Origin of the sequence: Psychrobacter pocilloporae (assembly GCF_029872915.1) — a bacterium.
In the GTDB taxonomy this organism is placed as follows: Bacteria; Pseudomonadota; Gammaproteobacteria; order Pseudomonadales; family Moraxellaceae; genus Psychrobacter; species Psychrobacter pacificensis.
Map to the genome: position 1 here is coordinate 230,686 of NZ_PGFT01000001.1, position 57,671 is coordinate 288,356.

A 57,671-nucleotide genomic window follows, 5' to 3' on the forward strand; every position below is an offset into this window, starting at 1 on the left:
TTCCCGTCTATATCAGGTCTCATGCATTCACAAATTAAAGATTTTTATAGGTATCTGGACACAAAAAAGCCTCACTTAACGCAAGGCTTTTTTGTAGATATTCTATCTAGTCGGTAATTATGCACGGCGTTTATTTACTATCATTTCATACAAGAATAGCAAAATGATCGCACCGATAACTGAGAAAATAAGACCAGTGAAACCACCATCTGCGTTGATACCAATTAAGCTCGCTAGGAAGCCACCTAACATGGCACCGACGATACCCAATACGATCGTCATGATCCAGCCCATAGGGTCACTACCTGGCTTAATAGCACGTGCCAATAAACCTGCAACCAAACCTACGATAATCATCCAAATAAAGCTCATGTTATTCTCCTAAATTATGAATATTTATAATATGTTGCTAATTTAATAACTCCATTGTAAAGATTCCTCAAACGCAAGAGTAAGCAAAAAATGTTACCTGTGTAGGGCCTATGTGAGGAAAAAGTCAGATTTGCTATTACGTAGGTGCAATAGGTAAACGGAAGGTTACAAAGGTAGCCGTGGTGCTAACAGAATGGCGTATCAATCATTTAGCCACGACAGAAGAATTTGATAAGGATAGGGAATTAAATAAAAAAAGCGTAGCCCATCTATCAGACAGCCACGCTTTTGTTTAATACTAATTTTAGGGTTTAGGGTTTAGGGTTTAGGGTTTAGGGTTAAATCAATCGTTTATTTATCACGCAATGCCGTTAATAGACGCTGATGAATCCCCTCAAAACCACCGTTGGACATAACCACAATGGCATCACCTGCTTGAGCATGACTACTGATATGTTCAATAATAGTATCGACACTAGACATTACGTGCTGGTTAATGATGGAGTCACTTGTAGCCGTGGCTTGTTCGATGACTTCTCTCAAACCCCATTCCAGTCCCGCTGGCTCATACCACAATGTATAGTCAGCGAGGGCAGCTGACTCAGCCAAGCTGTCTTGGTGAATACCCATTTTCATGGTATTACTGCGCGGCTCAATAATCGCCCAAATACGTCTGCCAGCCAGTTTCTTTTTGGCACCGTCTAATGTTGTGGTAATTGCAGTAGGGTGATGGGCAAAGTCATCAAAGACTAAGACATCGTTTACATCACCGATCAACTCCATCCGGCGTTTGATACCAGCAAAAGCCGATAATGCGGCGCAAGCGGTAGAGATGCTGACACCGACATCATAAGCGGCCGCGACGGCAACCAAGGCATTATTGACGTTATGAATACCACTCATGCCCCAGTCGATGACAGCTACTTTTTTATCAGCAGCAAAACTGACTTGAAATTGACTGCCATCTTCGCGAAGGAGTTCCGCTTGCCAGTCGCTATTGTTTTTAAGCGTACGGTCGTTTTTACTGGTATTAGATGCGGTCGTATCGATGACAGCAGTACGCCAGATAGGGGTCCAAACGCCTTTTGCTAACGTATCTTCTAAGCTGATAGTTGCTGCAGGCATGATAATTTTTCCGGTGCTTGGAATCATACGTACCATATGATGAAACTGCGTTTGGATCGCATTCAAGTCAGCAAAAATATCGGCGTGATCAAATTCTAGGTTGTTCAAGATAGCGGTGCGCGGACGATAATGAACGAATTTTGAACGTTTATCAAAAAACGCAGAATCGTACTCATCAGCTTCAATGACAAAATAACCAGAAGGGACTGTCGTATCATCGTCAGTTTTTTCTGCCCCTAGATAGCTGCTGTGTGCAAATACCTGCTGTAAGTGCTCATCAGTGGTATTGACCAGTGGCACACCACCAATTAAAAACCCTGTATCGATACCAGCGTAATGCAATATCCAAGCAAGCATGGTTGTCGTTGTTGTCTTACCATGAGTACCAGCAACCGCTATTACGTGGCGCGTTTGCAGCACTTGCTCTGACAAAAACTGCGGACCTGACGTGTAGCGCAGACCCGTATCTAGCATATATTCAATCACATCCATGCCACGCTTCATCGCATTACCAACAACGACCAAGTCTGGCGCTGGTTGCAAATGCTTTACGAGATAGCCTTCTTCAATAGTGACGCCCGCATTTTCAAGTTGGGTAGACATAGGAGGATATACGTTGGTATCTGAGCCAGTAACGGTATGCCCAAGTTCACGCGCTAATAATGCCAGCGAGCCCATAAAAGTACCACAAATACCAAGAATATGAATATGCATAGACGTTCCGTAAGAGCTTGAATAAGTGAAATAGAGAGAGTAAAAATAAAGTTTTGAGTGCTGAGCTGTTATCAGTCGTGACTAACGTTTTAATCAGTCATTGCCATGGCAGTAGTCTGGCAGACAAGCGATCATTGTAAAGTAAACGCTGGTCGATGACCAACAAAAAACGCCTAACAAGTAGGCGTTATCTAGCTGATAAATGCTGTCTTATTTGGCAGCATACCAAGCACTTGCTGTCTATTTACGTGACAACGTATAGTCATTATTTAGGTTTTTTTGCTCATCTATCAAAATCAGATGATTGTCTTGAATATAATAAGACTCAATATGTTTGTCTTCATATACAATGGTAATTTTGTCTTTATCTTGACGATAGACGCCAGACTCAAGTAACGGTGCGCGCTGTTGTTCAGCATCGTGATGGGTGCTGGATTTTAGTACAGAGCCATCAGAAAATAGGTTCAAAGTGACATCGATACTATCGCAGTCTTCACAAGGCACCATACCGCCATAATCACCCATTAGCGTGGCTTGTAGCGCACTACTGTTCGATTCTGAGTGTATAGTAGAAGGGTGCATATGCCCCTCATTACTGGATTGAGCAGCAGCAATAAGTGATTGCCCTTCTGTAGATTCATTCAAACTGTCATCAGGATTTGACTCAGACATACTATCGCTTTCTATCTCTTCTGATGTGCTCTGCGGAGCAGACTCTGCTGATGCGTCGACAAATGAAGCTTTAGTCCTCATGTCTTGATCAGAATTCGAGGAGGCACTATCACAGCCTATCAATAGCACACAGAGTGGTACCGCTAATAAGGACGGTCCCCAGCGTCTAATGACAGTAGATGTGGTAGAGCAAATAGGTGCAAGATATATCATGGTCATACCAAAAACAGTTTTTTGAATAGCGTTTTTAAAAATCACCTATGCCACTGGCAACCGTTATCAAGATAATCTTGTTGCCAAAAAAGAGACAAGGGGTCGTATAAAATTTGCGATAATATAGATATTGGAATTTGAGAGCGTAGCTGATCTTTGAAATGTAGACAAGTTATCGCTCAAAAGCGACAGAGCTCTCATAACTGATCACTAAAACTACCCACTAAAAAAATAGGCTGTCTAAAGGTATCAAAGGGTTACAGATATATCTGTGGACTTTTTGTTGTGTTCAATATGCTTGGTATAGCAAAGTAGGCTCTATCGGTTTGTCTAACATAGGTAATAAAAGAGGTTTAACAGTCGCAGATAATAAAACAGACATTGCATAAAAATATGAATGTCTGTTTAGAAAGAAGTGATAACAGTAAAATATAAAGTGATTTTAATGAACTATCGAGCAATAGACTGGTTGGTGATAGGTCGCACGATACGCCACAATATCACCCCATGCGCCACAAGAAGTACGCTAAATAGGATCAACGACAGCTCAGGGATACTAAGTCCGACAAACGTCCAATCGATAGAAGCACACTCACCAGAACCTGCAAATACTTCTTTGAGCACTTGCAACATAGGCAAGGTATCTAGCCAATAGTCCAAGCCTGGGCCGCATGACGGTACTTGATCGGCAGGTAGGTGCTGTAGCCAGACATGGCGTATAGCCACAGCAGTAGACCAGCCAATACCTGCCAAACTACCAAGCCATAATAGCAACTTCACCACTTTGGATTTTGGATGAAACAATGCTGATATCAGCGCAAAACCGCCCATGACTATTAGACCAATACGCTGAAAAATACAGAGCGGGCAAGGCGAAAGCCCTAGATGGCGCTGTAAATAAAACAGCGCAAAGCTCATGCCTATTATGGCCATCAATACTAAAAATATTTGTAATTTACGGTAAGTGGTCAGCTGTCGCATGGTGCGTTACTCTTATGGTTTCATCTATACAGAGGTTAGGATGCAATCAGGTTTAGCGATACTGCTGTAAAAAGTCCATAAAGTCTTCTGTCTCAGACTTCTCAATCTCAGCCTGCTGCAAGATAGACTTTTCTGCCAATACTTCGTATTTCGCTTGGGTGTTTGGGCTGAGAGTCTGCTGCAATAATGACTCGCGATGCTGCTGCGCTAATGTAAAACCAAGCTGCCATAGACTACCTAAGCGTTTGCTATCAGAGTTCACTTGGGCGGAGATCGTCGACTCAGAATGTCCGGCTTTGCCTTGCATCAATGCCACTGCAGCACGGTAGTCATTGCCACCATAATGAGCATCTAGCAATGCAGCAAGTGGCTGCATACGCTCCAGATGCATCAGCATCCAGCCCTCAAGCGATTGCTCTTGACCGTTATTGATGATGTGCAGACCTTCACGGCGACCTTCGTTGACCACACGCTCTAGATTAATAGCGAGTGCTTCTTCTTCTTCAGGCAGCAAATCAGGTGAATCGCTGAATAGACAGTAGAGCGCCATCACTTCTAAAAAGCAAGCACTAGAGAGACGAATACCAACATCGCTATAGGGATCGAGATCAATAGCACGAAACTCAACATAAGCAATACCGCGACGCTCAAGCGCTTCGGTTGGTGTCTCACCACTCATCGCAATTTGCTTAGGACGGATAGGGCTATAGTATTCATTTTCTATCTGAAGGATATGATTATTGATCTGAATTGGGTTGCCATCTTCATCTTCCAGACCAAGCTTGGCAAAGCTCTCATGCGGTGTTTGGATCGCGCGGCGTAGTCCAGCGACATACTCTGGCAAATAGTTATAACGAATATCTAGCTGCTCTTGCACGCTATTGGTGTAGCCAAGCTTACCCATACGCAGACTGGTGGCAGTCGGTTTATAGTAGGTTGAGTCGTTCAATAGCTCTAAGTCATGCTCACGCCCAGCAACAAAACAAGGACATACGCTTGGACTTGCACCCAGTAAATACAACACAATGCTGGTCAGTCGCTTAAAGTTACGGATAAGCCCTAGGTATTTCTCGTTTTTGAATTCTGTTAGCGTCTGCTCTTGTGCCGTTGGGGTTTGCGCTTGCCACGTTTCAAAGAGCGTATCACCAAAAGATAGATTGTAATGTAACCCTGCGATGGTCTGCATACGGCGACCATAACGGATACCAAGACCACTGCGATAAAGGGTTTTTAGCTTACCTGTATTAGAGCTACCATAATCAGCCAGTGGAATATCTTCATCTTTAGAAGACAACATACAAGGCATAGATAGTGGCCACATCAGCTCGCCTTCCGGCATACCTTGATACACCAATACATGCAATTGACGCAGCATATTGAGTGTCTCTTTTGGCGAAGCTTTTGGTTCGGTGATAAGTTCAAGTAGGCTTTCTGAATAATCGGTAGTAATAAAAGGATGGGTCAATTTTGATCCGAGTTTGGCTGGATGCGGCGTCTGTGCCAAAAAACCATCAGGCCTCACGCGCAGCCCTTCTTTTTCGATACCGCGGAGCATACCCGTTAAATGCTGGCTGTCAAACCAATTGGGAATGTCAAAATTAACAAAGCTACTCGCAAAATTACTCATAATAGTCATCTATTGTTATTCATTATGGCAGATCAAAACACGATGGGCGTTTGTCCATAAAAGGGTTAAATGTTCGGTCAATAATCCCGTCAGTTTAGCTCAAAGCCGTGATTAAAACCACGAACAATTACAAATACGATAAGCTTTGGGCGAGCCGAATAATCTAGATTTGACTTAATATTTTAAGTCAAATTCGTTGGCCAAAAAAAGCATCTATCTCAAAGATAGATGCTTTGACAGTCATGCTATAAGCCATCAAATGCAGTGCCAACGCACCATGGCATCATCCATACAGTCATGGCGTTGTCGTCAGTTTAAATAGAAAATGACGAGCCACAGCCGCAAGTGGTGGTGGCATTGGGGTTGGTCACGACAAAACGTGCGCCTTCTAACCCTTCAGTGTAGTCAACGGTAGAGCCTTGCAAATATTGATAGCTGAGTGAGTCAACAACCAAGGTCACATCACCATTATCAAAATTGGCATCGTCTTCATTTAAGTCGTTGGCAAAGTTAAAGCCATAAGAAAAACCTGAACAGCCGCCGCCCGTCACATAGACGCGTAGCATCAGTTCGCTATCACCTTCTTCTTCGCGCAGACGGCGTACTTTTTGTGCCGCACTGTCGGTTAGGCTTAATACCGTAGGATCTACTGGCTGATTTGAGCTTGGATTAAATTGGTTGGCTGATTCGTTCATATCTACCTCAGTTGCTAGGATCAAATGCGGTCGTCGTCCTGTTTGGGTTTGCAACAAAATGGTTGCAAATAAAGATACGCACGGCGTTTGATTTAATTGGGTGCTGTCGTTATGGCAAAGCTATTGGTGCATTATAAGCTGTTTGTGCGATATCAATACGGTGTTTGTGCCACCAAAGCACTTTATTGATGATAAGCACTTATCTTTAGCAGTATATCATAATGGGGGTAGCGATTCGCTTGTCAAGAGTCATCGTCCTTACCAAAACTGATGAATCAAAACTTTTATAGCTATCAAGGTTATACTCATTATGTGTGCGAGAGTATATGGCTGCCAAAGGTCTTATTATAGGGCGTATTGAACATTCGACCATGGCACTGACAGCGACTATTTTTTAGGCGATTCGATGTTAAAAATAATAAGTTTAGTCATTCTAAGCACTTATTTTTAACGATGAAGCGGCAAAAAAGAGTCCTGTCCCCTGCTTTTATCGTTGGGGCTGATGCTAAAATTGCCCCATACTGCGTTACAAATCTCGCTAAGGCATTTGCATTATCGTCGCTTTGTGCCTTGTCTGGAACAATTTTAGCGATCAGCAGTGCCTATTTGCGAATGTTCAACACGCCCTAGTCATTCGTATCGATAGGCTGACAAGGATTATATAATCTAGGGTCATTGGCATAAATACTTAATTTTAAAACACTTCGTTTTGAAATAGTTATTTAATTGTTTGCCTATGCGGCAAGCGTTTGAAATAATAGCCGCCAGTTGGCATACCCTATGTGTGTTTCTTATTGCCCTATATTTATATTATTGCTGAGATGAAGAAATTATATGATCGAATTTAAAGACGTTGGTGTTCGCCGTGATGGTCGTGAATTGTTTGCAGGTGCAAGCTTTCAGCTACATCCAGGTCATAAAGTTGGCTTAACAGGCAACAACGGCACCGGCAAATCGACTTTATTTGCCTTATTGTTGACGCAAATGGGCAAAGGCGATACCGAGGTCACGCTCGATAAAGGTGAGGTCAGTATTCCTGATAGCTGGCATGTCGCGCATATGGCGCAGGAAGTCGGAGCCAGTGATCAGACGGCAATTGATTACGTGTTGAGCGGTGATGAGCAGTGGTATGAGATCAATGCAGCGCTCAATGACTTAAGTAGCGTCAGTGATGAGCAAATTGGCGTCTTGCATCAGCAGTTCGATGAAATCGATGGCTACCGTACGCCAACCAAAGCGGCACAAATCATGGCAGGCCTTGGGTTTAACACCAGTCAGCACGAGCTGCCTGTCTCAGGGTTTTCAGGTGGCTGGCGCATGCGCTTAAACCTCGCCAAAACTTTGATGAGCCGCGCTGATCTGATGTTACTCGATGAGCCGACCAACCATTTAGACTTAGACGCCATTCTCTGGCTTGAGACTTGGATCAATGCTTATACTGGACTGGTCATCGTCATCTCGCATGACCAAGCGTTTTTGGATGCCACAGTCGGTCATATCTTGCATGTCGAGCAGCAAAAAATAACCCTTTATACGGGTAATTATCAACAGTTCATTCGCACCCGTCACGAGCGCATGGCGCAGCAGCAGCAAGCCTTTGAGAAGCAAGAAGCGACCCGCGCCCACTTGGATGATTTTATTCGTCGTTTCCGTGCCAAAGCCAGTAAAGCCAAGCAAGCCCAAAGCCGTATCAAGCAGTTAGAGCGCATGTCGGAGCTCTCACCAATGATGGCTGACAACCCATTCTCTTTTCGCTTTTATGAACCGGCAAACATGAGCTCACCGCTGATTGAGCTGACCCATGCAGATATTGGCTACAGCGAGACGCCGCTACTGCGTGATGCCAATGTGCAAGTGACGCCGGATACGCGTATTGGCCTATTGGGCATGAATGGCGCAGGTAAGTCGACCTTGATTAAAGCCTTGGTCGGCGAGCTGAAAATTTTGTCAGGTACTTACCGCGTGTCCGATACCTTAAAACTTGGCTACTTTAACCAGCATCAAATGGATATCTTGGATGCCAAAGCCACGCCGATAGAAATGCTGCGCCGCCTAGCAGGCAAGACCTCTGATGCCGTGTTACGCTCATTTTTGGGCAGCTTTGATTTTCGCGGAGATCGTATTGACACCCCTAGTGAGCTATTCTCTGGTGGCGAGCGTGCGCGTCTGACCTTAGCATTGATCGTTTGGCAACGTCCCAACGTCCTTGTACTCGATGAGCCAACTAACCATTTGGACTTACAAATGCGCCAAGCATTGACGATCGCCTTGCAAGGTTTTAAAGGCGCCGTGGTGCTGGTCTCGCATGATCGTGAGCTAATTGCCAATGTCTGTGATGAGCTGTATCTCGTTCATGATGGTCAAATCGATGAATTTGACGGTGACATCAGTGACTACGGCAAATGGCTGGCAGAAAAGCGTAAGCAAGAAAATTTACAAGACAAAAGTAGCAGTAAGAAGAAAAGCAAGAAAGAGAGTAAAAAATTCGTTTCACGTGAAACAGGCAATAGCCAAGTGACTAATCAAGTGAGCAATACAGCACCTGATAATACATCAAAAAGTAACACTGCGACCCCAGCGCTTAGTAAAGAAGAACAACGCAAATTAGCCGCTGAACAGCGTAAACGTACTGCACCTATCCGCCGCGAGATAGAAGAGACAGAAAAAGCACTTGCCAAGATTGAAGGGCAGCTTGCAACGCTTGAGGAAAAGCTAGCTGATACCAAGTTGTACGAAGAAAGCCGTAAGGCGGACTTACTGGTCTTATTGAATGAGCAAACCGCGCTACAGCAGCAGCACAGCGATAACGAAGAAAAATTGCTGCTATCGATGACGACGCTGGAAGAGATGGAAGCGGAATTTTAGTAGCAAGTTATATGAGATTTGGCTGTTAAGAGATTTTCGTCGTAAGTAATCAAACATAAAAAAGGGAGGGCATCAGCCCTCCCTTTTTTACATCGTTTTTTGCAACATTATTCTTTACGGTATTTACCATCACCGTAGGACAGTACTTTCATTGTGGTCGTACAAAGCTGGCAATCGATTTGACTAGCAGCAGCTTTCGATAAATCAAGAATACGGCCTCGAATATAGGGGCCTCGGTCTGTGATTTTGACCACGACACTTTTTTTTGTTTTTTGGTTGGTCACTTGAACTTTTGTGCCAAACGGTAACGTGCGATGGGCAGCGGTTAGTGAGTTCATGTTAAAGATACTACCACTTGCAGTGCGTTTACCATGAAACTTACTGCCGTAATAACTGGTATTGGCCGCAAAAACTGTGGTACTCAGTAATAGTGATAACGTGACAACCAAAGACTTAATTAAATGTGACATTCATGACCTATAAGCAATTTATGAAATAGACAGCGATGCTTGCCTATGTTGTCATACCCCTATGAGTATGAATAAGGAGGGGATTTTACAAGATATAGATTGTCAAACTATTACAGCCGTGTAAAAAACTCACGAGGTCAAACGCTTGTTTTTTAAGGAAAAAATATCATTTTTGACTAAAAATAATGGAGGGATGAGTACTGAAGATAGACTTATAGAGAATGGTTCTTATTAAGAAGTCAACAAGAAACCAGAAAGTAAATAACAAAATGTAAATAAGTGTTATATAAATACGAATACTATCGATATAGTAAGTTTTGACCGCGAAAAGCCTACCGAAAACAGTCTGTTTTATTGTAATAAAAAGTTTCTATTTTATTACTAAACTGTAAAAAAACCAAAATTATTGATTGCTTTGGGCTGTTTGAGAAAACTGGTCATATCGTATGGCGAGTCGTTAAGAAAAACATGGTGGTTCATGGCTGTTAAAAAACAGAGGTTGGAATATTTCAGTAAATATAAACAACAATCATTGAGTAAAAAAGACGATCTAATCACTTTTAGTAATCATTAGGCGGCTTTATTTTTGTCTTTATCTTATATTTTTCAATTTTCGTTACATCAATAAAAGTCAGTGATATAAAGTATTCTAGGAAGTCATCTAGAGCAATATTTACTATAGAGATATATTTCTATAAGTTTTATTACAAAACAGTTGCATAAAAGAGACTTTAAGCTTAGACTTTTCGACCCAACAAATATTAACTAATGGAGTCACGTATGAAAAAAGTTGTTGCTGTGGCATTGCTCGCTGTTTTGACATCAGGTTGTGCGACGCAAAACTATCTTGTGTCTTCATCGACTGCACCGACAGCCGCTACAAAGGCTGATGCTGATAAAATGCAGACTTTCTTTGTCAGCGGTTTGGGTCAAGAACAAGACATTGATGCGGCCGAAGTTTGCCAAGGCAAAGAGAATGTGGCTAGTATCCAAACGCAAAGCAACTTTATCAATATTGCGCTAGGTTTTATATCTTCAGGTATCTACACCCCACGCCAAGTCCGTGTTTACTGCAAGTAAGGAATAATGAATATGAAAAAACTACTAACAATGGCAGTGATGGGTTCAGTATTATTGGTATCAGGTTGTGCAACCCAAACAGGTCTTATTCAACCAACTCAAAATACCACTCCAGAATATACTAAGTCACAGACCTTCTTTATTGGCGGTATTGGGCAAGAACAGACTGTAAACGCTGCTGAAGTATGCGGCGGCGCACAAAATGTTGCCAAAGTTCAAACAGTACAAGAAGCCAAGGACATCGCACTAGGTTTGGTCACTTTTGGTATTTATACCCCTCGTACGGCTAAAGTTTTCTGTCGATAAGAGACGCTATCAATACCTCACATCATTTATTTTGACCATTAATTGATCGATGTTGAGCGCTGTATCTTAGAGCCGTTAAAAAAAGAGCAAACAGTCACTGTTTGCTCTTTTTTTTATGGTGAGTATTGGTCATCAGTGATGACAGAGATGCTGCAATGAATGGGTAAGATAACTGGTAATATTTTTATAACGGTGTTTATTTTGATTATTGCTATCATAAAGTATGGACTATAAAAAATGACTATACCGAACACTAATATTGATCGATATGATCCATTCTACAGTTGGCATTTCGGTATGACTGATATGTTTTTATGTTGAGGAAAATAACATGGCAGAAAAAAATTACTATGACATTTTAGGGGTCAAAAAAGACGCCACAGACGCCGAGATCAAAAAAAAATACCGTAAGCTTGTGCGTCAATTTCACCCTGATGTCAGCGATGATCCAGACGCGGATAGTAAGATTGCTGAGATTAATAACGCTTATGAAACCATTAGAGATAAAGACAAGCGTGCCGAATACGATGCGATGTTGGACAACCCGTTCGCTGGACAAGGTGGTGCAGGCGGTTTTGGTGGTTTTGGCGGTCAGGCAGGAACGTCGCAAGGCGGTTTTCGCTGGGAGGATATCAAAGGCCAGTTCGGCGATGGCGAAGCATTTGGCGATGGCGGCTTTCGTTTCGATGATATTTTTTCAGCGTTTGGTCGCGGGGCGCGTGGTTCAGCCAGTGGTCGCTCTCAAAGCCAAGGGTTTGACCCTTTCGGTGGCGGTTTTGGGACGCAAGATAGTAAAGGTCAGGACCAGCATGCCGAGATTACGGTCGATCTGTCTTCGGTCTATCAAGGGGACGATTACAGCATCAAGTTAAACGTTCCTGTGCGTCAGCCTAATGGCGAGGTGAGCTACGACAACAAAACGCTCAAAATTAAAATTCCAAAAGGCATTACCGATGGCAAGCAAATTCGCTTGAGCGGGCAAGGTGCTGCTGGCAGTAGTAATGGCAAAAATGGTGATTTGTTCTTAAAAGTAAAAATCCGCCATGATGACAATATCCGTATCGAAGGTGCAGACGTTTACCAGACTGTCAATATCGCACCATGGGAAGCCGCATTGGGTGAAAAAATTAATGTCAGCACGCCAGCTGGCACACTTGGTGTGACCATACCCAAAAACAGTAAGTCTGGTAGCAATCTGCGTCTAAAGGGCAAAGGTATCCCTGCCAAGCAAGCGGGCGATTTATACTTGACCTTAAATATCATTAACCCTGATGTCAGTAGCGATGCGGCAAGACAGGCTTATGAGCAGCTCAAGCAAGCCTTTGCCGACACCACTATCAACCGTTAATCCATGCGCTTGATGGTCGACATTCATCATGATAGTTAGCCATAGAGATGAATGCACCAAGGATGAAATAAAGAGAAAACGAGGATAATAGCTATGAAACACTCGCCTGAATTTACCGATATCATTATGAGCTTAGATGAGCTTGTCTCTGCTTGTGGCCAAGAGCGCCAATGGGTCATCGAATTGATTGAAGAAAGTATTATTGAATACGATGTGCCAGAACGTGAGCAATTCACTGGCTATCAGCTGACCACCGTGCGCCGTGCCTCACGACTCAGCCGTGATTTTGATGCCAGCGTGCCTGCCATTGGCTTGATACTTGAGCTGTTAGATGAGGTTGAGCAGCTGCGTCAATTCAAACGTCAGTCTGAGCGCCAAACGCCTATCATAGAGGTTGAGATCGACAGTATAAAGTAGTTAAGACCTAAAAATACCGCACAAAAAAAGGCCTTTATTAGGCCTTTTTTTATCGACAGAAAATGCTTTGCTAAAAATTAACGTGAATAAGTAGGATCAGCTGCTGCGGTAAATAATACATCAGTTGACGAGTTCAGAGCCGTCTCTGCCGAGTCTTGAATCACACCGATGATAAAACCAATGGCAACCACTTGCATGGCGATGTCGTTCGGTATGCTAAATAAGCTCGCTGCCAAAGGAATGAGCAGCAACGAACCACCAGCAACACCAGAAGCACCGCAAGCACTAATCGTCGCCACCAAACTCAATAGAAGCGCTGAAGCAAAAGACACCTCAATGCCCAAGGTGTGAGCGGCAGCAAGGGTTAACACGTTGATGGTAATCGCCGCACCCGCCATGTTGATAGTTGCCCCTAGCGGGATGGTCACTGAGTAAGTATCTTCGTGCAATCCAAGCTTACGCGCTAGGTTCATATTCACAGGAATGTTGGCGGCTGAACTGCGCGTAAAGAAGGCTGTAATTCCTGATTCGCGTAGACATCTGAACACAAGTGGATAAGGGTTTTTGCCCGTCTTAACAAACACGATAATAGGGTTTGCGACCAAAGCGATAAACAGCATACAGCTGATCAGTACCATCAAAATACGGGCATAGCCTGCTAGCGAGGCAAAGCCTGTCTCAGCGACCGTACTGGCAACCAGACCCAAAATACCAAAAGGCGCTAGGGCAATAATCCACTTGACCACTTGTGAGATAGCATCAGCAAAGTCACCAACGACATTGCGGGCTGTGTCGCTGGCTTGGCGTAGCGCAAAACCAATGATGATGGCCCATGCCAAGATACCGATATAATTGGCCTCAGCGATGGCATTGACCGGATTGGCAACCAAATTCATCAATAGGTTGGTCAATACTTCTTTTAGGTCGGCGGGGGGAACTTGCGCGATATCGGCTTTGACCAATACCAGATCAGTGGGGAACAAAAAGCTGGCACCAACGGCAGTTAAGGCAGCCAAAAAAGTGCCAAACATATACATGATGAGCACAGGCTTGACATAGACTTCATTGCCACTGCGATGTTGGCTAATCGCCGCCATGACCAAAATGAACACCAGTATAGGCGCTACGGCTTTTAGTGCACCAACAAACAATGTACCAAGTAGCCCTATGGCGATACCGATACTTGGTGCTAGCCAACCGATCAGCACCCCCAACACCAAACTAATAATAATGAGCGGCACCAGCCCGATACGCTGATACACCGCAATCAATGAACGCATTTGTACATCCTCGACATCTGTCAAAAGTAAATGAATTGTTTGAGCAAAAATTTATCGAGGGATGGTAGCATTTTTTGACATATTCGCATACCGCTCATATAGTCAATCAATATTAAAAGTGGTACAAGGCAGACGAGTGCAAGTACTACAGTAGTAGGCTAAACGAGTCTAACGCTGTAACGCTTTAATAGTGGTTCGACTATAGCAGTGGAGGCGACGTATAAAGTGAAAAGTAACAGGTAAAATATAACGAGTGTGCTCAAATGTGGAGCAAGTATAGACGAAGGCAAATGAGCAAAAATGCCTAGGGCGTGTTAAAAGTAGTGACAAGGTAAAGAGAGAAATAAACGGCAGCGCTATACCCTAAAGTGGGTCAACTCATAGCCTAATTGCTGATAGGCTTTATATTTGTGGCGACCTTCTTGGGTACTGGTAGCATCAGGTCGGATCAGCTCAAGGACGCGAGAGGGCTTGGCATTATTGGTCGTAGCCATAAAGCCAGTCACCGGACGTGTCGTTGTATTGAGCACGATACCATTAAAGTCTGCTGGCATATAACTGCCGAGCAATACGGGCGCTAAAGATTTGTCGGCGTCAGAGTCAGCGGCTTTAGAATGAATATCCGACAGGCATTGATGCGGTATAAAGCTCGTGGCATCTTGTGCCCAAAGTGCTCTATCTAGCTCTGCTAGCAACGTTTCATCTTCGATCAAAATCAACAAAGACTGCGTGCTTTTGTTCAGCGCTGTTTGAGTCAACTGACAAATAAAGCCCAAGAAATCTTGGGCTTTACTCTCACTTAATACATAAAAACTGATCTTCATAGAATGGTTTTCATAAAGTATTTGATAAAATAGCATTTATCAATAGACGGTCGTTAATGCACTGCCATTGATCGATTAAGCCATATCCGCGCTGTTTTTCAGGTACTGCATAAATAGCGGTACTGGACGACCAGTTGCAGCTTTGTCTTTACCTGAGTTCCATGCGGTACCAGCAATGTCTAAATGCGCCCATGCCTGACCTTCTTCAATGAAGCGAGACAAGAAGCAAGCGGCAGTCACTGCGCCCGCACCTTTACCACCGATGTTTTGGATATCAGCAATTGGCGAGTCAATCAGTGCTTGATACTCATCATCAAGTGGCATGTGCCAGATAAGATCACCTGATAAGTTGCTCGCATTCTCGAGATCAAATAACACATCTTCATCATTACTAAAGACTGCCGAACGCACATGGCCCAATGCAACCACGCAAGCACCCGTCAATGTGGCGACATCGATGATGGCTTTTGGATTATAGCGCTGTACATAGCATAAAGTATCAGCCAGTACCAAGCGACCTTCGGCATCGGTGTTCAGAATTTCAACAGATTTACCATTCATGGCTTTGACAATATCGCCTGGGCGCGTGGCATCACCTGATGGCATGTTCTCAGCACAGGCGAGCGCACCGACCACGTTGATTGGTAGACGTGCTTCACATAAAGCTTTGATAGTACCAAGTACTGAGGCTGAACCACCCATGTCAAACTTCATCTCATCCATTGCCGCGCCTGGCTTGATTGAGATACCGCCTGAATCAAAGGTCACGCCTTTACCGACCAAGACGATAGGCGCATCATCATTTGTAGCTTGTGCATTATTGTCGCTAGCTTTGCCGGCTTTCTTAGCGGATTTTTTGGTTGGTAGTTTATCAGTGAGCGCTTTTTTTAGACCAGTCACTTTTGCGTTGCTAATCGTTTGCTCGGTGGTGCCAGCGTTTGCACTAAATGAGGATTTACCGCGGTACTCCATGATGACAAGCTGACCTTCTTTGGTAGAACCTTGAGCCACTGATAAGAAACAGTTCATACCCAGCGCTGACATCTCGTCTTCACCGAGTACCTTGACAGTCAATAGGTCAGGATAGGTTTTTGCAAGTTCTTGTGCTTGCTCTGCCATATATGCAGGGAAACAAATATTACCTGGCTCATTGGCGACGTCACGAGTGAGGCTTTGACCGGCGAATACTGCCTCAGCAAATGCGAGTGCAGGCTGTAGTGAGTTATCAGCTAACAGATAAACATCAGTCAATACAGGCGTTGCTTGCTCAGATTTATATTTGTCAAAGCGATAGCTGGCTGCCAATAGGTTTAGGGCAAATTGACCAAAATGGCTTTCTTCTAGCGCATCACCTAAGGCAACGGTAATAGACGATACACGCTTTTGCGTGCTGCTATAGATGGTCTTGGCAATTTTTTGCAGTACGGTATTGCTGAATTTGTCCGTGTTACCAACACCAACCAACAATAGCTGTACAGGGTTTTGTTTGGTGGTTTTTTTATCCCCTGCCAATGCATAATCAGCAACGGTCTCACAGGCTGTGCCCTTAAAATGAGAGACTTCAATCAATTGCTCAATACGAGCGGTATAGTCTGTCAGCATGGAGTTGGCAAGGATGTTTTTCTTATCATCGACCAAGACCACCAGACAAGCGTCGTCTTTACTTTTGGCTTCTTTTTTGAGGATTTTTTGCGTATGCGTCTTTGGCAGGTGCTGAGATAATTTGATATTCATATAGTTATCCTTATTAGAGTTATGAAAATGATGCAATTGCTGGTGCCTGTTAGATTATTGGATTATTTGGCTTGTAGAGCAATCACGATAGTGTAGCATATTGCGATGATGGTGCGCAGTTTGCACCGTTTAGGTAAAATGTCGGAACCGTTTTACTTGATCAGTGGTTAGGGATTCACGCTAACCTTTCACCAACTCATCAGTCGTTACTAACGCACTAAACCTGTCTTGTAGCGCTGCCATCGCGGTGTCATGCATGACCTCAGCACTGATGGTTTTTCTAGTAGCACTTGGGAGATCGCGAGTGGCACAGGCGTCGTGACAGACAAAATTGTCAAAACCCAGATCAAAGGCAGCTCTCACACTGGAACTTACGCACATGTGGCTCATGAAACCTGCAAAAATAATTTGTTGTTTGTTTGCAGACGAGAGTAGTGATTGTAGCTGCGTATCATAAAACGCATTGGGATGGTTTTTGGCAATCACGGTTTCGCCATCTTGCGGCTGTAGCTCTTCGACGATCTCGACGTTAGATGATAAAGGATCAAAGACATTACCATTTTCTGCACCATGATGGGTGATGTGAAAGATAGGGACATCTTGCTTGCGGGCTTTATCCAGCAATAGTCGTGCGTTGTCGATGGCCTTAGCGCCTGCTTGACCTAATGGCATGGCACCATCGACGTATTCGTTTTGATAATCGATAAGTACGAGGGCGCAATTTGACCAATCAAGTGTATCGAACTGACCACCAGCGAGTTCAAGTAGGGTTGCGGGCGTAGATGTGGTATTAGTCATTGGTATTCTCCATTACATTAGATGACATAAAAATATTTTTATCCGTCAGTCAGTTTAGCAATTAATAACAGAGATAGAGATTCGATGATACGAATGACAAACAAACCTTTCCAAACTAAATAAATAAAAAACGTATTGGAGAAAACCCTGTTAAACCAATTCCATATAAGATTTCATTAACGATTTATCCAATATTTGATATGTTTATCGTCTACCGATAGTAATGTGCTATCAGTAAAGTGTACGTAATGTTTGCAAACACATTTCACAGCCATTTTTAGGCAAAACATGCTAGGATTAGCGGTTATATTTGTCGCTTGTGTTTGTTGAGTAGGACTAATCAGTCACTCAGTAATTGTCAGTATTATTTGAACGTATACGATGCCTATGATGCATTGTTATTGTGCTCAAATATGACGATAGATCCCCCAATCCATCATGCGCATACCAACTGTTTAAGAGTACCCATTGTGATATTACGCCGCTATATGACTCGACAAGTTGCCTCGACCACTGCTTTGGTGCTGGGGTTTTTGGTAGTAATGATGCTTGGCGGTCGTTTGATACGTTATTTTGGCATTGCTGCTGAAGGACGTTTGGATATTGGCCTGCTGTTTACGATCATCGGGTACAACCTGCCGTATTTTCTAGAATTGATATTACCGCTGGCCTTTTTTATCGCGTTGATGCTGGTGTTTGGTCGTTTATATGTCGATCAAGAAATGGCTGTCATCAATGCCAGTGGGGTGTCTCGCGGTAGGCTGGCTCGCCTGATGACACCATTGATATTAGCGTTGTTTGTTGGTGAGGCGGCGCTATCTATCGTAGGCAAACCATGGGGCGTACGCTCATCTGAGGCGGTATGGCAGCAGCAAGCATTGACCAGTGCGTTCGATCTGATTAGCCCAAATGAGTTTATAAGCAGCGATAACTACCATCTATACGTGGGTAGTCTCAGCGATGATAAGAAAAAACTACAAGATGTGATATTGATCCAATCTGAACCGACGCCAAAGGGTAATGCTGGCAAAAGCGCTGATATGAATAATACGATTGATCAAGAAACCGCTGATCAAATGGGCATCTCTGATATGCCAAAAGATATTATAAATAGAGATGCAAAAAACATCAGTAAAGATACCATCACGCTCGCCAAGCGTGCTGAACAGGTCAATACTGGCAATAGTGGTGTGACCCAGTTGGATCTATTTCAAGGTCGTCGCTATGAGGTGGGTGCAGGCAGCTTGAAATACAATCAAGTCGCCTTTGACCGTTATCGCATCACGCTTACTGAATCCTCGCAAGAGGTCATTACTGAAGACAATATTGAAACCCAAGCAATTGGACCTCTATGGCAAGCGGCAACGGGTGATGCACAAACCAGTACAAATAACGCGCTGCGTGCTGCTCAAGGTGAGCTTGGCTACCGTCTGGCACTGCCGTGGCTGATGATTATCGCACCGATGCTGGCTGTACCGCTTGCGCAAGTGCGTCCACGTCAAGGGCGTTGGCTGCGTCTATTTCCTTCTATCTTATTATTTGTCAGCTGTGCGCTAGGCATCATCTCGCTTAAGAACGCAGTGAGCAAAGGCAGTATTAGCGTATGGGCATATGCATGGCTGGTATTAGGCTTTATGGCACTAGCGCTTTATTTGAATTGGGGCAGCCGTGTGCAACATCGATTGCGCTTTCGTAAACAAGAAAATAGATTAGCCGTCGCCGCGCCTATCAGCAGTCTGGACAATCAACACAATAGCTCACAAGGAGGGCAGTCTTAATGCGCTCTTTATTTGCTAAGTCTGCAGGGGCTGGTCAGCTGGCCAAAAAACCTGCCAATTTAAAAGTCCTCAGCCGTTATGTCAAACTCAACGCCTTACTTGCTATTATCGCGGCCGTCGTTGGTTTATGGGCGTTACAGCTGGTATTCTCTTATCTATCAGAGCTCGATTCGTTAGATGACCGTTATACGATGGGGCAGGCACTTAAATATATCTTTTATCGATCACCCTATTTCTTAGAGCAATTCATCCCAACGGGTGCGCTACTCGGTGCCGTCATAGGATTGGGCTTACTTGCTAATAAAAGTGAGCTGGTCGTCATGCGTGCGGCTGGGGTCAGCATCTATCGTATCGTCGGCTGGGTGTTACAACCTGCCTTCATTTTTGTGCTACTGGCATTGGCGATTAATCAGTTCGTGCTACCGCATTCCAATCAATTGGCAAAGCAAATAAACGATGAGGACAACACATCGCTAGTCACTTCGGTGCGCGGCTATTGGACGGTGCAGCCACGCTTTGAAAATGCACAAGATGGCAGCGCCACACCTGATGGCAGTGATATTTTATATATCGATTATGCCGATGTTCAGGGTAATATCGGCGAGGTAAAACGTTGGCATTTAGATAACAACGGTAATCTGCAAACCGCTGTACATGCTAATGGCGGAAAATATACGGGGCGTGAGCCTATCGATGTGACCAGTGACAAGCCAAGCGAGCAGTATCGCTACGAATGGCAGCTGAACGATATGGTCGAGCTTAGCATTAATCAGGGCTTTGAGAGTAGCCAAGCCGTTTCACCATCAGATACGCTCAGCTTACCATTCGCTCCAGAGTCTGTGTATCTACTGACGCGCAAGGCAGAGGATTTGTCTCTGACGCAACTATACGAGCATCGTCAGTTTATGCGAGGGCAGGGCAAGCGCTCCTTGGATCATGAAGTGGCGTTTTGGCAAAAGCTATTATCACCTTTATCAATATTGTCACTGGTCATTGTTGCTTGCTCATTCGTCTTTGGCTCGCTACGGACGCACAGTTTGGGCTTGCGCATCGTGGTGGCTTTGCTGTTTGGCTTGCTCTTTAGCTATATTCAGGATTTGGTCGGATTTATATCGCTTGCTACAGGATTTTCGCCCATGCTGATGGTGTTGTTACCGATAATAGGCAGTGCGCTATTGGGTGGTTATTTGATAAAACGCCAGATGTAGAAAGACAGTTGGTCATACAAAACAAAAAGCACGCTAGATCTATTTTAGCGTGCTTTTTTATGACGATCTTTTATGGTTGGATGCTGAAGACTAAACTTTGGTCGCCATAGTAATCGTATAGGTTTTGCCTTGTTTGATCTTTTCGCTATTGCCGAACACTTCGGTAAACGAGCGCTTCATAAACTGGCGCAAGCCATTGATGGTCACGACATAAAAACGGCCACCTTGACGCATGCGTGCATAGGCATCAAGGAAGTACAGATAGTGTTGCTCTTTGCCAACTTTGGCGGGCAAGTTCGACATCACAAGGCTAAAGTCTTTGTCCGCTGCCACATGATTAAAGCCATTTGATAAATGCACATCGACGTTTTTTAGACCATTTTTTTCGCAGTTACGGCGAGCATATTCTACTGCCATAAAGTCTTTATCAATCAAGGTATGCTGACCATTTGGACATTCACGCGCGGCTGTCATACCAAGTACGCCATAGCCACAGCCCAAATCGATTGAATCATCATCGTTTTGGAAATCCACATAATCAAGCAGCATCAGGCTACCGTCATCGAGCTTTTGCGGTGAAAAAATACCCCACGTGGTTGCAAAATCAAACGGCTTACCCAGCACGTCTTGGCGAAAGTTAATGTCTTCGCGCCAATGTTGGGCATTTTTTAGCAGGTCAGCAGGTGGCTTATGATTTAGTGGGTGGCTCATAGGATTCTCGGATAATAGATAGGTAAAAGGGGGTGCGTTGTCTAATTAGACAGTGCGCATCGTATGACGAGTATTGTAGCGAGAAAAGGGCAGGTTTGCAGCATCGTATTACGGGAATCATTATGGTTGCCAAATTTAGCATGTAGAAAATACATAGAAAAAAAGATATTGGCAAGATTAGGTGAGAGGCTTACACTCAACTTTAACCTGATAGCTCTGAAGTAGTATGTATGGCAGACATTATATTTGTATCTAAAGTCGACTTCTGGATCGCGTTGATTTTATGGGTCGGTAGTTTATCACTTATCCTCATTCCATTATGGGAATGGCGCTGGGGCAAAAGTAATTCACGTATGCGAAACATACTGCTAATGATTATCCTACTGCCTTTTGCAGCACTGATGCTTATGCCTTTTTTTGGTACTAAATACACCCTAACCGATAGCCAGCTATATGTGGATAGTGGTCTGTCTACTCAAACCATTGAACTGGCAGATATCACATATATTACGCCAACTCGAAGCATGACGTCTGCACCAGCACTATCATTGGATAGACTTAAAATAGAATATCGAAACAAAGAAATATTGATATCGCCAAAAGACAAGCCGCGCTTTTATCAAGAGATACAAGCACGTAATCCCAAAATAGTGATAGAGAAAAAATATAATTTCTAGACTACTTACTCAACCGTTTCTTTAACACATGATCAAACACAAATGGACCAAAGGGCAAAAATGAACCAAGCACACCAGCAGGGAGCGCCCACAGCGGCATTTTGATTTTATGTGCCGTGATAAAGAGCACCACAATATAGGCGATGAACAACACTCCATGCACAGGCCCGACGTAGCCCACCATTTCAGGCATATTCAGCATATATTTGAGTGGCATGGCGATACCTAGCAGCAGCAAAAAAGACGTGCCTTCCAAATAACCCATAATGGTCAATTTTTTTAACGCAAATGCTTGCGCTTTGGTGAGAGTGGGCTTGGATGATGGCTGAGCTTGCGGCACAGTATGGTCCTTTGCTGATGAGTCAATATATAAATTAAGCGCTCGCGCTAACCACGTGGATGGTGCGCGGTATGTAGCTGCTGCAATCTTGCTGTCGCCACATGGGTATAGATTTGCGTCGTGGACAAGTCACTGTGTCCAAGCAATAGCTGTACGCTGCGCAAGTCGGCGCCATGATTGAGCAAATGAGTGGCAAAGGCATGGCGCAGCGTATGCGGTGAGAGTTCTTTGTCGATACTGGCTACTTTGGCGTAACGCTTGATAAGATACCAAAAGTTTTGCCGCGTCATATAGCCGCCTTGCGCGGTCAGAAATACCGCTTGGCAGTTACCAGATTTTAGATGGGCAATCAGATCGCTGCGCCCATGAGACAGATAATCTTCCAGTGCGTCCGCTGCGTATTCACCGAGTGGCACCAGTCGGGTTTTATTGCCTTTACCTGTGATTTGTAGCCAGCCTGCGTTTAGGTTCACTTGCTCAAGTGACAGATTAATCAGCTCACTGACGCGCAAACCGCAGGCATAGAGCACTTCTAGCATCGCTTTGTCACGCAGTCCAAGCGCCGTACTGGTATCAGGTGCGGCAAGGAGATTATCGACATCAGCCTCGGCCAAATCCTTTGGCAACGGACGTCCAAGCTTTGGGCTTTTGATACGCTCGCAGGGATTGTCTTCGCGCAGATTGCTCGCTATCATCCATAAATAGAACTGACGCAGACTTGAGAGCATACGCGCTTGGGTGCGTGGGGTTTTACCATCTTGGGCAAGCAGTGAAAGGCAGTGCAGCACATCATCAGGCTGCCAGCGGGTCAGGGCGAGTGGGTTGGTCAACTCACAAGAACGCAAGTCGCGCACATAAGCATTACGGGTACGCGTCGCCAAACCACGTGCTAGCATGGCTTGACGAAACTCCGTCATATAAGACGGCTCATCATCGACTGCCAGCGCTTTGGGTTGCCTTTGCTGTACGGCGCGGTCACGACTCATAGGATGCTCGGATATAGGTCAGATATAAGTTAACCACTTTTTTTCTTCACCACATAGCGATAGAGCGTGGCGCTTGCTGGCGTGGTGTCATCGCCATCAACAGTGATTTCATCAGGGTCAGTATCTAGGCTGATATTTTCTGCCAATGTTTCTTGAGTCATCAGCTCATGACCCAGATGACGACAGAAATTTGGAATGTCGCGGGTGGTAGCAGGGTCAGTGGCCAGTATCTCAATCACCTCACCGCTATCTGCTTTTCGGATGACTCGGTGCAGCATCATCACAGGCTCAGGACAGATCAGCCCCTGCGTGTCTAGGTGATGGTCGATGGTCGTATCTGGTATAGAAGTAGTCATAGTCATTATCGTAAAACTAAGTAGGTAGGTTAAAGAATGGATCGTTTGTTTAATCGCTTACTGAGGTGTACTGTCTAGATCGTCTACGGCTGCTGCCTCTTTGTCAGTGTTTGCCACGTCTAAGAAGTTAAAAAAGCGCTTAAAACTGACTTTGAATAAAAATGCCACACCCACCCAGCAGGATAATCCCAGCCATGCTGTATCAGCAAATAATAAGCCGCCAAGCAAAATGATGGACGATACGCCAATACTCATGGCAATCATCGAGGGTTGGTTTAAGCGATAACGATAAACCACAAAAGCATCATAAAGCGTAATGGGGATGGTCAACGCAACCAATGCGTAGGGCAGATTGTAAAACAGTTGATAAAGCAGCTGACTGTCATGAAAGGCCTTGATACTAGCGATGGTACCAAAGACCACAAAAGCAAAAATGGCCGCATAAATCAGATAAATCGCCAGCTGGTTGGCTCGCTGTGCGCCCTTGATACGAGCGATAGCAAGCGGGGCAAAACCATGTTGCGACTTAGTATGCAAGTCTTGGTCTAGGGCAGTGGTCATAGTAATCAGTCATTTATCTGTGAATAGGTACGATGTAGCAAAATGGTGCGACAGAAATAACAGTGTCTTCTACCTATCTTGCCTAATTAGTCTGCTTTGACCGCATCAATAGCGATACTACTATTTGGATCCGCAAAGTAGGTCGACATCAGGATACACGCAGAGATATCATCAATCGGATCACGTTCATGCTTGATCCAGCCGTTGTCCCATGCGATTTCTCTTGCTTCGATAGAGGTTAAACGCTCATCACATAATGATACGGTCACTGGCAGATGCTGCTCCATAATTCTATGAGCCAGACGCCGCGCAAATTTATGTGCGCGTTTTGAGAGCATGGAACTGCTACCATCCATATTAAGTGGCAGGCCGACCACCACCTGTGCCACGCCCCAGACTTTTATAATACCGATGAGATTGTCCCAGTCGGGCTGACCATTACTCATCGCTAAAATATCAAAGGCGCGTGCGGTTTGGGTCAAGCTATTACCGAGTGCCATGCCCATTTTTTTGACACCATAATCTAGCGCCAAAATAAGATGCGGTTTGATCTTTGGTTCAATGGCATCAATCTCAATGTCACTCATATTGCCACTAACCTTGCCATTAGTGTCAATGTCATCATCAATGGTATCTTCATCATTTGCTATAAAAGGGCTATCTACCATATTAAAGGCTATCCTTTTTTATCTGTATTCATAGAGCATGTGCTATTAAGCATGACCGATGTCACTGCTAAGATAGTCAAAGTTGACGCCGATTTTGTCAGCGGCGATTTGCCAGCGCTCTTCGAACGGCGTATCAAACAATAAAGTCAGATCGGCAGGGCAGACGAGCCAATCACCATTACCCAGTTCTTGGTCTAACTGTTTTTTGCCCCAGCTGGCATGACCCAAGCACAGTTGATAGTGACCGACGCCTTGACCTGCCGCGATACGCTTTAGAATATCTTGGCTGGTGGTGATGCAGACATTCTCTGAAATCGCAAAAGAGGACGCCCATTCAGGCTGACCTGTATGCAGCACAAAGCCGACCTCAGGATACATAGGGCCACCTTCTAAAGCCACATCTTCCATCACTTGCGGATTGGTCACTTCAATATCTAAATCTTCTAGAAGCTTGCCCACTCGTGCTTGCTCTAATGGGCGATTGACCATCAGACCTAGCGCACCATGCTTATCATGGCGGCAGATATAGATGAGCGCCTGCTCAAACCTTGGGTCTGACAGCTCTGGCGCCGCAATTAAGAAGTGGTGAGTCAAATTGGTATTAGGCATAGAAACAAACACAACCGAATAATAAGGGTGAGAGACCACTATATGGTGATAACCAATAGAAAAGCAAGATTCGCGCCAATTGCTATTGATAGCCACAAAGATTTAACAAGTACTTTTTTGATGAATCGTGCTGGATGATTTAACGACAATTAATGTGTCATTTGACATCAGACAGCAAGCTACGAGCATGATCACGAGTCACATCGGTGATCGTAACGCCACCAGACATACGCGCCAGCTCATCTACCTGCGCGCTGTCTGTCAGTATTATCAGCTCACTTTCGGTCTGTTCTTGATGGTGCTTTTGTACCAAGATATGTTGGTGCGCTTGCGCCGCGACTTGTGCTTGGTGAGTGATCGCGAGCAATTGCTGCGTTTGCCCAAGCGCGCGTAGTAGCTCGCCGACCACCTGCGCCGTACCGCCGCTGATACCGACATCGACTTCATCGAATACGAGCATGGGTTTGGCAGCTTTGTTATCAGCGTTGGTTGCTTGCAAGACTTGCATGACCAGCGCCATTCGTGACAGCTCACCACCTGAGGCGATTTTATGCAGTGGCTGCATGGGCATACCGACATTGGCACTGAACAATAAATCAATATCGTAGCAGCCATGTGCATTGTACTGGCTAGGCTCTGTCTTTTTGGTAAAAACGAACTCGCAGCGCGCATTGGGTAAGGCAAGCGGTTGTAGTTGTTCTATAAGCTGTTTACTAATGGTTGGTGCCGCTTTTGTACGCTCTTGATTTAGCTGTGTGGCCAGTGCTAGATAATCCTGCCAAGCTTGCTCAATTTGCGCGGCCATCGCATCACTGCTCGGCTCGTTTTCTAACTGCTCTAATTGCTTTTGCCAAGCTTTTGCTTCATCAATCAAATCGCTCGCTGGCAAGTTGTACTTACGTGATAAGCGATGACTTAAACTGATGAGATTGTCTAATGCTTGTAAGCGTTCAGGGTCAGGTAGTTGCTGCTCGGCATAATCTGACAGTAGCGCCGTCACCTCGGTGATTTGTTGCTGCGCCAAATGCAGCTGCTCAGAGGCTTGCTCAAAGGTTTGGCTGACACCAACTTGATGATCGCAAAGTTTGATTACTTGCCCGAGCAAGGTCATTACATCTGGCTCATCGGTATCGTTGTCGAGCAGATGCAAGCCATGGCTGGCCTCTTGCATTAAGGCCTCAATATTAGAGAGCTCCTCGTGCTCAGATTCAACTTCTGCATAGTCCACAGCCAATAGAGGGGTGATGTCTGCCAGTTGGCTTTGTAAAAGTTGAATACGGTCTTGACGCTGAGCCTCGCGACTTGCAATATCATCAGCGCGACGCTTTAGCTGCTGATACTGCTGATAGCTACTGGCTGTCTGACGCGTGAGTGGCGTTATTTGTGCCATCTCATCGAGCCAATTCACCACAAACTGCGGCTTGAGTAAGGCTTGCTGAGCATGTTGGCTATGAATATTGACCAGTAATGCGCCCAAGCTTTTTAGCTCAGCCAAACTGGCAGGCGAACCATTCAACCATGCTTTTGAGCGACCAGTATTGCTCAGCTGCCGCCGAATAAGTACTTCAGGCTCGTCTAGCGCCCGATCATTCTTGGCAAACCATTCGGCAATGACGCTGTTGTTGTGTACATCAAACTGAGCATAAATGTCTGCGTTGTCTGCGCCATGTCTGACCATCGCGATGTCTGCGCGTGCACCTACACACAAGGATAGTGCATCCAGCAATAACGACTTGCCAGCCCCTGTTTCACCAGTGATGACATTGAAGCCTTCAGCGACACTCAGCTCATGCTGAGCGATCAACGCAAACTGATGTAAAGTTAATGATACTAGCATCAACGCCTCTCATGACAGACAATGAACTTCATATAAATCTTAAGAAGCCATCTATAAAATAAGATAAATAAAGCAATGAATTTATCTATTTAACGACACTAAATAGATAAATATTGTAGGCAAACAGTATGGTGCTAAATGTGCTCAAATACAAACATTAAGGGAGTGTATAATCGAATTTGTGATTGGAAGATTACCACAAAATTATCAAAAACTGGCAATGAGTAATCGCTGTAATATCAATCATTAAGAGGGTTGATTATAGCAAAATTATGTCTATATACTAAGCGCGATTTCGGACAAAATTCATAAAAATAGACTCAGTATAATGATGTGTTAATGGCATAAAAGCAGATAAATAAGCCCATTTGAGCCCAGCATCAAATAGTATTTTCCTAGTCGCTTTAACAAACTTTATAGAGATAATGTGGTAGCATAATCTCACATAATGATAAACTCTTCTTGTTATATTGATGACATACGGTGCATGATAACGAGTCATGATTTTGTAAAATTACAGGCGTATAGTGAGAAGAGTATGCCAATCAGTCATTATTCCAAAGCGTTTTCATAGAACCTGTGGCTACTCTTAGCACGCAGATATCTAGTAGAGAAGGATACCGCACTCAGTGCAGAGAGGTGTGTTGATGACGCGGCTCTAGCGGTAACCAGTTACTTATTTTTTAGTTTTACCATAATTATTTGATAAGGAAGCCACTATGACAGCGGCGCAATTTACTAACGTAACAGTTAATGCCCAAGCGACAGTATCTTATGATGGTCGCTGTTCCAGCCATACCATTATGTTTGAAGACGGTCGTCACAAAACCTTGGGTGTGATCTTACCTTGTGATAACTTGGTTGAGCATTATCACTTTAGCACCAATACATCCGAGCGTATCGAAATCACCGGCGGCGAGTGTGAAGTGAAAATTAATGGTGATGACGAGTTTAGCTACTACCGTGCTGGTCAATCGTTTGTTGTCGAAGGCAATAGCGGTTTCAATCTACGTACCGAAGAAATCGTCCAGTATGTCTGCCATTTAGAAGGTTGATATTATCAACAATGCGATTAAGTTAATATTGGCTGCAATTAAGCTAGGGCGTGTCCCTATTTTAAAAATGGTGATAAAAATGATATAAATCGCAGGCAAACAAGGAAAATAGCTAGTTAATATCGAGATATTGACTAGCTATTTGACGCCGTTTGTCAAAGATTTAGCCATTTTTAGCCCATTTAGTGATAAACGTTTGAATTAGGGACACGCCCTAGCATCATCAGTGAACAGCTAACGCCATCAAATATTAATGACCAAACAATAAACAATATCAGATTGGTATTGTTTATTTCTGTTTTTAGTGCTGACTTAATCGCTCCCTCATTGCCAACGAGTTGCAGTGCTCAATGCCAATGACATTCTTCTTATTCCATCGCTTAGCGCGATATCCACCTAATACTTAATAGGCCTGTTATGGCAAAACCCATTTATTTTTACGGCATTCATGCCATTGATGCGTTACTTAAACACCGCCCTTTGGATGGTCTTAGCTTGTTTGTGCAACAGGGACGCGAGAGTGACAGCCATGTACAAGCCATTATGGCTGAGGCGGAAGCTAATGGTATCAGTATCCAGCCGACCCAAAAAGATAAGCTGACACAGCTATGTGGTAGCCCGCAGCATCAAGGCGTGGTACTCAATGCTCGTCCGCTAGGTTTTGCTGATGAAGGTCTGCTTGATACCATTATTGGTCGCGAACAGTGCTTATTGTTAGTGCTAGATCAAATCACAGACGCACATAACTTTGGCGCTTGCTTGCGCACAGCCGTAGCAATGGGTGTGGACGCCGTGGTTTGTCCGAAGCACCATGCAGCAAGCCTGACGCCCACAGTCGCTAAAGTATCTGTTGGGGCCGCAGAGATGATGCCGATTATTAGTGTCACCAATTTGGCACGTACACTTTCGCACATCAAAAACGCAGGAGTATTTGTGTTTGGTACGGCGCTCAATGCCGATGCGAAGCCTATCCATGCCGCTGATCTGACTGGCAAAACAGCCATCATTATGGGGTCAGAAGGAGAGGGGATGCGCCGCCTGACAATGGAGAGCTGCGATGAGCTGGTTTATATTCCGATGTCAGGAAACGAGCATGGCAACCTACAAAGCTTAAACGTAAGCGTCGCTACTGGTATGGCACTGTATGAGGTTAATCGCCAGCGAACTTTAGCTGCTGGGCAAGCGTAAGGTACTCTTGGTGTAGGGGTTCTAGCTGTAAGTATAGAGAGGCAAGGTCGCTCTCGTTAAGTATGATATCGTCTGCATGACGATTGCGCTCTTCACGACTGAGCTGGTTGGTCATAATGGCTTTGATTTTTTGAATACTTTGATCATCACGCTGACTGGCACGCGCAAGCTGCGTGTCTTCGGTGGCATCCATTACAAGGATACGTTGGCATAAATTGGCAAGACCTGCTTCTGCTCCCTCAATGAGTAGGGGTGCGGACAATACCACATAAGCTGAGGTACTAGACTCTAACTGTGCTTTGGCTGTCTCACGTATCGCTGGATGCGTGATCGCCTCAAGCTCAATAAGCGCTTCAGGGTTTGCAAATACGTGCGTGCGTACGGCCGCTCTATTCATTGATCCGTCATCATTTAATACCCAATCACCGAATCTTTTTTGGATTTTGCGCAGAGTATCGCTGCCTTTAGTAACGATCTCATGAGCGATCACATCGGCATCGATAATATCGATCCCTTGCTCAGAAAACCAAGCACTAGCAGCGGATTTGCCACTACCGATCCCGCCTGTTAAACCAACGACGAGCGTCTTGTTTTTTGTCTGTAGATTCTGTGGTTGACGCGAATAAGATTGTGCGGCTTTATTTGACATAATGATGGCTTATTTGACAGAGGTAGTAAAAGCAGTGACTAATGAAGAAATTGCTTATCAATAATCGTGACTGTAGATTAGGGGAAAATTTTACTATCAAGACTCAGTAAGTATACATACCAAGATACCAGCTGACGATATCTGAGCCGTATAATAAAGCAACAATGCCTGCGACAGCAATGTAAGGACCAAAGGCAAAAGGCCTGCTCTCACCTTGTTTTTTCATCAAGATTATTCCGACGATCGACCCAAGCAAGGATGATAATAAAATAATTAATGGCAACATCATGGGCCCGAGCCAAGCACCTAATACTGCTAGTAATTTAAAATCACCTTGTCCCATCCCATGTTTCTTAGTGATTAAGTAGAATACTTTAACGACGATCCAGAGTGATAAAAATCCGAAGAGTAAACCCCATATCGACTGCGTTGGTGAGACAAACCAGCCTTGTGAGTTGACGGCCAATCCTAGACCTGCTAGTGGAAAAGTCAGGCGATCGGGTAGTAGCTGCGTATCAAAATCAATACCGGTTAGAGCCACTAGTGTCCACACTAAAACGAGCGCTGACAATCCAGTTGCATTGACACCGAATTTGTAGATCACGAGCACCGATAGTAAAGCGGTTACTAACTCAACTACAGGATACCGCAAACCAATCGCAGCTTTGCAGTTTGAGCAGCGCCCTTTTAGTGCCAGCCAGCTGATTAAGGGTATGTTTTCATACCATCTGATCTTATGAGCGCAATGGGGGCAGCGTGAGGCAGGTCGACTCAAAGTAATGGGTTGGTCAGTAGCCACGACATTCGCTATAGGTAACGTATGCTCGCGTGGCATATCTGCCTGTTCGATCATAAATTGGCTACATTCTTGTCGCCAACCGTAAATCATCATAAGTGGGATACGATGAATCACAACATTTAAAAAACTACCAACACAAAGACCTAACAAACCAAATACGACCAAGGCTAGAGCTATATTTTCTTGTAGTAACTGTATGAATTGCATTAAACCATTATCCTACGACTGAGCCCATTTGGAAGATTGGTAAGTACATCGCAATGACCAGACCACCAACTAATACACCCAGTACAGCCATGATCATAGGTTCCATTAAGCTGGTCAAACCATCAACGGCATTGTCGACTTCGTTTTCGTAGTAGACAGCGACTTTATCGAGCATTTCTTCCAAGCTACCAGACTCTTCGCCGATACCCACCATTTGAATAACGAGACTTGGGAATAAATTGGTTGAACGTATGGAGAACTGTAGTTGCTGACCAGTAGAAACGTCATTTTTGACCTGTTGAGTGGCATTATAAAACACGACATTGTTGGTCGCACCAGCAGTAGAATCTAGCGCATCAATGAGAGGTACACCAGCGGCAAAAGTGGTAGATAGGGTACGAGCAAAGCGCGCAATAATTGCTTGATAAGCAATATTGCCAAAAATTGGTGCTTTTAATACCGCACGGTCTAAAAAGTCACGGAATTTTTTAGAGCGTTTTTTTGCTTCTGAAAATCCGATAATAGCCCCACCGATAAAAATAATTAAAATAAACCACCATGCTTTCATCCACTCAGACATACCCACTACCATTTGAGTAAAAGCAGGTAGCTCTGCGCCAAATGACTCAAATAGGTCTGAAAATACAGGCACGACTTTTATTAGTAGAATCATAGTAACGATAATGGCAACTACGATGACAGCAATCGGATATTTCATTGCTTTCTTAATCTTTGCTTTTAGTAGTTCGCTTTTTTCTTTATAAGTCGCTACACGCTCAAGCATGGTCTCTAGCGCACCCGATTGTTCACCAGATTCGACGAGTGAGCAGAATAGATCATCAAAGTAACGAGGGTGTTTACGTAGGGCGGAAGCAAAGGTGCCACCTGCTTCGATATCAGCTTTGATTTGTAGCACCAAGTCTTTCATACTCGGATTATCAAGCGAATCTGCTACAATTTCAAAAGATTGAGTCAGCGGGACACCTGCTTTCATCATCGTTGCCAATTGTCGCGCAAAAATCGCAATATCAATGGCTTTAATTGGTTTTTTGAAGGTGTAGAGCGGTTTTGGTTTCTTCTTGATACCTTTAACCGTGATCCCTTGCTTGCGTAAAGTTGCTTTGGCTAACTCTAAGCTACGACTAGTGGTTTCGCCTTTCACCTTTTGCCCGCGCCGGTTTACGCCATCATAGACAAAGTCCAACAGCATGTCAGTCTTAGCTTTTGCCATATTACTACCCTCGAAATTGTCTAATATAGATATTGCAAACATAAAGCAGAATACCAGACAAAATTGTTGGCTGGTATACTTTATTTTAGCGCAAAAAACCAGTGCCTATCTGTTTTATTTTTAAGTATATCTATTAGATAGTATTTCTACGTTAGGAGCCTTTAGAAAGAAAAATACTAGAAGATTAATAGCTGCATATACGACTTAATGCTTATGCTACTTATTCAGAAGTAACGCGCATCATTTCTTGAATACTAGTGACACCTTGCAGAACTTTTAAAACCCCAGAACGGCGTAGATCTCGAAAACCATTTTTGAGCGCCGCATCTTTGATATCTATGGCATTGCCATCTTCCATAATGATACGTGAGATGTCGGGGCTGACCTTCATCACCTCATAAATACCTACACGGCCTTTATAACCTTCACGGCACTCATTGCAGCCCACTGGCTCATAAATCACGTTATCTGGATTATCCAAATCTGCATCAGTAAAACCAATCTCTAGCAAACTTTGACGAGGGATATTGATCGGTTTTTTACAGTTCTTGCACAGTCGCCGCGCCAAACGTTGCGCAATGACTAAGTTGACTGACGTTGCAATGTTAAAAGAAGCCACACCCATATTACGCAAACGCGTTAATGTCTCGGGTGCTGAATTGGTATGTAGGGTGGAGAGTACCATATGCCCTGTTTGTGCCGCTTTAATAGCGATCTCGGCAGTCTCCAAGTCACGAATCTCACCAACCATGACAATATCAGGATCTTGACGCAAAAAAGACTTGAGCGCATTAGCAAAGGTTAGGCCGACCTTAGCGTTGACATTGACCTGATTGATACCTTCAAGGTTAATCTCCACAGGGTCTTCGGCGGTTGAAATATTGGTGGCACCAGTGTTTAAGATATTGATACCTGTGTAAAGAGAGACTGTCTTACCAGAACCAGTAGGGCCAGTAATCAGTAGCATACCTTGCGGTTTGTGCAGCGCTTCTAAAAACATCTCCTGCTGATCAGGTTCATACCCTAGCGCATCAATACCAAGCATGGCTGATGAAGGATCTAGGATACGCAAAACGATTTTTTCACCGAATAAGGTTGGTAATGAGTTTACCCGGAAATCGATGGCTTTGGTCTTAGAGATTTTGAGCTTGATACGACCATCTTGTGGTATTCTGCGCTCTGAGATATCCATCTGTGACATGACTTTTAGACGAGCCGCAATTTTACCAGCGAGCTGGACTGGCGGACTGGCCATCTTTTGCATCACGCCATCAACACGAAAACGTACTCGGAAAGATTTTTCGTAAGGCTCAAAGTGCAAATCAGAGGCACCCATGCGAATAGCATCGACCAACATTTTATTAACAAATTTTACAACAGGTGCCTCATCGACCCCATCACTAAGCTTCGTTTCACCGTTATCGTTACCTTCATCACCATCCTCAAAACCAACATTTAAGTCACTGTCAGAGAAGCTGTCAAAGCTCTGCATCGTATCAGCGTAAACGCTTTCGATACGATTTTTTAGCTTGTTTTCTTCAACAACAATGGTTTCAATAGACAAGCGAGAATTAAAGGCAATAGCATCAATAGCATCAACACGAGTTGGATCACTGAGCGCTACAAATAAGCGTTGGCCGCGCTTGAATAATGGCAATGCATTAAACTTACGGACGATTTTTTCATCGACTAAGTCCTTTGGAATGACATCAGTGCTGAGCGCATCGAGATCGAACAAGGGATCGCCAAAGGCTTGTGATAACATTTGAGCAAGGTCATAAGAATCAGCCAGTTTATTGTCTACAAGGTACGGCACCAATCCGATTTTCTGCTCCTGCGACTCAATCTGTGCCGTTTTCATATTTGCTTCGCTAACGACACCATCACTGATGAGCTGCTGCGCTAGACCACCATATTTACTGGTTGTAATAGACATTATGACCTCTCCTTGATAAAGGGTTTGCACACCGCTTTAGAATACAGACTACTATATATGCTTTAATATATTTGCGGTAATGGATGCGTATTTTGATTCAGCAAGTTATTTCTACTTCTTTCGTAATAACTTAGAGAGCATTTAGGGCGTGTTGAACATTCGACCATGGCATTGACAGCGACTATTTTTTAGGCGATTCGATGTTAAAAATAATAAGTTTAGTCATTCTAAGCGCTTATTTTTAACGATGAAGCGGCAAAAAAGAGTCCTGTCCCCTGCTTTTATCGTTGGGGCTGATGCTAAAATTGCCCCATACTGCGTTACAAATCTCGCTAAGGCATCTGCATTATCGTCGCTTTGTGCCTTGTCTGGAACAATTTTAGCGATCAGCAGTGCCTATTTGCGAATGTTCAACACGCCCTAATAATTTTTAATTTCTGTTAGACACAATATACGACTTTACTTTATTTTAGTTTAAAGGCTTTCTACAAATGATTAAACAATCAATACGTCAAAATCTCTGTTTTTAGTTGTCATTTTTGAACATAGGTATTGAAAAGCACCGCTGCTTCTGGCAGTACACTACTATAGCACTTACGAATTATTTGTTATACTGGCGCGCATATTAGCCGAATTGGCGCGAATACATGAGACAAGGTAGATAAGTATGCAAGCTTGGGTAATCGGTAATTGGAAGCAGAATCCAGCAACCAGCCATGATGTTGATGCGCTGTTAAATGACCTGCTGACTAAGGTTGATGCTAAAAATCAAGCTAAAATGCCAACCTCTAGTAGTCAATGCAAATTGATGGTAGCACCAAGCTGTATTCATTTGGCCGCAGTCAGTGCACGCTTAGCAAATACTTCAATAATCAGCGCCGCTCAAGACGTGAGCGCTCATAGTGCAAGCACAGGCGCTTACACCGGAGACTGCTCAGCACAGCAAGTCGCAGATACAGGAGCTACTTGGACGATACTTGGTCACTCTGAACGTCGCCAGTATCATAAAGAATCTCATGACTGTCTAATAAATAAACTGTCTCATGCGTTTTCTCAAAATCTTGGTGTGGTGTTCTGTATCGGCGAAACGCAAGAACAGTATGATAATGGTCAAACACTTGACGTTATCAATGAACAACTCTCAGTGATTAAAGATATGCTTGTTCAGCAACCAGATTTAGCAGCATCGTTATCTGAAAAGCTACTCGTCGCTTACGAACCTGTCTGGGCAATTGGTACAGGTAAAGTACCGACTGTGGCAGAGGTCAGTAAGACTCATCAACACATCAAGCAAACCGTTGCAGGTTTTGCTGATATGGCCGATACAGTCACCGTCTTATACGGTGGTAGCGTCAATGCTGATAATGCTGATAGCTTTGCTGCTGATACTATGATTGATGGCGCATTGGTTGGCGGTGCCTCATTGAAAGCAGATAGCTTTTTAGCGATCGCTGATGCTTTTAGTCAAGCGAATGCTTAATCAAATAAATAACGCTCAGATATCAGTATCATAGCTGATAGACAGTATGGTTTTACCAGTTGGTAAAAGTAGGTTTAACAGTACCCTTGCAATCATGTACAATGCGCCTTATTTATATAATCGATTTGGTATCATGAGATGCTAGTCATTATTTTTATTAACCTTACGTTTTATTTTCCGTTATCAGTCGTCATTACGCGGCAAAAGAGGCCACCATGTTTACGTTTATATTAGCCCTGCATATTATCGTGGCCATTGCCATGATCGGCTTGATTTTGATACAGCATGGTAAAGGGGCAGATGCTGGGGCTTCTTTTGGTGCCGGCTCATCAGGTACTGTATTTGGTGCAGCGGGAACTGCCAACTTTTTGACGCGTGCGACTGCAGTACTAACGGTCATATTCTTTATTACGAGTATGACGCTGGCGGTGCATGCGCGTAAGCAGGCCGAAGACCAGTTTCGTCTAGACGCGCCAGTGTCAGCACCGCAAACGCCGCGTCCATTGACACAAAATCCTGAATAAGTGGCTTTTGAGTAGTCAGTGCTTGCTATTTTGGTAGGTTACATTTACAATGCTTTTCTGTTTTCGCAAGTCCTTATCTATTAATGCCTACCTTACGCATTATATATAGTAGATAGGAAGTTAGAAAACAGAGTAGTAAAATGCGATTGTGGTGGAATTGGTAGACACGCCATCTTGAGGGGGTGGTGGCGCAAGCCGTGGGGGTTCAAGTCCCCCAATCGCACCAAGTTTTATAGACGTAGCATAGCGTCAGGTTGGATTTTTAGTAGTAATCACTTGATTTATAATTATTTTAAATAAAGTGTTGACACTTCTACATTATCTCACTATAATATGCGTTCTAGATTGATGCGGGGTGGAGCAGTCTGGTAGCTCGTCGGGCTCATAACCCGAAGGTCGTTGGTTCAAATCCAGCCCCCGCTACCACTTTTTATACTGATGTTTTGCACACTAAATTTGTCAGTACCGATTAACCCACCATAATGTTTGTGGGTTTTTTTGTATCTGAAGGTCAGTGTTATCGCGGTATCTATCCTACTTATGTTAAGCTCTAGGTCTATAGAGTACGATATTACTCGTCACTGGTCATCATCGGCCGCCACTGGCACGATGCTCCTTAAGCAACACTATCTTTTATTCCTCACGCTTTTATCGATAGTAGTGCTTTATAACTAATAAAAGCATTGTTTGGCTGAGCTTGATGTTTTTTAGGCTCGCCCCTATATAAACGCACAATACCTGTTATATGTTTGTGGTTTACCATTATATAATGACCGTAATTCTTACTATATATAAGTACGAAAAGAGCAAAGCTTTGATACGGTTTACTGAGTACGATAGATAAGCGAATAGGAAAATACAAAGAGATTATGAAGCTTTCGACTAAAGTTGCAGAACTGACTAATATTATTGCCCCTGCTGTGGCCGCTTGCGATGTGTCGCTATGGGGTATAGAATTTGCGCCACAAGGCCGTCGCTCTTTATTGCGTATTTATATTGAGGCATTGCCAGAAGACCAAGCCCAAGATAAGCACGTTACTATCGAAGACTGTGCCGCAGTGAACCATCAAGTAAGCGGTATCTTAGAAGTTCATGATCCTATCGCTGGTGAATATATTTTAGAAGTGTCTTCACCTGGTTTTGACCGTGCATTTTTCTCAGATGAGCAGATGCATGCCTATGTGGGTCAAACAGTAAGCTTGCGTTTGATTCAAGCTATCGGCACAGGTGATCAAAAACGTCGTAAAGCAACAGGTACATTAGATAGTATCGATGATAAAGTTTTAAAACTGACGTCAAGCGATGGTGAGCAGTTTGAGATTGCATTAAGTAATATTGATAAAGCCAACTTAGTTTACGAAGATGCCTAACGACATATTATTAGGCAGCTGCTCATAGATCAGCAGTGTCATCTTCAAATAGCTTATGTGGCTTATAGTAACTATATAATAGCAACACCCAAATTATAAAATTTAAGTCAATTAAAAAATGATAGGACAGGTATAGCATGAGTCGTGAAATCTTAACGGTAGTAGAAACTGTCAGTAATGAAAAGGGCTTAAATCCTGAAGACATCTTTGAAGCCATAGAAGACGCTTTGGTGGTATCGACCAAGAAAAAAGTATATACCGAGCAGCCAGAAGTGGCTGTGCGAGTAGCTATTGACCGTGCAACTGGCGATTATGACACTTATCGTTATTGGACAGTGGTTGCAGATGAAGACCATGAAATGCCTGCTTGTCAGCTTGCTATCACAGATCTTGATCAAGAAGAATGGTCAATTGGTGATATCAAAGAAGAGCAAATCGAATCGATTGAATTTGGTCGTATTGCAGCCACTCAAGCAAAGCAGGTCATCATCCAAAAAATCCGTGAAGCTGAGCGCGCACTTGTGGCAGACGCTTTTGAGCCGCGTGTTGGTGAAATGATGTATGGCGAAGTCAAGAAACAGACACGTGATGGCTATATCATCGACTTAGGCGACAATGCTGAAGGCTACTTGTCACGCGATCAAATGTTGCCACGTGAGCAGCTACGTGCAAAATCGCGTATCAACGCCATTTTATATCATGTAAACCGTGAAAACCGCGGTGCACAGCTGTTGCTATCTCGCACGCATCCTGAAATGCTATCAGCATTGATGCAAAAAGAAGTACCTGAGATTGCAGAACAAATTATCGAAATCCGTAACGTCGCTCGCTTGCCGGGCACCCGTGCTAAAATAGCCGTGAAGACCAACGATCATCGGATTGATCCTGTTGGGGCTTGTATTGGTATGCGTGGTACACGTATCCAAGCAGTACAGCAAGAGCTAGATGGTGAGCGTATCGATGTTGTGGTTTGGTCAGATGATCCAGCTCAATTCATCATCAGCTCTTTAGAACCAGCTGATGTCAGCAGCATCATCTTAGATGAAGACACTCAAACAGCAGATATTATCTTTAGCACCAACGATCAACTGGCACGCGCGATTGGCTCACAAGGCCAAAACGTACGCTTGGCCTCTGAGTTGACTGGCTATAAGCTGAATATGATGCTCGAAGAAGAGTACAAACAGCGTCAAGAAAACGAATCAAAAGCATTTATTGAATTATTTTATGATCGCCTAGAAGTTGATCAAGATCTAGCGCAGGCGCTGGTTGATATTGGTTTTACCAGTATCGAAGAAGTGGCCTATGTGCCAGTCGATACCTTCTATGACATTGAAGGGTTAGACGATGAAGCAATCGACATGATTCAAGAACGTGCTAAAGACGTCGTCATTGCTGATGAGCTGGTCAAACAACAGAACATGAAAGAGCCAAGTCAAGAGCTCCAAGAGCTTGAAGGTATGACAGTCAGCTGGGCCTATAAAATGGCACAAAAAGATATTATTACCGTGGATGATTTAGCAGAACAAGCCGTCTTCGATCTAGAAGATATCGAAGGATTAGACTCCGAAACTGCAGGAAAACTCATCATGAAAGCTCGGGAATCTTGGTTCGATGAATAAGCGGTAACTGCATATCGCTGTCTTTTGGTGATATGCTATTGAGAATAAAGTGCTGGTGTCTACATACTGTAAATACTGGCCTTAACCCAATCATTTGTAGCCAACAACTGAATTGAACATATAGCAAATAATAGACAGTAGGTGATAATAAATGGCAGATAAGACCGTCAAAGAACTGGCAGAAATGGTAGGCAAAACTACAAGTGCTGTAAAGCAGCAATTAGTAGATGCTGGCCTGCCTGCTCGCGCAGAGGATGACCTAGTCACCGAGTTTGAGCAAGAGAAGTTGGTGACGTATTTAAAACAAAGTCATGGTCAAAACGAAAAGCGTCGTATTAGTCTCAAATCTAAGACAACGAGTACCGCTCGTGTGACTGGCTCTTCGGGTAAATCTAAGAGCGTTAATGTTGAAGTACGCAAAAAGAAAGTATTTGAGAAGCCGGATCCAAAGAAAATAGCTGAAGAATTAGCCGCGCGAGAGCAGGCTCTCATTGAATCTCAAGAGCGTGCTGCTAAAGAAGCAGAAGAACGTGCTGCGACCAAGAAAAAAGCAGAAGAGCGCCAAGCGGCAACTTTAGCTGCAATGCGTGCAAGCTTAGGCTCTAGCAAAAAATCAGACGACAAAAACGATGATATTTCTACGTCAGTTGTCGTTAAAAAAGGCGGTAAAGCGAGCAAAGCCACCGTTGAAGTCAAGCCTAAAGAGCAGCCGAAGAAAAAGGTTACTGCTACTAAACCTAAAGTTGAGACAGCTGCTGAGCGTAAAGCTCGCGAAACTCGTGAGAAAGAAGAAGCGCGTCTACGTGAAATCGAATTAGAAACTCGCCGTACTCAAGCAGAAGAAGCGCAAAAGCGTACGCTTGAGCAAATGCGTAAAATGGCTGGTAAATATACCGATCGTGAGCCTGTTGCCGAAGTGCGTAAAGATGAACCATTGGCTGAAGGCCTGGTCGGTGATGCATTAGAAGAGTCATTTGAAAAAGAACGTCGCGAAATCAAACGCGGTGCAAACAGCACGGGTGCTCGTGGTCGTCGTCGTAAAAATCAAGATGAGCGTGAAATCAAAAACCGTAAAAACGGTTTGCGTTCAACGCAAGCCTCACAACATAAGTTTGAAAAACCTGTCGAAAAAATCGTCTATGACGTCGAAATCAGTGAGCACATCACTGTTGCAGATCTTGCGCAGCGTATGGCAGTCAAGGCTCGTGAAGTCATTAAGTTACTGATGAAAATGGGTGAAATCGCTCGCGAATCAGACACCATCGATCAAGCGACAGCAAGTCTGATCGTTGAAGAGATGGGTCACAACCCTGTCCTTGTCAGTGATACCAAGGTCGAAGACGATCTACAAGATGCTGTCGATGAGCGCAGCAGTAACGTGCAAACCCGTCCGCCAGTAGTGACGATCATGGGTCACGTTGACCATGGTAAGACCTCATTGCTTGATAAGATTCGCGAGACCAAAGTAGCGACTGGCGAAGCAGGTGGTATTACTCAGCATATCGGTGCTTATCACGTAGAAACCGATCGTGGTGTTATCACTTTCCTTGATACTCCAGGTCACGCAGCGTTTAGCGCAATGCGCTCACGCGGTGCTCAGGCAACTGATATTGTTGTACTTGTCGTCGCAGCTGATGATGGCATGATGCCACAAACGGCAGAAGCGATTGATCATGCACGTGCTGCTGGTACGCCAATCATTGTTGCTATTAATAAAATGGATAAGCCAAGTGCTGATCCTGACCGTGTTCTCAATGAATTGACTACCAAAGAAGTCGTCACAGAAGAATGGGGTGGCGACACACCAATGGCACGTATTTCAGCCAAGACAGGCGAAGGTATCGACGACTTACTAGAGTTTATTAGCTTGCAAGCTGAGTTAATGGAGTTAGAGGCGCCACTAGACGGTGCTGCACAAGGTGTGGTTATTGAATCAAGACTCGAAAAAGGTCGTGGCCCTGTGGTTAGTGTTCTAGTTAAGAAAGGCACGTTGAAACAAGGCGACTTGGTTCTAGCTGGTGAGCACTATGGTAAAGTACGTGCACTAACTGACGAGAATGGTCAACGTGTTAAATCAGCTGGCCCTTCTATTCCTGTAGAGATTTTAGGTCTGCCTGAAACACCTGCGGCTGGTAGTGAATTCTTAGTAGTAACGGACGAGAAAAAAGCGCGCGAAGTTGCGGCCTTTAGAACTAACCGTGAGCGTGAGCGCCAACTTGAGCGTCAAAATGCCATGCGTTTAGAAAGCATGTTCGATCAGATGGGTCAAGGCGATGTGTCATTCTTGAACATTGTATTGAAGACAGACGTACGTGGTTCACTTGAAGCACTACTAGCTGCCCTAAATGAATTGTCTACTGATGAAGTAAAAGTCAGAGTTATCAGTTCAGGTGTTGGTCCTATCTCTGAGTCTGACGTAACACTTGCAGAATCTAGCGAAGCGGTATTGTTAGGCTTTAACGTCCGTGCAGATGCCACCGCACGCCGTAAAGCAGATACAGCTAACATGGATATTCGTTACTATAGTGTCATCTATGGTTTGATTGATGATGTGAAATCTGCAATGAGTGGTATGCTTGCTCCTGAACATCGTGAGAAAATCTTGGGTGTTGCAGAAGTTCGTGAAGTATTCCGCTCTAGTAAGTTTGGTGCGGCTGCTGGTTGTATGGTGGTTGAAGGTACAATCTATCGCAACAAACCTATCCGCGTATTGCGTGATGACCAAGTCATCTTTACTGGTCAATTGCAATCATTACGTCGTTATAAAGAAGACGTCAATGAAGTACGTACTGGTATGGAATGTGGTCTGGCCGTTCGTGGCTATGATGTCGAAGCTGGCGATAAGATCGAAGTCTTTGAAATTCAAGAGTTCGCCCGTACTATCTAAAGCCGCTGTTCGATAACAGAGTATGTAGCAATGCAATATGCCAAATGTGCTGAGCATGCTAGATACTCTGTCGATATTCAGCTGTACTTAGGCCTATCAGGTACACCCTGCTAGGCCTTTTTTAGCAAATATCATTACTACATTTTTTAGCAAACAGTTCTATATATTAATAACAATAGACCCATTAAAGTAAGGTAACAACATGAACCAACGTTTACAACGCTTATCCGATCAGATCCAGCGTGAGCTTGCTGTTCTTATTCGTGATGAAGTCAATGATCCTCGTCTGACAGGTTTTGTCACAATCTCCAGTGTCAAAGTGAGCCCAGATTTAGGCTATGCAGATATCTATGTCACTATCATGGAGCCTGAGCTCAATGATGCCATGACTAAGACCAATCACGTAGAAAGCGTCAAAGTACTGAATAAAGCAGCAGGGTTTTTGCGTACTGAGCTGAGCCATAGCCTAAAAACACGTACTACGCCGCGCCTACGCTTTCACTATGATGAAGTGACTGCTCGTGGTAACTACATGATGGACTTGATTAATAAAGCCGTCAACAAAACTGAGCAAAACGAGAATGACGAGTAAGTTATTATTATGTCTATAACGTCTAAGCAACCTGATAAAAAAGCCAGCAAAGCACCTGAAAAAATAAAAGTTTCAGGGGTTATCTTGGTGGACAAACCCAAAGGTATGACTTCACAGCAAGTTGTGTCGAAAGTGAAGTATTTGTTTAAGTCACCGATACACGATAGCAAAAAGGCTGGTCATACTGGTACGCTTGATCCGATGGCAACTGGTTTATTGCCGATTTGCCTAGGCGAAGCGACCAAGTTTAGTCATTATCAACTGGATGCTGACAAGTCTTATCAAGCAACGATTTTGCTTGGTAGTCAAACCGATACGGGTGATGCAGACGGTCAAGTGGTGGCACAATCATCTATTCCAACATTTGATGATGTTTCATTGGCTACTATCGCACAGCAATTTCTGGGCCCTCAGCAGCAGATACCACCGATGTATTCAGCATTAAAAAAAGATGGCAAAAAACTGTATGAGTATGCCCGCGCTGGTATTGAAATTGATAGGCCACCGAGAGATATCATTATTAAGGCGATTGAGCTGCATGCGATTGATGATATACAGATTTGTTTGACAGTCACTTGTACCAAAGGGACTTACGTACGCGTATTAGCAGAGGATATTGCAAAAAAGCTAGGAACGCTTGGACATTTAACGGCATTGCGTCGCACGCAAGTCGGTAATTTTAGTATTGATGATTCTATTGCACTATCGGCTTTAGAAGACAAAGACTTAGATAGCCGACACTCTCAGTTATTGCCTGTCGATGCGTGTATTGATATCGATGCTGAGTTGGTACTGACCGAAGAACAGTGCGCGCGCGTACATATGGGACAGCGCTTAAACGTATCCGATAGCTTGATAGGTAAGCTTAGAGATTATGTTGCAAGCAATGCTGCTCATCAAATATCCCATGCCAGTGAAGCAGAAACCAATATTGCTGGTTCTGATATCGGTACTGAAGACAGCATGGACATCTCGCAGCCTTTACAGCACGAGTTAGCTGTTGATATACGCTTGCTAAATGAGCAAGGAGCATTTCTTGGATTGGGCGCCATTAGCCTCAATGGACGCTTACAGCCCAAAAAGCTTATCCAACGTTGAGGCTGTATTAATAAATGCTGATCAGTAGGCAACGGTTTTTGTCTGCTTTACTAATGGTTTACACTAATCACATACCGTCACATTTTATTGCAGGTTTCGCCTATGGTGAAACCTGTTTTTTTTATACAGTGTATATACCAGTTAAGGACAGCTGCATAAAATGAAAATGGACGACAATAATAACCAAAAAATAGAATTATAACCAAGGACATTTTCTAATAAGTATAAAACCAGTCAAGGGAAGACTATTAACGATGTATAACATTAATGAATGATAAAAATATTAAAACAAATGAATTAATACAAACTCAATGCTAAATACAAAAGGAAATATTATGAAAACGATCGCTTTTTTACTACACAATAACTTCGAGCAAGCAGAATATGAAGATGTGAATAACCAGCTAAAAAACAAAGGTTATAAGACGCTACTGATCACTACGAACGATGCTAAAGAAGTCCAAGCCATGCAGCAGGATGTAAATAAAGGTGATACCTTTACTGCTGATATCTTCGTAAAAGATGCAAATGTTTCCGATTATGATGCATTGGTATTGCCAGGTGGTACAGTGAACGCTGATACTATTCGTGGTAACAAAGACGCTCATAAGGTTATCAATGCCATTAACGACGCAGGTAAACCATTAGCTGTGATTTGTCATGCACCTTGGGCACTTATCAACACGGGCATTGCTAAAGGCAAAACACTAACCGCCTATCATACGCTGCAAACCGATCTAGAAAATGCTGGTGCGACGTACGTCGATAAGACTGTACAAGTCGATGGCAATTTAATTACTTCACGTAATCCAGATGATATCAGTAATTTTGTCGATGCTATCGACAAAGCATTGTCTTAAATTTTGCTTTATTTATTGAAAGATGAAAAATTAAAAATTCTCAACTATTTATAATTACAATTAAAGATATAATTACAATTAAGGAAAATATTATGTCTAACTCTAACCCAAATGATACTGAACTTGAGCAACAACGTGCTGAATCGGCAACGGCCGCTCTTAAGAGTCAAACTGAAGACAACCATACTGAAAACAGCGAAGCAGCAGCAGACCGCATTGCTAGTAATGTAAAAGATGCTAAAGAAGACAAATAGTATCTTTGTGTGTCATTCAGCCTAGAATGGTACAGCTGCATTTGGCTTTAGCTTAGTAGCAATAATTATTTTAGTATTGGTAACTGTAAAATAGATATTTTGAAAAATAATAATGTAGGAGCTAACATGAGTAACTCAACAGATAATATGGATGCGCAAGAAAAAAAAATTCAGCAATTATCAGAAGACATTGATCCTGGTGAGGATGCTACTCCTGATAGTTTGGCAGAAGCCACCACAGCGTCACCACTTGACGATGACGAGCTAGGTGGCAATGCAACACAAGATGATATTAACAAATAAGCAAACATTGTCATCTGTTGATAAACTGTCCTCCCATTAAGGCCAGATCTAAATTTACAAGTTTTATGAAAAACTGCTGATAGTTCAGCAGTTTTTTGTTATAATTGCCCTCACATTTAAATCAGGTTTTGAATAATGTATGTTAGTTAGATCCACACCTTAACTAGGTGTTGACGTTGATAAATATAATGCATACGTTCAAACGTGTTAAATGGTCGTTATCTTTAACTGAATTTGTCGTACACTAGGTCAACTCTAGTAATGCAGGGTTGTCCTGAATGGCGCGCAAGTTATTTTATTTACTATTCTACTGCTTTTAATCTGACTCAAATTGTAGTCCGTTTTTAAAGTTTTTAGCATTGCCGGAGATATTTATGCTAACTAATACCGATCGTGAACAAATCATCGCTCAATACCAACGTGGCGAAAACGACACTGGCTCCCCAGAAGTTCAAGTAGCTTTGTTGAGCGCTCGTATCAACGATTTGCAGAATCATTTCAAAGAACATAAAGCTGACCATCATAGCCGTCGCGGTCTTATCCGTATGGTTAACACGCGTCGCAAATTGCTTGATTACCTAAAAGGTAAAGATCTTGGTCGCTACACCACTCTTATCAGTCAGTTAGGTCTACGTCGCTAATCTAACGACAATAATACGAGTGGGTGGTAAAACAAAGGACGCCATTATATGGCAGAATCTTAAAATTTTTGCTAACCGCTTGGAACTTGTTTGTTGTTATCGATAAAATAGATTTTTCTAAAAACGGTGTGGAATAGTTTCACGCCGTTTTTTTATGCTTATTCATTTTGAAAGCTATGTTTAGATAGCACCATTTGTCTAAAACACATCAATGTCGACAAACATCAGCTACCAAAAATAATGATAATGATGCTGATTGGGCGTTAAAATCAGTATTTCCTATCGATAACGGCTCTGTTCTGCAATTAATTGGTCAATGGCTATAAATCACTGTAAAATAATGCCTTGTGAGTTCGATAGTATATCTACTGAATATATAGCGACTACTGATAAAGTACTTGTCTCTTAGCTTACTGCGTAAATAGCTGATTCTTGAGAGCGTAGACATAGCCTGGACGGTCTTTAGCGCCGAAGTCTTTTGACTTAATGTCTGTTTGATAGTATTTATAGTAAAGCCAAAATTGAACGACCAAATATACATAATAGTACGATGTCTAGCACGAAAAGATATATGAAATAATTAGGTAAAGTTATTGGCATTGATTGAGATGATTTCTAATAGAGAGATTGTCAGTTAATGACCATATACACAGAATTTTAATGACAGATATCAGGTTTTTCAAAGCTGATATCACTTTTGTCAGTCAACATTAGGAAGATTATATGACAATGTTTAATACCATTAAGCGTGAATTTCAGTACGGCGATCAGCAGGTCGTTATCGAGACAGGCCGAATTGCCCGTCAAGCAAACTCTGTATTAGTACATATGGGTGGCGTGACCGTACTTGTCGCAGCAGTCGTAAAATCAGAAGCCAAAGAAGGTCAAAACTTCTTTCCATTGACCGTAAACTATCAAGAAAAAATGTACGCTGCGGGTAAAATCCCAGGTGCTTACGGCAAACGTGAAGGCCGTGCGAGCGAGTTTGAAACGCTGACCTCTCGCTTAATCGACCGTCCGATTCGTCCGTTATTTCCTGAAGGTTATGTAAACGAGATTCAAATTACTGCCACCGTCGTGTCATCAGACAAGACGCAGCACGCAGACATCGCCGCGATGATTGGTGCATCAGCGGCATTGGCAATCTCAGATGCGCCGTTTAACGGTCCTATCGCTGGCGCACGCGTTGGCTTTATCGATGGCGAATACGTGCTAAACCCAACGCTTGAGCAGCTAGAAACCAGTGACCTTGACCTTGTGGTTGCGGGCACCAAATCAGCAGTATTGATGGTTGAATCAGAAGCAGCAGAGCTGTCAGAAGACCAAATGTTAGGCGCAGTCTTGTACGGTCACGAGCAGCAACAAATCGTCATCGACAACATCGTTGCCCTTGCTGAAGAAGTGGGCACACAAAAGCAAGAATTCACCGCGCCTGCTGCCAATGCTGAGCTAGAGTCTGCGGTAAAAGAACAGTTCGGCGACAAAATCGCTGAAGCCTACACCATCACTGAAAAGCAAGAGCGTTACGCGGCCCTTGATGAGATTAAGCAAGCCATCATTGAGAGCCTAGCAGGTGATGCTGAAGCGGACGACTACAGTGACAAAGTGTCTGAGCTCAAAGACATCTATGAAGAACAAAAATACCGCACCGTGCGTGACAATATCTTGTCAGGTAAGCCGCGTATTGATGGTCGTGATCTTGAGACGGTTCGTGCACTTGACGTACAAGTGGGTGTTCTACCATATACACATGGTTCAGCACTGTTTACCCGCGGTGAGACGCAAGCATTGGTGACAACCACGCTTGGTAACACCCGTGATGTCAATATGATTGACTCACTAGGTGGCACGATTCGCGACCATTTCATGCTGCATTACAACTTCCCACACTTTTCAGTAGGTGAGACGGGTCGTGAAGGCGCGCCAAAGCGTCGTGAAATCGGCCATGGTCGCCTTGCACGCCGCGGTGTACAAGCGATGCTTCCAGATAGCGAACGCTTCCCATACGTCATCCGTGTGGTATCAGAAATCACTGAATCAAACGGTTCATCTTCTATGGCGTCTGTTTGCGGTGCAAGCTTGGCGTTGATGGATGCAGGCGTACCATTAAAAGCACCAGTTGCTGGTATCGCGATGGGTCTGGTTAAAGAAGGCGAGCGTTTTGCTGTCTTGTCAGATATCTTAGGTGACGAAGATCATCTAGGTGATATGGACTTTAAAGTAGCCGGTTCTAAAAACGGTATCACTGCACTACAGATGGATATCAAGATTGAAGGTATTACCCCTGACATCATGGAGCAAGCGCTTAAGCAAGCCCACGCTGGTCGTATCCATATCTTGGACGCAATGAACCAAGTATTGCCTGAGAGCCGTACTGAAATCAACGCTCATGCACCAAACTATGCCGTTATCGAAATCAACCCAGACAAAATTCGTGACGTTATCGGTAAAGGCGGCGCAACTATCCGTCAGCTAACCGAAGAGACTGGTGCGGTTATCGATATCGATGACGCTGGTACGATTCGTATCTTTGGTGAAAACAAAGCAGCGACTAAAGCCGCTATCGGTAAAATCGAAGCAATAACTGCTGAAGTTGAAGTTGGCAAAACTTATGAAGGTACGGTTGCTCGTATCGTCGACTTTGGTGCGTTTGTTAACCTATTACCAAACACTGATGGCCTAGTGCACATCTCACAAATCGCAGAAGAGCGCGTAGAAAATGTATCTGATTATCTGAAAGAAGGTCAGGTCGTTAAAGTGCTTGTGCAAGACGTTGATAACCGCGGCCGTATCAAACTGACGATGAAAGGTGTTGAGCAGAACTAAGGCTCAGTATTTGATGTAGTTTGATTCATAAAAACCGCCTTGGGATGCTCTTATGAGTGCCCAAGGCGGTTTTTTTATGGGCGCAAAAAAATGATGACTGGCTAGAGAGCCATTTATAAATCAATGCTTTTGGGCATATGTATATCGATACGCAGTTTTGGTAGGTCTTGTAAATACGTGGTCAATAATGGCAACGTATCAGTCTGCCAATCTAGAGGTAGCGAATTTATACTCCCATTTTTATTAGATATAGGATCGCGAGGATTATCGGAGATAAGCGGACGAGCGAGTAGCGCAACCCTACGGATACCCTGATAGCGTATGAGCGGAATTAATTTCTGCTGTAGGTCAATCAAAGCCGCGATGAGCCAACGCGACCGCGCAGGATGGTATGGGTGGTTTGATACAGCAAGGTTGGCGATATAACTTGGTTGATTGCCGTTACTACTGATGCCAAGACCAGATTGCTCACGTGTGCGCTTATACAGTAAGCAGCTGCCAACACTCAGACTGCCATCACGGCACACGCTATGATAATGATGATAGTTATCAGGAAACAATGTTTTGGCTCGCGTGAGCACAGGGTCTAGAATGACACCAGCGTTATTGACAGGTAAAACAAGCAGCTGTGCATTGCTATTTAAAATAGAGGCATGCGTAAGTTGCAGAATCGCCATTATAGACCTCTTTGTGAAAATCCTACGTTTATTGTGTCTCTGTACTAGTAGAGCTATCCGCTTCTAATTGTGCTATTTGCTGTTCAAGTAGAGCGATTTGTTCTGCTTTCATATCGGTTAGCTGTTTATTCATTGCCAATTGCTCAGCAGCCAACTTTTCTTGTTCAGCTAAGCGTTTACGTTCATCTTCTAAACGATCAATTTCTTCTTTGGCTAAGCTGTCCGTCTTTGGCAGCGGTGCATTTAAGATAGCTTTAGGGTTTCGCGTTTCAACACCCTTATTGTCGTCTGCACTGGCGCTTTCATCAGTGAAACTGCTGTCAGTGAGTACAGTGTCAGGCTCATCAGTTATGATGTGTGGAGTCGAAGCCGCTTGAGCAGCCTCGGTTTGCTTATTCATCGTAGTTGATTGAATGATAGGTGAAACCACTTCTGGCTCGGGTTTTACCCAAAGTAAGTAACCAACAGCAATGAGTATCACCGCAAAAATAAGGATAATCCAAACTCGTCGGCCAGCTGTCGCAGATGTTGCCCTAGAAGGCTTGGTCGATAAAGGGCGCATTTTTTTACGGTTCATATTATGATCGATTTGTGTCAAGAATATAAGTAGACCTACTATAGCAAACTCAAAATAAAAAGCCTATCTATTGATAGATAGGCTTAAGTCAGTATGAAATAGTGAGTTGCTTAGGTGGTAGTCTAGAAACAACACTGGATAACTAGGGTTTGAACTTGACTGTACCACTGGTGCCTGTTGTCATGGCATCGCGAGCAAGCTGATCCTCAAGATGGTTTTTGGCGCTGATGGCATCAGGGTCAGGGCGATGTTCCGAATGTCCGCATTTTGTGCATTCGATGTATTCATCTGGCGCTGGCGTAACAATATTTATCTGTACCACAGCATCCATCTCCTGGCATTTTGGACAGCGCACTCCTGCTAAAAATCGACGTTTAGGGCTTGATGACTGATAGCGCATTTAGATAGCCTCGCGTGTTGTTTGAGCATTTGCAGCATCAGTGTTTTTTGCATCAGTGAAACCGTTATGGCGTAGCAAGGCATCTATGTTCGCACTACGGCCACGGAAGTTTTCGAAATTGGTTTTGGCTGGAAAACTGCCTCCAACAGACAGGATCGACTCACGAAAAGCTTTACCCGTTGCTGGGTTAAAAATACCGTCTTCTTCAAACTTACTAAACGCGTCAGCTGATAGCAGCTCAGCCCATTTATACGAGTAATAACCTGCAGCATAGCCACCTGCGAATATATGGCTGAAGCCATTGGCAAAGCGGTTATAGTCAGGTGTTTGCATGATAGCGATATCGCTACGCACGGCATTTAAAGTCGCTAAGATACCCTCATAATTAAGTGCTGGTGTATGGGCATGAATCAGCAAATCAAACAGCGCAAACTCAATCTGGCGCAGCGTTTGTAGGCCGCTTTGGAAGTTTTTGACAGCCAATAGTGCATCAAGTTTGTCTTTAGGCAATGGCTCGCCAGTGTCGACATGACTGCTAATAAGGGCAATGCCTTCAGCATCCCAAGCCCAGTTTTCCATAAACTGACTAGGAAGCTCGACGGCATCCCATTCGACGCCATTGACACCCGCGACATCACCGACCGTCACTTGAGTTAACAAATGATGTAAGCCGTGACCAAATTCGTGGAATAAGGTCAGCACCTCTTCATGGGTCAATAAGCTTGGCTTGCCATCAAGTGCGGGCGTAAAATTGCCAACCATGAAGCAAACAGGTAGCTGCTGATGGTTTTGTTCCTCGTAACTGTAACGAGATTGAAAACCACTCATCCAAGCACCGCCGCGCTTGCCGCTACGAGCAAACAAATCAAAATAAAATCCGCCAATCAATTGATCATCAGCATCAAACAGTTGGTAAAAACGTACGTCATCGTGCCAGCGTGATACAGAATGATCATCTGCACCCTCATAGCTTTGCTCTTGTACTGTAATACCATATAGACGTTCGACAATGGCAAACAAACCGCTCGTCACTTTTGGCAGTGGGAAATAAGGACGAATCTCTTCTTGTGACAAGCTAAATTCACTTTGTTTTACTTTCTCAGCGATGTAGGCGCTATCCCAAGGTTGCAATTTATCAATGCCATAATCCTGCGCATACCTCTGTAACTGTGCTAAATCTTTCTGCGCGGCTGGGGTCGCTTGAGTGGCCAAGTCACGCAGGAACGTTTCTACCTCTGAGACACTGTCTGCCATCTTAGTCGATAGGGATACTTCAGCATAATTATCAAAGCCTAATAACTTGGCCTTTTGTTCACGTAAGGTGAGAATTTTGCTCATGATGTCAGCATTGTTTAATGACTCACCTTTAGCATTGGTATGCGTATCAAATTCAGAGGCGCGCGTGACATAAGCGCGATACAGCGTTTCCCGTAAGCTGCGATCATCAGCGTGGGTCATAACCGCTAGATATACAGGAATGTTCAAGCTTGCGACATAATAAGGCGTCGGAAGCGCGTCTATATCTGTTTGACTCAGGGTGCCATTAGCAAGCTCACGCGTTTTGTACTGTGCACCTGCATCTGCCAATAGCGCCAAACCGCTCTCTGTTAAGCCTTTTAGCTGACTTTCTTCTAAAGGCAATGCAAAGGCTTGGGTTGCATCCAAGATATGATCTGAGAATGTTGCAGATAAGGTTGATAGCTCGCTTTGGATCGCGGCAAACTGCTCTTGCTCAGCTTGAGGCAAGGCGACCCCTGATAACTCAAAGCTACGTAGTGCCAGCTCGATCGCCCGCGCACGTGCCGGCTCAAGTGCCGCAAAAAACTCGTTATCATCGGCGATCGTTTGATAGCGGGTAAAAAGTGGCTGATGTTGACCAACCCGCGTCCCGTAAGCCGATAACTTGGGCAGTAGCTCGTGATGGACATGACGAATCTCATCGTTACTCATCACGCCATTGAGATGAGACAAGATTCCCCAGCTACGATCCAGCGCTAGATTGATATGATCAAACTGCATCACATCTGCCAGTGCTTGCTCAGCGCTTAATTTTGCAATGCCAGTACTATTGTCAGCCCCCGCCGTCAAGTTATCTAAGAAACTATTGGCATCGTCGATAGCATTGATGACTTGGGTTTGTAATGTACTTGGCGCAGCATTGGTAAAATCAACAAGGCGCAAATCTGAAGAAGGAAGAGACATAAAGGTATCCGATATTAATGATTATTATGAAAGAAACATTGGGCAAACGTAGCTTTTAAATCGCGCTTGATACGATCTAACTTTGCGATGTACTACGACTCGCGCCATTTAAAATTTATATTTAGTTATATAAAAGATGGGTTCATTTAGTCAAAATACAACCTGAGTACTTATAAACTAAGAGTGAATGCTTAAACTAAAAGTGAATGCTCAAAGGAAACGACAAATAATATAGTAAGTTGAGATGTTAGAAATCTTTAACAATACAGAGTGCTCTACTTACAAAGTGCTATCATTTGCTTGCAAATTAACCCTATAGCGAGCTTAGGGTAGCTGATAGCATCAAGATAAAGGAATTTAAAAATTGTACGCCGATCAGGCGTACAGATAGACAATGGACAAAAAATATTGATGAATTGACAGAATAATTCGTTGTTTACCGACAATGATTAGAGCTGCTATTAATAATAAATAAGGCAAGATGCCCTGACATTGTACTCATAAAAGAATGTATAAAATCGACAGTAAATGATAATAAAACAAGGAGCAATATATGAAAGCGACTCTTAAAAGCTTACGTGAAACCAAAGCCAATCCAGCGGTAAGTATCTTTGTTAAGACCCACCGCGCGCATCCAGCTAACGAGCAAGATCCTATCGCTCTAAAAAATCAGTTGAAAGTTGTCGAAGACCGCCTAAATAAAGAATATGATAAGAGCACAGCGACGACTATTTTAGATAATATTCATGCAAAGACCAAAGAATTAAATCATAACTATAATCTTGATACTTTAGCGATATTTGCTAGTACAGATGATGTGCAAATCGTCCGTATGCCAATCGATACGACCGAGCGCGTTGTCATATCAGACAGCTTTGCCACTCGTGATTTGGTGCGTGATATGGCCAGTGCGGTACATTACTACACGGTTGTCCTAACCCGCGATAATTCTCGTCTGATTGAAGCATCAAATGATCGCGTCATTAGAGAGTTTGATAAAGATGACGACATACAAAACAACATGGAAAATATCCAGTTTCCTGTTGAAAATAACGGGCTGTATACCACAGGTGACGGTGGGTCAGATCGTTCATCAAATAATGAAAGCAGCCACTTAAAAGAATACTTTAATCAAGTCGATAAAAGCGTACAAGAGCTATGGGGTGAGCACAAAATGCCACTCGTGATCGTTGGTGACGCCAAAAACATCGGTTACTATAAAGAAGTCTGCGACCGTCCAGACAACATCATTGCTACCGTGTCAAATGTTACTAATTTAGAAGATGGCAGCGCTCAGCATATCGTTGATAGTGTACAAGAAGCGGTAGAAGAATACCGTACATCATTACATCATGCTGCTTTGGGCGAAATCGATAAAGCCCGCGGTGCGAATATGCTGCAGACTGATCTGCAGGAAGTATACCGTAGCGCTTTCCAAGGCGCTGGCGAGACCCTTTATGTACGTCGTGGCTATATCCAATCTGCCAAAATTGATGAAAAAGCGCAAACTCTAAGCCTTGTAAGCGACGCTAGCGCAGAAGGCGTGACTGATGATGCGATCGGTGAAATCATCGAGCATGTCATCCATAATGGTGGTAAAGCTGTATTTATGCCACAAGATATCATGGGTGAAGATCAACCAATCGCGTTGGTTACTCGTTACTAATTTAACGATGATCTAACAATAACACCTACGTGCGATATTCATTTATGAATTGGCCATCAATAATGCATAGGTGTAATATGAGAGCATTGGTTCGATATGAGCCAGTGCTCTTTTTATTTCTTTCATTACTATCACTCTGGGTGTTATCGTAGCTGAGCTATTGATTTTTACTCCATAAATATTGAGCGTACAATTAACCAAATTATGACTACCACCTCTTTTGTTTTGACCAGCTACAACATTCATAAAGGCATGTCACCACTAAACCGTCAGGTGAAAATGCAAGGTATTGCTCAAGCGTTAGAAGCGGTGGGCTCCGACATCTTATGTTTGCAAGAGGTGCAAGGGCAAAACCTTAAACGCAATATGCAATATAACGAATATCCCAATCAGTCTCAGCATGAATGGTTTGGCGAATTTTTGGATTTAGAAAATAGCTATGGCAAAAACTCAGAATACGAGAATGGTCATCACGGCAATGCCGTATTAAGCCGGTTCCCATTAGACCCAAAGCACAATGTCAATATTACGGTCAATCGGCTAGAGCAGCGCGGCGTCCTGCATTGTGAAGTGCAGCCTATCGGTTGGGACAGACCAGTTGTTGTACTGTGCGCGCATCTAAATCTGTTTGAGCGTGACCGTATTAAGCAGTATCAGGCTATCAGCGATTATGTAAGAAATGAGATTGCACCTGATCAACCGCTCATCTTGGCAGGCGATTTTAACGATTGGAAAAAGATGTCTTGCGACAAACTGGCAACTGAGCTTGGTATGATAGAAGCATTTAGACATTGTCATGGCAAATTGCTACCGACATTCCCCGCAAAACTGCCAGTGCTCAGTTTAGATCGTATCTATCTGCGTAATTTGGTTGTCAAAGACGCATGGGTACATGGTGGAAAGCCGTGGTCATCATTGTCGGATCATTTGCCGATTAGTGCAAAGCTGATGCTGCCTTAATACTTTCTTAATACTTGGTGGTGATGTGCTCGGATGCACTGCCTTGATAATCTATCGAGACTAAAACATCTTTTTAGCAAAAATACTATCGACTAAAATCCCCCCTTATGAAATAGTCATCTAACTTGAAATAAATAGTAAGCACTAACTAATAAACAAAATATAAGGATATATCACTATGGCAACGCCATCTACTAACGACAATAACCAACAACCTCAACTCCCCAATACCCAGCACGCTGCCCTGATACGTGAATTCGGTGAACCAGAAGTAATGATATATCAGGATGGTGTCGACATCCCTGAATTACAGGACGATCAGGTATTGGTCAAAGTCGCCTATGCCGGTATCAACCCTGTCGATTATAAAACCCGCCAAGGCAAAGGGTGGGGCGCAGAAAATATACAAAAACAAAAATTCGACAATAACCAGCCTGCTATTTTAGGGTTTGACGTATCAGGTACAGTGGTTGATAGCAGCAGCGATGAGTTCGCTATTGGAGATCGCGTTGCCGCCTTGACCTTTACTGGTGGTTGCTATGCGCAGTACGTGGCGGTAGACACCAAAATGCTTGCCAAAGTGCCAGAGAATGTGACATTAGAGCAGGCAGGGGCATTGCCGTGCATTGGGCAAACAGCGCTACAGTTTGTGGAATTTGCAGATATCAAAGAGGGTGAGCATGTCGTAATCAATGCACCAGCAGGCGGCGTCGGTCACTTATTAATACAGCTATTAATGGACAAAGTAAGCCGTGATGATATTAAGGTCACAGTTATTTGCTCACCAGAAAAATATGCCAAGCTCGGTGAGCTTATCGATACTGACAAGCTGGCAGGCTGGATTGATTATACCAAAGACGAAGCGTTCCCTGACTTGCAAGCCGACGTACTACTTGACTTAGTTGGCGATGATGCTGGCGTGCGCGCCCTGAGTGTGCTCAAATCGGGCGCGCGCGTGAATGTGTTGCCAACCATTTGGGTCGATAAACTCAAAGAAGCAGGCGAGCAAAAAAGCTTAGAAGTATCAGGGTATAAAGCGCAGCGTAGTGGTGATGATATGGCGCGTGTTTTACAGCAAGTCGCTGATGGTCAATTAACCTTAAAAATCCAAAAAATCTATCCTTTATCAGAAGTGGTAGCCGCGCACCATGAGCTACAAAAGGGCGATGCATTCGGAAAAATTGTCCTTGCTGCTTCTGAATAAGGGGCGCTAACCAGTTTTTTAAAAATCATAGGATCCTTTACGTACTTCATAAAGCTCTACAAGAATGGTGTCTCTGACAACACAACAGGCCTACTCTCTAATGTTGTCTGCTGTAGGATAGTGAGAGACACGCTGATAAATGAAGTAATAACAAAGGATGTTCTATGATTATGAATAAAGACATTGAAAATAAAGATACAGAGAATAAAAAACAGACGAAAAAGTAACGGATCATGTGGCCTAGACATGAATGATAAAGGCGAGCAGTTGTTTGCCATGTCTTTGTTGGCGGTGGCTATTTCTGCCTCTGCTGAAGCGCGCAAAGCAGCACTGGATGATACCCGTGCGATGATTAAAGATCCAGAAACGCAGACATTTAATCAGATTAATGAAGAGGTCATGTCGCGGGTACTGCGTCAGACAGCAACCAAAGTGGCCACCAATATGGTCAAAACGAAAGCCGCGCAAATCATTCCTGCGGTGGGTGCAGTAGTGGCAGGCGGTGTTAATGCCAACTATAGTGAATTCAGTATAAAAACGATACAGTGGGACTGGGATAATTTTTTCGCAGCCTCTGTCTGCGTAGGCACAGCACGCAAGGAAAATTTAGACCAGTTCCACCTTGATATATAATGTATCTGTTTTATTTAGGATTGACTATATACGGCCAATGTCTGTGAAGCGGCGTATCAATGCTACCGTGAACGTTTTTTAGATCGCATTGCATAGGTAATCGTTTACTCAACCTGACCATGGCAGTTTTAGTTTGCAAGCATTTGACGAAAGGTTAGGCTAATCCGTCCAGTATCGACTGTTTTTGTTTTCGTGATTGTATGCTTCCAAAAGCGCTGTGTCTCCCCATGCATGACAATTAATTGTCCAGACTCAAGATAAAGCGCGACTTTTTCTTGAGTTTTTTTGTGCTTAAAAACAAATTTGCGGGTGGCACCAAGGGAGAGAGATGCAATGATTGGTTGATGACCGAGCTCTTTTTCATCATCGGCATGATAGCCCATGCCATCAGTGCCAGTTGGATAATAGTTGAGCAAGCAGGTGTTGAAATGTGCTGCAATACCGATGTCTGCCAACGCTTTTTCTACATATTGTTTCACATGGAACACTATATCTGACCATGGTATTGTCTGTCGCGTGTGCCCTGAATACTGGTAATCTGCATCCGTGTCTCCCATCCAGACAATTTGGCGAGTCGT

At 43.7% G+C, this 57,671-nt stretch carries 54 protein-coding genes and 2 tRNA genes (1 of these 56 running past the window's edge); 28 read left to right on the forward strand and 28 right to left on the reverse strand.

The window, feature by feature from the left end; translation table 11 throughout:
- Positions 1 to 117: 117 nt before the first annotated feature.
- The 6 genes from CUR83_RS01020 to erpA form a co-directional block, all read right to left on the reverse strand.
- Positions 118 to 372: a GlsB/YeaQ/YmgE family stress response membrane protein gene (locus tag CUR83_RS01020; RefSeq protein ID WP_058024727.1), complete on the reverse strand. Its 255-nt coding sequence runs from the start codon at positions 370 to 372 to the stop codon at positions 118 to 120.
- Between the two features lie 351 nt (positions 373 to 723).
- Entirely contained in the window at positions 724 to 2,211 is a 1,488-nt protein-coding gene (gene mpl / locus CUR83_RS01025) for a UDP-N-acetylmuramate:L-alanyl-gamma-D-glutamyl-meso-diaminopimelate ligase (RefSeq protein ID WP_284718898.1), read from the reverse strand.
- Positions 2,212 to 2,451: 240 nt separating this feature from the next.
- Complete coding sequence (locus CUR83_RS01030; RefSeq protein WP_284718899.1) at positions 2,452 to 2,964, reverse strand: copper resistance protein NlpE N-terminal domain-containing protein; 513 nt, start codon at positions 2,962 to 2,964, stop codon at positions 2,452 to 2,454.
- Between the two features lie 582 nt (positions 2,965 to 3,546).
- Positions 3,547 to 4,077, reverse strand: coding sequence for a disulfide bond formation protein B (locus CUR83_RS01035; protein ID WP_284718900.1), 531 nt, complete (start codon positions 4,075 to 4,077; stop codon positions 3,547 to 3,549).
- A 52-nt stretch (positions 4,078 to 4,129) separates the two neighbouring features.
- On the reverse strand, positions 4,130 to 5,704 hold the full coding sequence (gene gshA, locus CUR83_RS01040; RefSeq protein ID WP_284718901.1) for a glutamate--cysteine ligase: 1,575 nt from the start codon (positions 5,702 to 5,704) through the stop codon (positions 4,130 to 4,132).
- A 314-nt stretch (positions 5,705 to 6,018) separates the two neighbouring features.
- Positions 6,019 to 6,399 carry an iron-sulfur cluster insertion protein ErpA gene (erpA, locus tag CUR83_RS01045; protein WP_058024722.1) on the reverse strand — a complete coding sequence of 127 codons (381 nt, stop codon included), beginning with the start codon at positions 6,397 to 6,399 and terminating at the stop codon, positions 6,019 to 6,021.
- Between the two features lie 834 nt (positions 6,400 to 7,233).
- On the opposite strand from erpA, the gene CUR83_RS01050 reads away from it, so the two are divergent.
- Positions 7,234 to 9,264: an ATP-binding cassette domain-containing protein gene (locus CUR83_RS01050; RefSeq protein WP_093071304.1), complete on the forward strand. Its 2,031-nt coding sequence runs from the start codon at positions 7,234 to 7,236 to the stop codon at positions 9,262 to 9,264.
- Positions 9,265 to 9,371: 107 nt separating this feature from the next.
- On the opposite strand, the gene CUR83_RS01055 is transcribed toward CUR83_RS01050, so the two are convergent.
- Positions 9,372 to 9,734, reverse strand: a complete 363-nt coding sequence (locus CUR83_RS01055) for a septal ring lytic transglycosylase RlpA family protein (RefSeq protein WP_071002627.1) — start codon at positions 9,732 to 9,734, stop codon at positions 9,372 to 9,374.
- A gap of 780 nt (positions 9,735 to 10,514) precedes the next feature.
- On the opposite strand from CUR83_RS01055, the gene CUR83_RS01060 reads away from it, so the two are divergent.
- The 4 genes from CUR83_RS01060 to CUR83_RS01075 all read left to right on the forward strand — a co-directional run bounded on the left by CUR83_RS01060 (position 10,515) and on the right by CUR83_RS01075 (position 12,885).
- The gene (locus CUR83_RS01060) at positions 10,515 to 10,814 is read left to right on the forward strand and encodes a Bor family protein (protein WP_058024719.1); all 300 of its coding nucleotides are present in this window, start codon (positions 10,515 to 10,517) and stop codon (positions 10,812 to 10,814) included.
- A gap of 12 nt (positions 10,815 to 10,826) precedes the next feature.
- Positions 10,827 to 11,120, forward strand: a complete 294-nt coding sequence (locus tag CUR83_RS01065) for a Bor family protein (protein ID WP_071002625.1) — start codon at positions 10,827 to 10,829, stop codon at positions 11,118 to 11,120.
- 331 nt (positions 11,121 to 11,451) lie between these two features.
- Positions 11,452 to 12,468, forward strand: coding sequence for a DnaJ C-terminal domain-containing protein (locus CUR83_RS01070; protein ID WP_284718902.1), 1,017 nt, complete (start codon positions 11,452 to 11,454; stop codon positions 12,466 to 12,468).
- Positions 12,469 to 12,561: 93 nt separating this feature from the next.
- A complete protein-coding gene (locus tag CUR83_RS01075) occupies positions 12,562 to 12,885 on the forward strand; it encodes a chaperone modulator CbpM (protein WP_071002623.1) in 324 nt (107 codons plus the stop codon).
- 77 nt (positions 12,886 to 12,962) lie between these two features.
- On the opposite strand, the gene sstT is transcribed toward CUR83_RS01075, so the two are convergent.
- The 4 genes from sstT to CUR83_RS01095 all read right to left on the reverse strand — a co-directional run bounded on the left by sstT (position 12,963) and on the right by CUR83_RS01095 (position 17,521).
- Positions 12,963 to 14,165, reverse strand: coding sequence for a serine/threonine transporter SstT (gene sstT / locus CUR83_RS01080; protein WP_284718903.1), 1,203 nt, complete (start codon positions 14,163 to 14,165; stop codon positions 12,963 to 12,965).
- 356 nt (positions 14,166 to 14,521) lie between these two features.
- A complete protein-coding gene (locus CUR83_RS01085; protein ID WP_058025860.1) occupies positions 14,522 to 14,989 on the reverse strand; it encodes a DNA polymerase III subunit chi in 468 nt (155 codons plus the stop codon).
- A gap of 75 nt (positions 14,990 to 15,064) precedes the next feature.
- On the reverse strand, positions 15,065 to 16,723 hold the full coding sequence (locus tag CUR83_RS01090) for a leucyl aminopeptidase (protein WP_071002620.1): 1,659 nt from the start codon (positions 16,721 to 16,723) through the stop codon (positions 15,065 to 15,067).
- Between the two features lie 180 nt (positions 16,724 to 16,903).
- Positions 16,904 to 17,521: a cysteine hydrolase family protein gene (locus tag CUR83_RS01095; protein ID WP_093069664.1), complete on the reverse strand. Its 618-nt coding sequence runs from the start codon at positions 17,519 to 17,521 to the stop codon at positions 16,904 to 16,906.
- Positions 17,522 to 18,009: 488 nt separating this feature from the next.
- Here CUR83_RS01095 and CUR83_RS01100 point away from each other — a divergent pair, with 488 nt between their 5' ends.
- Together CUR83_RS01100 and lptG are read left to right on the forward strand one after the other, a co-directional pair.
- Complete coding sequence (locus CUR83_RS01100) at positions 18,010 to 19,299, forward strand: LPS export ABC transporter permease LptF (RefSeq protein ID WP_093069847.1); 1,290 nt, start codon at positions 18,010 to 18,012, stop codon at positions 19,297 to 19,299.
- Positions 19,299 to 20,507 (forward strand): LPS export ABC transporter permease LptG, encoded by a 1,209-nt coding sequence (lptG, locus tag CUR83_RS01105; protein WP_093069667.1) that lies wholly within the window; start codon positions 19,299 to 19,301, stop codon positions 20,505 to 20,507. The genes CUR83_RS01100 and lptG overlap by 1 nt, the downstream gene beginning before the upstream one ends.
- Positions 20,508 to 20,597: 90 nt before the next feature.
- On the opposite strand, the gene CUR83_RS01110 is transcribed toward lptG, so the two are convergent.
- Positions 20,598 to 21,218 (reverse strand): class I SAM-dependent methyltransferase, encoded by a 621-nt coding sequence (locus tag CUR83_RS01110; RefSeq protein ID WP_093069669.1) that lies wholly within the window; start codon positions 21,216 to 21,218, stop codon positions 20,598 to 20,600.
- Positions 21,219 to 21,448: 230 nt separating this feature from the next.
- On the opposite strand from CUR83_RS01110, the gene CUR83_RS01115 reads away from it, so the two are divergent.
- The gene (locus CUR83_RS01115; protein WP_093069671.1) at positions 21,449 to 21,895 is read left to right on the forward strand and encodes a PH domain-containing protein; all 447 of its coding nucleotides are present in this window, start codon (positions 21,449 to 21,451) and stop codon (positions 21,893 to 21,895) included.
- 1 nt (position 21,896) lies between these two features.
- Here the strand turns inward: CUR83_RS01115 and CUR83_RS01120 are convergent, their stop codons facing one another.
- The 7 genes from CUR83_RS01120 to recN form a co-directional block, all read right to left on the reverse strand.
- Positions 21,897 to 22,235: a DUF3817 domain-containing protein gene (locus tag CUR83_RS01120; RefSeq protein WP_093069674.1), complete on the reverse strand. Its 339-nt coding sequence runs from the start codon at positions 22,233 to 22,235 to the stop codon at positions 21,897 to 21,899.
- A 47-nt stretch (positions 22,236 to 22,282) separates the two neighbouring features.
- Positions 22,283 to 23,221, reverse strand: coding sequence for a site-specific tyrosine recombinase XerD (gene xerD / locus CUR83_RS01125; RefSeq protein WP_093069677.1), 939 nt, complete (start codon positions 23,219 to 23,221; stop codon positions 22,283 to 22,285).
- A gap of 29 nt (positions 23,222 to 23,250) precedes the next feature.
- The gene (tusA, locus tag CUR83_RS01130; protein WP_093069679.1) at positions 23,251 to 23,577 is read right to left on the reverse strand and encodes a sulfurtransferase TusA; all 327 of its coding nucleotides are present in this window, start codon (positions 23,575 to 23,577) and stop codon (positions 23,251 to 23,253) included.
- 57 nt (positions 23,578 to 23,634) lie between these two features.
- Positions 23,635 to 24,138, reverse strand: a complete 504-nt coding sequence (locus tag CUR83_RS01135) for a hypothetical protein (protein ID WP_093069682.1) — start codon at positions 24,136 to 24,138, stop codon at positions 23,635 to 23,637.
- 86 nt (positions 24,139 to 24,224) lie between these two features.
- A complete protein-coding gene (ruvX, locus tag CUR83_RS01140; RefSeq protein ID WP_425301253.1) occupies positions 24,225 to 24,806 on the reverse strand; it encodes a Holliday junction resolvase RuvX in 582 nt (193 codons plus the stop codon).
- Positions 24,807 to 24,851: 45 nt separating this feature from the next.
- Entirely contained in the window at positions 24,852 to 25,415 is a 564-nt protein-coding gene (locus CUR83_RS01145) for a YqgE/AlgH family protein (protein ID WP_071002612.1), read from the reverse strand.
- 157 nt (positions 25,416 to 25,572) lie between these two features.
- A complete protein-coding gene (recN, locus tag CUR83_RS01150; RefSeq protein ID WP_093069687.1) occupies positions 25,573 to 27,252 on the reverse strand; it encodes a DNA repair protein RecN in 1,680 nt (559 codons plus the stop codon).
- A gap of 719 nt (positions 27,253 to 27,971) precedes the next feature.
- Here recN and ppnP point away from each other — a divergent pair.
- A complete protein-coding gene (ppnP, locus tag CUR83_RS01155) occupies positions 27,972 to 28,307 on the forward strand; it encodes a pyrimidine/purine nucleoside phosphorylase (RefSeq protein ID WP_058023616.1) in 336 nt (111 codons plus the stop codon).
- Between the two features lie 417 nt (positions 28,308 to 28,724).
- The gene (rlmB, locus tag CUR83_RS01160) at positions 28,725 to 29,495 is read left to right on the forward strand and encodes a 23S rRNA (guanosine(2251)-2'-O)-methyltransferase RlmB (protein WP_093069689.1); all 771 of its coding nucleotides are present in this window, start codon (positions 28,725 to 28,727) and stop codon (positions 29,493 to 29,495) included.
- Here rlmB and coaE read toward each other — a convergent pair.
- From coaE to pilB, 4 genes are all read right to left on the reverse strand, one after another.
- Positions 29,458 to 30,144, reverse strand: coding sequence for a dephospho-CoA kinase (gene coaE, locus CUR83_RS01165; protein ID WP_093069692.1), 687 nt, complete (start codon positions 30,142 to 30,144; stop codon positions 29,458 to 29,460). The two genes, rlmB and coaE, sit on opposite strands and share 38 nt — an antisense overlap.
- Before the next feature lie 103 nt (positions 30,145 to 30,247).
- On the reverse strand, positions 30,248 to 31,150 hold the full coding sequence (locus CUR83_RS01170) for a prepilin peptidase (protein WP_093069694.1): 903 nt from the start codon (positions 31,148 to 31,150) through the stop codon (positions 30,248 to 30,250).
- 7 nt (positions 31,151 to 31,157) lie between these two features.
- On the reverse strand, positions 31,158 to 32,381 hold the full coding sequence (locus CUR83_RS01175) for a type II secretion system F family protein (RefSeq protein ID WP_252962706.1): 1,224 nt from the start codon (positions 32,379 to 32,381) through the stop codon (positions 31,158 to 31,160).
- A gap of 220 nt (positions 32,382 to 32,601) precedes the next feature.
- A complete protein-coding gene (gene pilB, locus CUR83_RS01180; protein WP_284718904.1) occupies positions 32,602 to 34,317 on the reverse strand; it encodes a type IV-A pilus assembly ATPase PilB in 1,716 nt (571 codons plus the stop codon).
- Positions 34,318 to 34,984: 667 nt separating this feature from the next.
- On the opposite strand from pilB, the gene tpiA reads away from it, so the two are divergent.
- From tpiA to pnp, 14 genes are all read left to right on the forward strand, one after another.
- Positions 34,985 to 35,797: a triose-phosphate isomerase gene (gene tpiA, locus CUR83_RS01185; RefSeq protein ID WP_284718905.1), complete on the forward strand. Its 813-nt coding sequence runs from the start codon at positions 34,985 to 34,987 to the stop codon at positions 35,795 to 35,797.
- Positions 35,798 to 36,012: 215 nt separating this feature from the next.
- Positions 36,013 to 36,321: a preprotein translocase subunit SecG gene (gene secG, locus CUR83_RS01190; RefSeq protein ID WP_021814138.1), complete on the forward strand. Its 309-nt coding sequence runs from the start codon at positions 36,013 to 36,015 to the stop codon at positions 36,319 to 36,321.
- A 142-nt stretch (positions 36,322 to 36,463) separates the two neighbouring features.
- A tRNA-Leu gene (locus CUR83_RS01195) sits at positions 36,464 to 36,547 on the forward strand.
- 123 nt (positions 36,548 to 36,670) lie between these two features.
- Positions 36,671 to 36,747 (forward strand) — tRNA-Met (locus tag CUR83_RS01200).
- 443 nt (positions 36,748 to 37,190) lie between these two features.
- A complete protein-coding gene (rimP, locus tag CUR83_RS01205; protein WP_093069703.1) occupies positions 37,191 to 37,691 on the forward strand; it encodes a ribosome maturation factor RimP in 501 nt (166 codons plus the stop codon).
- A gap of 137 nt (positions 37,692 to 37,828) precedes the next feature.
- Positions 37,829 to 39,313, forward strand: coding sequence for a transcription termination factor NusA (gene nusA / locus CUR83_RS01210; RefSeq protein WP_223334282.1), 1,485 nt, complete (start codon positions 37,829 to 37,831; stop codon positions 39,311 to 39,313).
- Between the two features lie 151 nt (positions 39,314 to 39,464).
- Positions 39,465 to 42,200, forward strand: a complete 2,736-nt coding sequence (gene infB, locus CUR83_RS01215; protein ID WP_093069708.1) for a translation initiation factor IF-2 — start codon at positions 39,465 to 39,467, stop codon at positions 42,198 to 42,200.
- 202 nt (positions 42,201 to 42,402) lie between these two features.
- Entirely contained in the window at positions 42,403 to 42,792 is a 390-nt protein-coding gene (locus tag CUR83_RS01220) for a ribosome-binding factor A (protein ID WP_093069711.1), read from the forward strand.
- Positions 42,793 to 42,801: 9 nt separating this feature from the next.
- The gene (gene truB / locus CUR83_RS01225) at positions 42,802 to 43,890 is read left to right on the forward strand and encodes a tRNA pseudouridine(55) synthase TruB (RefSeq protein WP_071002601.1); all 1,089 of its coding nucleotides are present in this window, start codon (positions 42,802 to 42,804) and stop codon (positions 43,888 to 43,890) included.
- Between the two features lie 335 nt (positions 43,891 to 44,225).
- Positions 44,226 to 44,750, forward strand: a complete 525-nt coding sequence (locus CUR83_RS01230; protein WP_071002600.1) for a type 1 glutamine amidotransferase domain-containing protein — start codon at positions 44,226 to 44,228, stop codon at positions 44,748 to 44,750.
- A gap of 92 nt (positions 44,751 to 44,842) precedes the next feature.
- A complete protein-coding gene (locus CUR83_RS01235; protein ID WP_156770984.1) occupies positions 44,843 to 45,004 on the forward strand; it encodes a hypothetical protein in 162 nt (53 codons plus the stop codon).
- A 126-nt stretch (positions 45,005 to 45,130) separates the two neighbouring features.
- Complete coding sequence (locus CUR83_RS01240) at positions 45,131 to 45,307, forward strand: hypothetical protein (protein ID WP_167669387.1); 177 nt, start codon at positions 45,131 to 45,133, stop codon at positions 45,305 to 45,307.
- 374 nt (positions 45,308 to 45,681) lie between these two features.
- Positions 45,682 to 45,948, forward strand: coding sequence for a 30S ribosomal protein S15 (rpsO, locus tag CUR83_RS01245; RefSeq protein ID WP_058023603.1), 267 nt, complete (start codon positions 45,682 to 45,684; stop codon positions 45,946 to 45,948).
- Positions 45,949 to 46,671: 723 nt separating this feature from the next.
- Positions 46,672 to 48,774, forward strand: coding sequence for a polyribonucleotide nucleotidyltransferase (gene pnp, locus CUR83_RS01250; RefSeq protein WP_071002599.1), 2,103 nt, complete (start codon positions 46,672 to 46,674; stop codon positions 48,772 to 48,774).
- Between the two features lie 113 nt (positions 48,775 to 48,887).
- Here the strand turns inward: pnp and CUR83_RS01255 are convergent, their stop codons facing one another.
- The 4 genes from CUR83_RS01255 to CUR83_RS01270 form a co-directional block, all read right to left on the reverse strand.
- Positions 48,888 to 49,451: a hypothetical protein gene (locus CUR83_RS01255; protein ID WP_071002598.1), complete on the reverse strand. Its 564-nt coding sequence runs from the start codon at positions 49,449 to 49,451 to the stop codon at positions 48,888 to 48,890.
- Between the two features lie 28 nt (positions 49,452 to 49,479).
- A complete protein-coding gene (locus CUR83_RS01260) occupies positions 49,480 to 50,028 on the reverse strand; it encodes a hypothetical protein (RefSeq protein ID WP_071002597.1) in 549 nt (182 codons plus the stop codon).
- 142 nt (positions 50,029 to 50,170) lie between these two features.
- Positions 50,171 to 50,428 (reverse strand): YheV family putative zinc ribbon protein, encoded by a 258-nt coding sequence (locus CUR83_RS01265; RefSeq protein WP_058023599.1) that lies wholly within the window; start codon positions 50,426 to 50,428, stop codon positions 50,171 to 50,173.
- Positions 50,429 to 52,630: a M3 family metallopeptidase gene (locus CUR83_RS01270; protein ID WP_186475307.1), complete on the reverse strand. Its 2,202-nt coding sequence runs from the start codon at positions 52,628 to 52,630 to the stop codon at positions 50,429 to 50,431. It lies immediately after the preceding gene.
- Positions 52,631 to 53,183: 553 nt separating this feature from the next.
- Here CUR83_RS01270 and CUR83_RS01275 point away from each other — a divergent pair.
- From CUR83_RS01275 to CUR83_RS01290, 4 genes are all read left to right on the forward strand, one after another.
- Entirely contained in the window at positions 53,184 to 54,296 is a 1,113-nt protein-coding gene (locus CUR83_RS01275; protein WP_058023597.1) for an AOC03_06830 family ribosome hibernation factor, read from the forward strand.
- A gap of 204 nt (positions 54,297 to 54,500) precedes the next feature.
- Positions 54,501 to 55,256: an endonuclease/exonuclease/phosphatase family protein gene (locus tag CUR83_RS01280; RefSeq protein ID WP_071002594.1), complete on the forward strand. Its 756-nt coding sequence runs from the start codon at positions 54,501 to 54,503 to the stop codon at positions 55,254 to 55,256.
- A gap of 178 nt (positions 55,257 to 55,434) precedes the next feature.
- Positions 55,435 to 56,460, forward strand: coding sequence for an NADP-dependent oxidoreductase (locus CUR83_RS01285; protein ID WP_071002593.1), 1,026 nt, complete (start codon positions 55,435 to 55,437; stop codon positions 56,458 to 56,460).
- A gap of 246 nt (positions 56,461 to 56,706) precedes the next feature.
- Positions 56,707 to 57,093 (forward strand): EcsC family protein, encoded by a 387-nt coding sequence (locus tag CUR83_RS01290; protein ID WP_284718906.1) that lies wholly within the window; start codon positions 56,707 to 56,709, stop codon positions 57,091 to 57,093.
- A 128-nt stretch (positions 57,094 to 57,221) separates the two neighbouring features.
- On the opposite strand, the gene CUR83_RS01295 is transcribed toward CUR83_RS01290, so the two are convergent.
- On the reverse strand, positions 57,222 to 57,671 hold the 3' portion of the coding sequence (locus CUR83_RS01295) for an alpha-ketoglutarate-dependent dioxygenase AlkB family protein (protein ID WP_186475303.1). It continues 168 nt past the right edge of the window; only the last 450 of its 618 coding nucleotides appear in the window; its start codon lies beyond the right edge, outside the window; the stop codon is at positions 57,222 to 57,224.

Coding starts and splice junctions, on each gene's coding strand:
- CUR83_RS01060 (WP_058024719.1), top strand. CDS start 10,515: ATGAAAAAAGTTGTTGCTGTGGCATTGCTCGCTGTTTTGACATCAGGT.
- CUR83_RS01065 (WP_071002625.1), top strand. CDS start 10,827: ATGAAAAAACTACTAACAATGGCAGTGATGGGTTCAGTATTATTGGTA.
- CUR83_RS01170 (WP_093069694.1), bottom strand. CDS start 31,150: ATGCAATTCATACAGTTACTACAAGAAAATATAGCTCTAGCCTTGGTC.
- CUR83_RS01275 (WP_058023597.1), top strand. CDS start 53,184: ATGAAAGCGACTCTTAAAAGCTTACGTGAAACCAAAGCCAATCCAGCG.
- CUR83_RS01220 (WP_093069711.1), top strand. CDS start 42,403: ATGAACCAACGTTTACAACGCTTATCCGATCAGATCCAGCGTGAGCTT.
- pnp (WP_071002599.1), top strand. CDS start 46,672: ATGACAATGTTTAATACCATTAAGCGTGAATTTCAGTACGGCGATCAG.
- CUR83_RS01020 (WP_058024727.1), bottom strand. CDS start 372: ATGAGCTTTATTTGGATGATTATCGTAGGTTTGGTTGCAGGTTTATTG.
- CUR83_RS01135 (WP_093069682.1), bottom strand. CDS start 24,138: ATGACCACTGCCCTAGACCAAGACTTGCATACTAAGTCGCAACATGGT.
- CUR83_RS01090 (WP_071002620.1), bottom strand. CDS start 16,723: ATGAATATCAAATTATCTCAGCACCTGCCAAAGACGCATACGCAAAAA.
- coaE (WP_093069692.1), bottom strand. CDS start 30,144: ATGTCAAATAAAGCCGCACAATCTTATTCGCGTCAACCACAGAATCTA.
- CUR83_RS01290 (WP_284718906.1), top strand. CDS start 56,707: ATGAATGATAAAGGCGAGCAGTTGTTTGCCATGTCTTTGTTGGCGGTG.
- CUR83_RS01050 (WP_093071304.1), top strand. CDS start 7,234: ATGATCGAATTTAAAGACGTTGGTGTTCGCCGTGATGGTCGTGAATTG.
- rimP (WP_093069703.1), top strand. CDS start 37,191: ATGAAGCTTTCGACTAAAGTTGCAGAACTGACTAATATTATTGCCCCT.
- CUR83_RS01030 (WP_284718899.1), bottom strand. CDS start 2,964: ATGAGGACTAAAGCTTCATTTGTCGACGCATCAGCAGAGTCTGCTCCG.
- CUR83_RS01055 (WP_071002627.1), bottom strand. CDS start 9,734: ATGTCACATTTAATTAAGTCTTTGGTTGTCACGTTATCACTATTACTG.
- CUR83_RS01235 (WP_156770984.1), top strand. CDS start 44,843: ATGTCTAACTCTAACCCAAATGATACTGAACTTGAGCAACAACGTGCT.
- CUR83_RS01270 (WP_186475307.1), bottom strand. CDS start 52,630: ATGTCTCTTCCTTCTTCAGATTTGCGCCTTGTTGATTTTACCAATGCT.
- CUR83_RS01075 (WP_071002623.1), top strand. CDS start 12,562: ATGAAACACTCGCCTGAATTTACCGATATCATTATGAGCTTAGATGAG.
- recN (WP_093069687.1), bottom strand. CDS start 27,252: ATGCTAGTATCATTAACTTTACATCAGTTTGCGTTGATCGCTCAGCAT.
- nusA (WP_223334282.1), top strand. CDS start 37,829: ATGAGTCGTGAAATCTTAACGGTAGTAGAAACTGTCAGTAATGAAAAG.
- CUR83_RS01035 (WP_284718900.1), bottom strand. CDS start 4,077: ATGCGACAGCTGACCACTTACCGTAAATTACAAATATTTTTAGTATTG.
- ruvX (WP_425301253.1), bottom strand. CDS start 24,806: ATGGTAGATAGCCCTTTTATAGCAAATGATGAAGATACCATTGATGAT.
- CUR83_RS01265 (WP_058023599.1), bottom strand. CDS start 50,428: ATGCGCTATCAGTCATCAAGCCCTAAACGTCGATTTTTAGCAGGAGTG.
- CUR83_RS01070 (WP_284718902.1), top strand. CDS start 11,452: ATGGCAGAAAAAAATTACTATGACATTTTAGGGGTCAAAAAAGACGCC.
- sstT (WP_284718903.1), bottom strand. CDS start 14,165: ATGCGTTCATTGATTGCGGTGTATCAGCGTATCGGGCTGGTGCCGCTC.
- CUR83_RS01285 (WP_071002593.1), top strand. CDS start 55,435: ATGGCAACGCCATCTACTAACGACAATAACCAACAACCTCAACTCCCC.
- rlmB (WP_093069689.1), top strand. CDS start 28,725: ATGGCAAAACCCATTTATTTTTACGGCATTCATGCCATTGATGCGTTA.
- gshA (WP_284718901.1), bottom strand. CDS start 5,704: ATGAGTAATTTTGCGAGTAGCTTTGTTAATTTTGACATTCCCAATTGG.
- CUR83_RS01280 (WP_071002594.1), top strand. CDS start 54,501: ATGACTACCACCTCTTTTGTTTTGACCAGCTACAACATTCATAAAGGC.
- CUR83_RS01145 (WP_071002612.1), bottom strand. CDS start 25,415: ATGCCTAATACCAATTTGACTCACCACTTCTTAATTGCGGCGCCAGAG.
- CUR83_RS01110 (WP_093069669.1), bottom strand. CDS start 21,218: ATGAGCCACCCACTAAATCATAAGCCACCTGCTGACCTGCTAAAAAAT.
- tusA (WP_093069679.1), bottom strand. CDS start 23,577: ATGACTACTTCTATACCAGATACGACCATCGACCATCACCTAGACACG.
- CUR83_RS01230 (WP_071002600.1), top strand. CDS start 44,226: ATGAAAACGATCGCTTTTTTACTACACAATAACTTCGAGCAAGCAGAA.
- ppnP (WP_058023616.1), top strand. CDS start 27,972: ATGACAGCGGCGCAATTTACTAACGTAACAGTTAATGCCCAAGCGACA.
- CUR83_RS01255 (WP_071002598.1), bottom strand. CDS start 49,451: ATGGCGATTCTGCAACTTACGCATGCCTCTATTTTAAATAGCAATGCA.
- mpl (WP_284718898.1), bottom strand. CDS start 2,211: ATGCATATTCATATTCTTGGTATTTGTGGTACTTTTATGGGCTCGCTG.
- CUR83_RS01175 (WP_252962706.1), bottom strand. CDS start 32,381: ATGGCAAAAGCTAAGACTGACATGCTGTTGGACTTTGTCTATGATGGC.
- CUR83_RS01085 (WP_058025860.1), bottom strand. CDS start 14,989: ATGAAGATCAGTTTTTATGTATTAAGTGAGAGTAAAGCCCAAGATTTC.
- CUR83_RS01095 (WP_093069664.1), bottom strand. CDS start 17,521: ATGACTAATACCACATCTACGCCCGCAACCCTACTTGAACTCGCTGGT.
- CUR83_RS01260 (WP_071002597.1), bottom strand. CDS start 50,028: ATGAACCGTAAAAAAATGCGCCCTTTATCGACCAAGCCTTCTAGGGCA.
- CUR83_RS01100 (WP_093069847.1), top strand. CDS start 18,010: ATGACTCGACAAGTTGCCTCGACCACTGCTTTGGTGCTGGGGTTTTTG.
- CUR83_RS01115 (WP_093069671.1), top strand. CDS start 21,449: ATGGCAGACATTATATTTGTATCTAAAGTCGACTTCTGGATCGCGTTG.
- tpiA (WP_284718905.1), top strand. CDS start 34,985: ATGCAAGCTTGGGTAATCGGTAATTGGAAGCAGAATCCAGCAACCAGC.
- CUR83_RS01240 (WP_167669387.1), top strand. CDS start 45,131: ATGAGTAACTCAACAGATAATATGGATGCGCAAGAAAAAAAAATTCAG.
- erpA (WP_058024722.1), bottom strand. CDS start 6,399: ATGAACGAATCAGCCAACCAATTTAATCCAAGCTCAAATCAGCCAGTA.
- xerD (WP_093069677.1), bottom strand. CDS start 23,221: ATGAGTCGTGACCGCGCCGTACAGCAAAGGCAACCCAAAGCGCTGGCA.
- rpsO (WP_058023603.1), top strand. CDS start 45,682: ATGCTAACTAATACCGATCGTGAACAAATCATCGCTCAATACCAACGT.
- lptG (WP_093069667.1), top strand. CDS start 19,299: ATGCGCTCTTTATTTGCTAAGTCTGCAGGGGCTGGTCAGCTGGCCAAA.
- pilB (WP_284718904.1), bottom strand. CDS start 34,317: ATGTCTATTACAACCAGTAAATATGGTGGTCTAGCGCAGCAGCTCATC.
- truB (WP_071002601.1), top strand. CDS start 42,802: ATGTCTATAACGTCTAAGCAACCTGATAAAAAAGCCAGCAAAGCACCT.
- secG (WP_021814138.1), top strand. CDS start 36,013: ATGTTTACGTTTATATTAGCCCTGCATATTATCGTGGCCATTGCCATG.
- infB (WP_093069708.1), top strand. CDS start 39,465: ATGGCAGATAAGACCGTCAAAGAACTGGCAGAAATGGTAGGCAAAACT.